The 57671-nt window shown below is 68.1% G+C and carries 52 protein-coding genes (1 of these 52 cut by a window edge); 31 read left to right on the forward strand and 21 right to left on the reverse strand.

The annotated features are described in order from the left end of the window. Positions 1-1077, forward strand: the 3' portion of a protein-coding gene (locus ACZ50J_RS05040) for a cysteine desulfurase-like protein (protein WP_464300175.1). The gene continues 150 nt to the left of window position 1, outside the view; the window shows 1077 of its 1227 coding nt (coding positions 151-1227); its start codon lies off the left edge, out of view; it ends in the stop codon at positions 1075-1077. Positions 1078-1143: 66 nt separating this feature from the next. On the opposite strand, the gene ACZ50J_RS05045 is transcribed toward ACZ50J_RS05040, so the two are convergent. Next, positions 1144-5373, reverse strand: a complete 4230-nt coding sequence (locus ACZ50J_RS05045) for an FtsK/SpoIIIE domain-containing protein (RefSeq protein ID WP_464300176.1) — start codon at positions 5371-5373, stop codon at positions 1144-1146. 272 nt (positions 5374-5645) lie between these two features. On the opposite strand from ACZ50J_RS05045, the gene ACZ50J_RS05050 reads away from it, so the two are divergent. The 12 genes from ACZ50J_RS05050 (at position 5646) to smpB (ending at position 15380) form a co-directional block, all read left to right on the forward strand. After that, the gene (locus ACZ50J_RS05050) at positions 5646-6869 is read left to right on the forward strand and encodes a CpaF family protein (RefSeq protein ID WP_464300177.1); all 1224 of its coding nucleotides are present in this window, start codon (positions 5646-5648) and stop codon (positions 6867-6869) included. A gap of 64 nt (positions 6870-6933) precedes the next feature. Continuing rightward, on the forward strand, positions 6934-7797 hold the full coding sequence (locus tag ACZ50J_RS05055; protein ID WP_464300178.1) for a type II secretion system F family protein: 864 nt from the start codon (positions 6934-6936) through the stop codon (positions 7795-7797). Beyond that, positions 7794-8726, forward strand: a complete 933-nt coding sequence (locus tag ACZ50J_RS05060; protein ID WP_464300179.1) for a type II secretion system F family protein — start codon at positions 7794-7796, stop codon at positions 8724-8726. Before ACZ50J_RS05055 ends, ACZ50J_RS05060 begins: the two co-directional genes overlap by 4 nt. 36 nt (positions 8727-8762) lie before the next feature. Then, a complete protein-coding gene (locus ACZ50J_RS05065; protein WP_464300180.1) occupies positions 8763-8987 on the forward strand; it encodes a hypothetical protein in 225 nt (74 codons plus the stop codon). A 3-nt stretch (positions 8988-8990) separates the two neighbouring features. Next, the gene (locus ACZ50J_RS05070) at positions 8991-9401 is read left to right on the forward strand and encodes a TadE/TadG family type IV pilus assembly protein (protein ID WP_464300181.1); all 411 of its coding nucleotides are present in this window, start codon (positions 8991-8993) and stop codon (positions 9399-9401) included. Between the two features lie 22 nt (positions 9402-9423). Continuing rightward, positions 9424-9903 carry a pilus assembly protein gene (locus ACZ50J_RS05075; protein ID WP_464300182.1) on the forward strand — a complete coding sequence of 160 codons (480 nt, stop codon included), beginning with the start codon at positions 9424-9426 and terminating at the stop codon, positions 9901-9903. Continuing rightward, positions 9900-10379, forward strand: a complete 480-nt coding sequence (locus ACZ50J_RS05080) for a pilus assembly protein TadG-related protein (protein ID WP_464300183.1) — start codon at positions 9900-9902, stop codon at positions 10377-10379. The genes ACZ50J_RS05075 and ACZ50J_RS05080 overlap by 4 nt, the downstream gene beginning before the upstream one ends. Positions 10380-10468: 89 nt before the next feature. Beyond that, positions 10469-11587, forward strand: a complete 1119-nt coding sequence (gene prfB / locus ACZ50J_RS05085) for a peptide chain release factor 2 (protein ID WP_464300184.1) — start codon at positions 10469-10471, stop codon at positions 11585-11587. Positions 11588-11845: 258 nt separating this feature from the next. Beyond that, on the forward strand, positions 11846-12556 hold the full coding sequence (ftsE, locus tag ACZ50J_RS05090; protein ID WP_464300185.1) for a cell division ATP-binding protein FtsE: 711 nt from the start codon (positions 11846-11848) through the stop codon (positions 12554-12556). A 4-nt stretch (positions 12557-12560) separates the two neighbouring features. Beyond that, on the forward strand, positions 12561-13484 hold the full coding sequence (gene ftsX, locus ACZ50J_RS05095) for a permease-like cell division protein FtsX (protein WP_464300186.1): 924 nt from the start codon (positions 12561-12563) through the stop codon (positions 13482-13484). 10 nt (positions 13485-13494) lie between these two features. Further along, positions 13495-14811, forward strand: a complete 1317-nt coding sequence (locus ACZ50J_RS05100) for a peptidoglycan DD-metalloendopeptidase family protein (protein WP_464300187.1) — start codon at positions 13495-13497, stop codon at positions 14809-14811. A 56-nt stretch (positions 14812-14867) separates the two neighbouring features. Next, positions 14868-15380: an SsrA-binding protein SmpB gene (smpB, locus tag ACZ50J_RS05105; RefSeq protein ID WP_464300188.1), complete on the forward strand. Its 513-nt coding sequence runs from the start codon at positions 14868-14870 to the stop codon at positions 15378-15380. A 27-nt stretch (positions 15381-15407) separates the two neighbouring features. Here smpB and ACZ50J_RS05110 read toward each other — a convergent pair whose 3' ends face one another. Then, positions 15408-16556: an FAD-dependent oxidoreductase gene (locus ACZ50J_RS05110; RefSeq protein ID WP_464300189.1), complete on the reverse strand. Its 1149-nt coding sequence runs from the start codon at positions 16554-16556 to the stop codon at positions 15408-15410. 89 nt (positions 16557-16645) lie between these two features. Here ACZ50J_RS05110 and ACZ50J_RS05115 point away from each other — a divergent pair, with 89 nt between their 5' ends. The 5 genes from ACZ50J_RS05115 to ACZ50J_RS05135 all read left to right on the forward strand — a co-directional run bounded on the left by ACZ50J_RS05115 (position 16646) and on the right by ACZ50J_RS05135 (position 21373). After that, complete coding sequence (locus tag ACZ50J_RS05115) at positions 16646-17239, forward strand: TetR/AcrR family transcriptional regulator (RefSeq protein ID WP_464300190.1); 594 nt, start codon at positions 16646-16648, stop codon at positions 17237-17239. A gap of 61 nt (positions 17240-17300) precedes the next feature. Next, entirely contained in the window at positions 17301-18428 is a 1128-nt protein-coding gene (locus ACZ50J_RS05120) for a LolA family protein (protein ID WP_464300191.1), read from the forward strand. Continuing rightward, complete coding sequence (locus ACZ50J_RS05125; RefSeq protein ID WP_464300192.1) at positions 18412-19401, forward strand: ABC transporter ATP-binding protein; 990 nt, start codon at positions 18412-18414, stop codon at positions 19399-19401. The genes ACZ50J_RS05120 and ACZ50J_RS05125 overlap by 17 nt, the downstream gene beginning before the upstream one ends. Next, entirely contained in the window at positions 19398-20276 is an 879-nt protein-coding gene (locus ACZ50J_RS05130) for an ABC transporter permease (RefSeq protein ID WP_464300193.1), read from the forward strand. The genes ACZ50J_RS05125 and ACZ50J_RS05130 overlap by 4 nt, the downstream gene beginning before the upstream one ends. Positions 20277-20911: 635 nt before the next feature. Further along, positions 20912-21373: a MarR family transcriptional regulator gene (locus ACZ50J_RS05135; protein WP_464300194.1), complete on the forward strand. Its 462-nt coding sequence runs from the start codon at positions 20912-20914 to the stop codon at positions 21371-21373. On the opposite strand, the gene ACZ50J_RS05140 is transcribed toward ACZ50J_RS05135, so the two are convergent. The 6 genes from ACZ50J_RS05140 to ACZ50J_RS05165 form a co-directional block, all read right to left on the reverse strand. After that, complete coding sequence (locus tag ACZ50J_RS05140) at positions 21351-23225, reverse strand: IucA/IucC family protein (RefSeq protein ID WP_464300195.1); 1875 nt, start codon at positions 23223-23225, stop codon at positions 21351-21353. The genes ACZ50J_RS05135 and ACZ50J_RS05140 overlap by 23 nt on opposite strands. Before the next feature lies 1 nt (position 23226). After that, positions 23227-23796 carry a GNAT family N-acetyltransferase gene (locus tag ACZ50J_RS05145; protein ID WP_464300196.1) on the reverse strand — a complete coding sequence of 190 codons (570 nt, stop codon included), beginning with the start codon at positions 23794-23796 and terminating at the stop codon, positions 23227-23229. After that, entirely contained in the window at positions 23796-25091 is a 1296-nt protein-coding gene (locus ACZ50J_RS05150) for a lysine N(6)-hydroxylase/L-ornithine N(5)-oxygenase family protein (protein ID WP_464300197.1), read from the reverse strand. The genes ACZ50J_RS05145 and ACZ50J_RS05150 overlap by 1 nt, the downstream gene beginning before the upstream one ends. Before the next feature lie 13 nt (positions 25092-25104). Next, positions 25105-26601, reverse strand: a complete 1497-nt coding sequence (locus ACZ50J_RS05155; protein ID WP_464300198.1) for a pyridoxal phosphate-dependent decarboxylase family protein — start codon at positions 26599-26601, stop codon at positions 25105-25107. Between the two features lie 208 nt (positions 26602-26809). Then, positions 26810-29452 (reverse strand): FHA domain-containing protein, encoded by a 2643-nt coding sequence (locus tag ACZ50J_RS05160; protein ID WP_464300199.1) that lies wholly within the window; start codon positions 29450-29452, stop codon positions 26810-26812. A 111-nt stretch (positions 29453-29563) separates the two neighbouring features. Further along, positions 29564-30439, reverse strand: a complete 876-nt coding sequence (locus ACZ50J_RS05165) for an FHA domain-containing protein (protein ID WP_464300200.1) — start codon at positions 30437-30439, stop codon at positions 29564-29566. Between the two features lie 181 nt (positions 30440-30620). Between ACZ50J_RS05165 and ACZ50J_RS05170 the strand changes: the two genes are divergently transcribed. Next, entirely contained in the window at positions 30621-32111 is a 1491-nt protein-coding gene (locus ACZ50J_RS05170) for an NAD(P)/FAD-dependent oxidoreductase (RefSeq protein WP_464300201.1), read from the forward strand. 96 nt (positions 32112-32207) lie between these two features. Here the strand turns inward: ACZ50J_RS05170 and ACZ50J_RS05175 are convergent, their stop codons facing one another. Both ACZ50J_RS05175 and ACZ50J_RS05180 read right to left on the reverse strand, forming a co-directional pair. Beyond that, entirely contained in the window at positions 32208-33068 is an 861-nt protein-coding gene (locus tag ACZ50J_RS05175; RefSeq protein ID WP_464300202.1) for a trypsin-like serine peptidase, read from the reverse strand. A 238-nt stretch (positions 33069-33306) separates the two neighbouring features. Next, complete coding sequence (locus ACZ50J_RS05180; protein WP_464300203.1) at positions 33307-33531, reverse strand: hypothetical protein; 225 nt, start codon at positions 33529-33531, stop codon at positions 33307-33309. 152 nt (positions 33532-33683) lie between these two features. Here ACZ50J_RS05180 and ACZ50J_RS05185 point away from each other — a divergent pair, with 152 nt between their 5' ends. Together ACZ50J_RS05185 and ACZ50J_RS05190 are read left to right on the forward strand one after the other, a co-directional pair. Further along, positions 33684-35018 carry a M16 family metallopeptidase gene (locus ACZ50J_RS05185; RefSeq protein ID WP_464300204.1) on the forward strand — a complete coding sequence of 445 codons (1335 nt, stop codon included), beginning with the start codon at positions 33684-33686 and terminating at the stop codon, positions 35016-35018. After that, positions 35018-36361, forward strand: coding sequence for a M16 family metallopeptidase (locus ACZ50J_RS05190; protein ID WP_464300205.1), 1344 nt, complete (start codon positions 35018-35020; stop codon positions 36359-36361). The genes ACZ50J_RS05185 and ACZ50J_RS05190 overlap by 1 nt, the downstream gene beginning before the upstream one ends. A gap of 127 nt (positions 36362-36488) precedes the next feature. On the opposite strand, the gene ACZ50J_RS05195 is transcribed toward ACZ50J_RS05190, so the two are convergent. Next, positions 36489-37814 (reverse strand): threonine/serine exporter family protein, encoded by a 1326-nt coding sequence (locus ACZ50J_RS05195; protein WP_464300206.1) that lies wholly within the window; start codon positions 37812-37814, stop codon positions 36489-36491. Between the two features lie 223 nt (positions 37815-38037). Between ACZ50J_RS05195 and ACZ50J_RS05200 the strand changes: the two genes are divergently transcribed. The 3 genes from ACZ50J_RS05200 to ACZ50J_RS05210 all read left to right on the forward strand — a co-directional run bounded on the left by ACZ50J_RS05200 (position 38038) and on the right by ACZ50J_RS05210 (position 41443). Then, a complete protein-coding gene (locus ACZ50J_RS05200; RefSeq protein WP_464300207.1) occupies positions 38038-39480 on the forward strand; it encodes an MFS transporter in 1443 nt (480 codons plus the stop codon). Positions 39481-39548: 68 nt separating this feature from the next. Further along, positions 39549-40169: an ArsR/SmtB family transcription factor gene (locus ACZ50J_RS05205; protein ID WP_464300208.1), complete on the forward strand. Its 621-nt coding sequence runs from the start codon at positions 39549-39551 to the stop codon at positions 40167-40169. Continuing rightward, the gene (locus ACZ50J_RS05210; RefSeq protein WP_464300209.1) at positions 40166-41443 is read left to right on the forward strand and encodes an MFS transporter; all 1278 of its coding nucleotides are present in this window, start codon (positions 40166-40168) and stop codon (positions 41441-41443) included. The genes ACZ50J_RS05205 and ACZ50J_RS05210 overlap by 4 nt, the downstream gene beginning before the upstream one ends. A gap of 105 nt (positions 41444-41548) precedes the next feature. Here the strand turns inward: ACZ50J_RS05210 and gabT are convergent, their stop codons facing one another. The 8 genes from gabT to aroA form a co-directional block, all read right to left on the reverse strand. Beyond that, complete coding sequence (gene gabT, locus ACZ50J_RS05215) at positions 41549-42892, reverse strand: 4-aminobutyrate--2-oxoglutarate transaminase (protein ID WP_464300210.1); 1344 nt, start codon at positions 42890-42892, stop codon at positions 41549-41551. Positions 42893-43031: 139 nt separating this feature from the next. Next, entirely contained in the window at positions 43032-43847 is an 816-nt protein-coding gene (locus ACZ50J_RS05220) for an inositol monophosphatase family protein (RefSeq protein WP_464300211.1), read from the reverse strand. A gap of 44 nt (positions 43848-43891) precedes the next feature. After that, entirely contained in the window at positions 43892-44542 is a 651-nt protein-coding gene (locus ACZ50J_RS05225; RefSeq protein WP_464300212.1) for a DUF3349 domain-containing protein, read from the reverse strand. Next, positions 44542-44823 carry a hypothetical protein gene (locus tag ACZ50J_RS05230; protein WP_464300213.1) on the reverse strand — a complete coding sequence of 94 codons (282 nt, stop codon included), beginning with the start codon at positions 44821-44823 and terminating at the stop codon, positions 44542-44544. Before ACZ50J_RS05230 ends, ACZ50J_RS05225 begins: the two co-directional genes overlap by 1 nt. A 28-nt stretch (positions 44824-44851) precedes the next feature. Further along, positions 44852-46084, reverse strand: a complete 1233-nt coding sequence (locus tag ACZ50J_RS05235; RefSeq protein ID WP_464300214.1) for an anion permease — start codon at positions 46082-46084, stop codon at positions 44852-44854. Between the two features lie 66 nt (positions 46085-46150). Further along, positions 46151-47890: an FUSC family protein gene (locus ACZ50J_RS05240; RefSeq protein ID WP_464300215.1), complete on the reverse strand. Its 1740-nt coding sequence runs from the start codon at positions 47888-47890 to the stop codon at positions 46151-46153. A 3-nt stretch (positions 47891-47893) separates the two neighbouring features. Continuing rightward, on the reverse strand, positions 47894-48946 hold the full coding sequence (gene rsgA, locus ACZ50J_RS05245) for a ribosome small subunit-dependent GTPase A (protein ID WP_464300216.1): 1053 nt from the start codon (positions 48944-48946) through the stop codon (positions 47894-47896). A gap of 3 nt (positions 48947-48949) precedes the next feature. Further along, positions 48950-50257: a 3-phosphoshikimate 1-carboxyvinyltransferase gene (gene aroA / locus ACZ50J_RS05250; RefSeq protein WP_464300217.1), complete on the reverse strand. Its 1308-nt coding sequence runs from the start codon at positions 50255-50257 to the stop codon at positions 48950-48952. 38 nt (positions 50258-50295) lie between these two features. Here aroA and ACZ50J_RS05255 point away from each other — a divergent pair, with 38 nt between their 5' ends. The 3 genes from ACZ50J_RS05255 to fgd all read left to right on the forward strand — a co-directional run bounded on the left by ACZ50J_RS05255 (position 50296) and on the right by fgd (position 52904). Further along, entirely contained in the window at positions 50296-51123 is an 828-nt protein-coding gene (locus ACZ50J_RS05255) for an SOS response-associated peptidase (RefSeq protein WP_464300218.1), read from the forward strand. A gap of 73 nt (positions 51124-51196) precedes the next feature. Continuing rightward, positions 51197-51889, forward strand: a complete 693-nt coding sequence (locus ACZ50J_RS05260; protein WP_464300219.1) for an alpha/beta hydrolase family protein — start codon at positions 51197-51199, stop codon at positions 51887-51889. 10 nt (positions 51890-51899) lie between these two features. Then, positions 51900-52904 carry a glucose-6-phosphate dehydrogenase (coenzyme-F420) gene (gene fgd, locus ACZ50J_RS05265; protein ID WP_464300220.1) on the forward strand — a complete coding sequence of 335 codons (1005 nt, stop codon included), beginning with the start codon at positions 51900-51902 and terminating at the stop codon, positions 52902-52904. 34 nt (positions 52905-52938) lie between these two features. Here the strand turns inward: fgd and ACZ50J_RS05270 are convergent, their stop codons facing one another. After that, the gene (locus tag ACZ50J_RS05270) at positions 52939-53133 is read right to left on the reverse strand and encodes a hypothetical protein (protein ID WP_464300221.1); all 195 of its coding nucleotides are present in this window, start codon (positions 53131-53133) and stop codon (positions 52939-52941) included. A gap of 388 nt (positions 53134-53521) precedes the next feature. Here ACZ50J_RS05270 and ACZ50J_RS05275 point away from each other — a divergent pair, with 388 nt between their 5' ends. Both ACZ50J_RS05275 and rsrA read left to right on the forward strand, forming a co-directional pair. Next, positions 53522-54169: a sigma-70 family RNA polymerase sigma factor gene (locus tag ACZ50J_RS05275; protein WP_464300222.1), complete on the forward strand. Its 648-nt coding sequence runs from the start codon at positions 53522-53524 to the stop codon at positions 54167-54169. Then, a complete protein-coding gene (rsrA, locus tag ACZ50J_RS05280) occupies positions 54169-54438 on the forward strand; it encodes a mycothiol system anti-sigma-R factor (protein WP_464300223.1) in 270 nt (89 codons plus the stop codon). Before ACZ50J_RS05275 ends, rsrA begins: the two co-directional genes overlap by 1 nt. A 79-nt stretch (positions 54439-54517) precedes the next feature. Here rsrA and ACZ50J_RS05285 read toward each other — a convergent pair whose 3' ends face one another. After that, the gene (locus ACZ50J_RS05285; RefSeq protein WP_370670776.1) at positions 54518-54592 is read right to left on the reverse strand and encodes a 50S ribosomal protein bL37; all 75 of its coding nucleotides are present in this window, start codon (positions 54590-54592) and stop codon (positions 54518-54520) included. A 652-nt stretch (positions 54593-55244) separates the two neighbouring features. Between ACZ50J_RS05285 and ACZ50J_RS05290 the strand changes: the two genes are divergently transcribed. Continuing rightward, positions 55245-56339, forward strand: coding sequence for an HD-GYP domain-containing protein (locus ACZ50J_RS05290; RefSeq protein ID WP_464300224.1), 1095 nt, complete (start codon positions 55245-55247; stop codon positions 56337-56339). 11 nt (positions 56340-56350) lie between these two features. Beyond that, positions 56351-57637: an HD-GYP domain-containing protein gene (locus ACZ50J_RS05295; protein WP_464300225.1), complete on the forward strand. Its 1287-nt coding sequence runs from the start codon at positions 56351-56353 to the stop codon at positions 57635-57637. The last annotated feature ends 34 nt before the right edge of the window (positions 57638-57671 follow it).

The raw sequence follows: 57671 nt of genomic DNA on the forward strand, positions 1-57671 counted from the left end.
GCACCGCTGTCCAACCGTGGCAGTCGGACCCAGGCCGAGCGGAACGCGGACGACATCGTGCGGGGCGCTCGCGCCGCGATGGGCGACCTGCTCGGCGTCGATGCGGGCACGGTGGTGTTCGGGCGGAGTGCGACCGCGCTGACCTTCGACGTGGCACGCACCCTGGCGGCGCAGTGGCAGGGCGGTGACGAGATCATCCTCAGCCGGCTGGACCATGACGCCAACGTCGGTCCGTGGCTGCTCGTCGCGGAACGTGCCGGAGTGCGGGTGCGGTGGGCCGACTTCGACCCGGCGACAGGGGAACTCGACCCGGCGTCGATCACCGATCAGTTGTCCGCACGGACCCGGCTGGTGGCACTCACGGCGGCGTCGAATCTGCTGGGCACCCAACCGGATATCGCCGCGGTCGCGTCGGCCGTGCATCGCACCGCCGCGCTGCTCTATGTCGACGGGGTCCACCACACCGCGCACGAGTTCGTCGACGTGCCGGCACTCGGGGCGGACTTCTACGTCTGTTCGCCATACAAATTCCTGGGGCCGCACTGCGGCGTGCTCACCGGGAGGGTCGAGCGGTTGCAGGAGATGCATCCGGACAAGCTGCGTCCGTCGACCGATGTGGTGCCCGAGCGGTTCGAATTGGGCACTCTCCCTTACGAATTGCTCGCCGGGACGACTGCGGCCGTCGACTTCCTCGCGGGCATGGTGCCGGGCGACGGCAGCCGGCGGGAGCGGTTGCGGGTCTCGTTCGAAGCACTCGGCCAGCACGAGGACGCGTTGCGTGCGCGGCTGGAGACCGGCCTGGCGCACCTGCCTCAGGTCACCGTGCACTCCCGGGCGGCGCGACGGACGCCGACGCTCTTCATGACGTTCGCCGGTCGCTCGGCCGACGAGGTGTCGGACTACCTGGAGACCGACGGCATCAACGCCCCGGCCGGGACGTTCTACGCCTACGAGCCGGCCCGGCGACTCGGCGTCGACAGCGGGTTGCGGATCGGCCTGGCGCCATACAGCACGGTCGAGGACGCCGATCGGTTCCTGGTGTCGCTCGGCAACTGCCTGCGAAACCACGCCGAGTGACGGCTTCCTCGGCGAGTGACGGCCGTATCCGACCGTCACTCGCCGAAGAAGCCGTCATTCGCGACATCAGGCGGCAACCTGGATCGGCACCGCCCGACTGCGTATGACGAGCGCGCCACGTCCGGGCGTCGGGCGACCGGCCGGGCCGAGGGTTGCCCCGAGCAGGTCCCCGTCGCGCCGGCCGGGCTGCAGGATCACGCCGGTCTGCTTGCGCCGCAACTCGGCAACGGCGCCGCGGTAGGCGTTCGCCAAGGTGTCGGATCGGCCACTGGCACAGACGATTCCGCCGTGTCGGCGACCGTGCTGCAAGTAGTCGGTCAACAAGTCGTCGATCGGCGAGCCGATCAACTCGTCGATGTCGTCGACCAGCACCGCGCCTCCCGGGTGCTCGTTGAGCCAGCCGGCGAACGTGTTCGGGTCGCCCGGGTCCAGGACGTCGGTGTGCGGCGGCAGTCCCGGCGGGGCGCCCTGGCCGGAGATCCAACACACCGACCGGTCGGCGAGCTGATGGGCGATCGTTGCCAGCGTGGTGCTGCGTCCGCTGCGCGGCGGACCGGCGATGAGTGCCGCCACTTCGCGAAAACCGCCGAGCGGCAGACCGATCGGTGCGACGTCCGTCCCTCCGACGCCGATCAGCACCTGACCGTCAGCGGAGGGCAGATCAATGCGCCGGCAATCGTCCGGCATCGGCGCGAAACGGTGTATGTCGGCGGCCGTCATTCGCCGGCCCAGCCGCGAAATGTGTTGCGCGACACCAGACCCCGAGACATCGGCGATGGGTGTCGCGACCTGAACCTCGAGTTTGTCCGGGCAGACGAGTGCGCGGCCCGGAGGCATCTGCTCCGGGAAATCCGACTCCCGCATCCCCAGGAGCATCGCGTCGCCGGAGTCCGCGAGCCGTAGGACCAGCTTTCGCGGGAAGCTGCTGACCACCCGGCCGGTCGCCAGAGCCCGGCCACCGGTGGCGGCGGCATACATCCCGACGGCGGCGCCGTCCCGCAACAGCTGCAGCAGCTCATCGGTGAGGCGACCCAACGTGGTCTCCTCGCTGATCTCGGTCAAGGTCTCCCAGCCGTCGATGAGCAGGAGGATGCGCGGCAAGGCCCCGCCGGATCGCACATGCTCGAAGAAGTCCCGCACCTCATCACGCGCGAACTGCTGCTGGCGCGAACGTATTTCGCCGCTCAGCCATTGAATGAGCAGGTTGAGCCGGGCTGCGTCGTCGCGGTCGATCACCGCGCCGACCTGTGGCAGGGCGGTGAGGGCACCGAGGTTGGCGCCGGTGTCGATCACGTACATGGACAGACCGTCCGTCGGCCACCGCTCGGCTGCAGTGACGGCGATGGTGCGTAGCAGGGTGGTCCGGCCGCTTCGCGGTCCTCCGACGACGGCCAGATGACCGTCGGACTCCAGGTCCCAGGCGATCGGACGGGTCAGCTGCTCCTGAGGAACATCCATGAGTCCGAACGGAATTGCCTCCGATCCGCATGGGGTGCCGCCGATGCTGCGCGCCTCGCCCCGCAGTTCGTCGACGGTCACCCTCTCTGCCAAGGGCGGCAACCAGGGCGAGTCCGGAACAGCGACCGCAAGGTTCTCGGCGGCCGCATTGATAGCCGCGACGACACGGCGCAGGTCGGTCGGGCCGTCGGGTTCCGCGACGGCGGTGCATCGCACCGGCGGCCCGCCGCCGGCGTCCGCGACGGATACCTCGATCTCGGCGTCGTCGCCCGAACTGCAGCCCCCGATCCGCGCGGTCTGGAAGGTGACCGGCCGGCCACCGCCGGTGCGCACGATCGCTCGTCCAGGCAATACCGCCGGAATCCGTGCGGCGTCAGCGGTGTCGATGACGTCCTGGGAGTCGGCGCTGTCGCGTACGCGCAAGGCGATGCGCAGGTTGACGTTGGCCCGTATGTCGGCCGACACGACACCAGCCGGGCGCTGCGTCGCCAGCACCAGGTGTATGCCGAGCGAGCGACCGACCGCGGCGAGTCGGACGAGTCCGGCGATGAAGTCGGGCATCTCCTCGGCGAGCACCCGGAACTCGTCGATTACCAGCACGAGGCGGGGAAGCGGTGGAACGCCCGAAATGCATTGGTAGTCCTCGATGTCCTTCGCGCCGACTTCGCCCAGGAGCTGCTCCCGCCGCCGCACCTCCGCGCCCAGCGAGGTCAGTGCGCGGGCGGTCAGGTGGGCATCGAGGTCGGTCACCAGGCCGACGGTGTGCGGCAGTCCGGCGCAGTCCTGGAACGCCGCGCCGCCCTTGTAGTCGACCAGCACGAAGACCATCTCGTCCGGTCGGTTCACCAGGGCGAGCGAGGTGACCAGGCTCTGCAGCAGCTCGGACTTTCCTGCGCCCGTGGTGCCGGCGATCAGGCCGTGCGGGCCGTCGGTCGCCAGGTCGATCCGCAGCGTTCCGTCCCCGCTCAGTCCGAGCGGAACGGTGGTCGACCGCGGCGCCATACGCCAGCCGTCGGCGACGTCGTCCGCATCGGTCGCGTCGAGTCCGGTGGTGCGACATACATCCAGGAGTGCGGCGCGTTCGGGGATCGAGCCGGAGTCGACGTCGGGCGTCGCATCACGTATGCCGGCCAGTCTCGTCGCGACGGCACGGGTCAGGGTCGGGTCGGGCAGGTCCGGGCAGCCGTCGGCATTCACCGCGCCGACGACAGTGACCGCTGTACTGCTGGCGACGTGGATGGACACGCCGCATTCCGCGGGGAGGTCGGCGGCGTCGCCGACGGCAAGCAATGCGACACCCGCGCGTTCGGCATCCCGCAGCAGCGCAGTGACCTCGGGCCGATTGCCGAGCTGCGCGCAGTCGTCGAGTATGACGACGGTCCCGACCGCAGGGGAATCGCTGCGGAGGGACATGTGGTCTTCTTCGGCGGGGAGGAGTCCGGAAAGCGCTCGTGCGCATGCGCTTTCGTCTGTCTCGAGATCCACAATGGTGCTCGCGGCATGCGGCGTACCGGTCACGTGCGGCAGTGCCGCGGCCCACGACCAGCGCTCCCGAGTCGCCGCTTTGTCGCACACGACGACCACCCGCAGGAAGTGTGGCGACTGCCAAGTGGTCAGCTGCAGCAGCAGCCCGTGCACCAATCGTGCTCTGGCATCGCCCGGACCGCTCACGCCGATCACGTGGGAGTCATTGAGGGAGAACGTGATCGGCGCATCCGGCAGGGTCAGCGTTTCGCCGGCCCGGCCGTCGCCGGACACCTCTACCTTGCTCGAAATACGTCCTGTGCCGATCCGACACTGCAGGTAGTCGTGGTGTGCCGGCGAACGGGACCAGAGCCGGCCGTCGCGTGTCGTCGCAGCGCGGAGGGTGTCGCTGATGGGTGGCGCGAGTCTGCGGCGCAGTCCCAGCTCGGTGTCCACGGCGGACTTCATGTCTTCGTCCAGTCGCACGAGCTTCTCGGCATACTCCGCGCGTTGGGTCCTGGCCTTGCGGGATCCGCCCTGTCGCTCGGAGATGTGCTGCCCGATCATCATCACCGGACCGAGGAACGCGAACATCAGGAACATGACGTTGTGCATGACGACGACCATCGCGATCGCAAGCACGGCCGGCAGGACGATGACCGGCCAGGGGAGTCTGTGTCGCTCCGGGGCGGTCGGCTTGGTAGGGCGTTTGAGTTCTACCTCGTTGATCCGCAATGGAATTCGCGGTGCACGCTGAAACGGCACCCGGCACGAATCGTCGGTGGCGACCGTGTCGTCCGCGGTCAGCGAGCGTTCCAGGGCAAAGGTCGTCGAACCGGCTCGGAGTCGTTGTCCCGCGCGCAGCTCGGTCGGCTGCTCCGGTGCCAGAGTTCGCGTGTCGATGCGGCTGCCGTTGGTCGAGCCGGTGTCCGACACCATCGCCCGTCCCTGGTCGAGCCCGACGATGAGATGAGTACGTGACAGGTCCGGGTCGCGCAGCGACAGGGAGTTGCCGGGTGCCCGCCCCACTCGTTGCACCTGGACGCCGAGCGGCGTACGTGCGCCGACCTCTGGTCCTTCGGTCACGACCAGCTCCAGGAGGTGCTGTGGTTCCGTCGCCGTGGGCTGAGGGGAGAGCTGCACCCCGTTGACGAGCGGCTGCGTGCCGAGCTCGGTGTCGTCGGCCAGCGGTCGGCTCCCGGCATACAGGACGTCGGGCACGGGTATGCCGCAACCGCGGATCGCGGCACGGGCCGCCGACCACGTGGCGCCCTCCGGGGCACGCACGCACACCGTGACGGAATCGGAACCGTCACCGACCAGGAGCAGGCGGATGGTGCGACTCGTGGGGTTGTAAGCGGAGGGATCGGGCATACGGCGATTCTCGGCGGATCGGCCCGTATCGTGCCGGGCCGAGGACTTCGGCCTGTGGATAACGTCCACGGGCCACGCGAGTGGGACATGCTCGAAGCAGATCGGTCGGCTGGTAGCTCGATCTGCCATAGCGCCGGGCAGGTGTCCAGGTGTTGGTCGTGAAGGTATGGCGTTGGTAAAGCTTTCCGGCTTAAACGCCATACGCGACGGCTTCATGTGTTGTATATGCACGTTCACCTCGGACGTGAGCAGAGTTTCAGGGGAGGAGTCCGATGGATGGCGCAGATGTCATTGAAGACGAGATCCGGGAGCTGATCCGTCGGCAACGGCTCGATCCGGCTCGGGACCAGCAGGTGCTGCACGGTCTCGTCCGGGACGCGGTGCAGGACTACGAGGAGCGCAGCCTGCACGGCGGGCTGGTCCCGTTGGGTGATCGTGAGAAGGCGACGCAGCGGGTCCTCGACGCAGTCCTCGGCTACGGGCCGTTGCAGCCCTATCTGGACGATCCGACGATCGAGGAGATCTGGATCAACGAGCCGGAGCGGGTCTTCATCGCTCGGCACGGTGTTGCCGAGCTGACCCCGACGATCCTCACGTCGGAGCAGGTTCGCACGCTGGTGGAGCGCATGCTCAAGCCGAGCGGACGACGTATCGACCTCTCGTCGCCGTTCGTGGACGCCACCCTGCCGGACGGCAGCCGGCTGCACGTCGCGATCCCGGACATCACGCGCAGCCACTGGCTGATCAACATCCGCAAGTTCGTGGCGCGCGCCCGCCGGCTGGACGACCTGGTGCGGCTCGGCACGCTCACCGCACCGGCGGCTCGCTTCCTGGGCGCGGCCGTCGCGTCCGGTCTCAACATCCTCGTCTCCGGCGGCACTCAGGCGGGCAAGACCACCACACTGAACTGCCTCGCGAGCGCCATACCGTCGATGGAGCGGGTGGTCTCCTGCGAGGAGGTGTTCGAGCTGCAGCTCAGCCTGCGCGACTGGGCCGCCCTGCAGTGCCGGCAACCGAGCCTCGAGGGCACCGGCGAGATCCCCTTGCGGCGGCTGGTGAAGGAAGCCCTGCGGATGCGTCCGTCGCGCATCGTCGTCGGAGAGGTGCGCCAGGAGGAGAGCCTGGACCTGCTCATCGCACTCAACTCCGGCCTGCCCGGAATGGCCACCCTGCACGCCAATTCGGCGCGCGAGGCCATCGTCAAGATGTGCACGCTGCCGCTGCTGGCCGGGCCGAACGTCAGCTCCACCTTCGTCGTGCCGACCGTCGCCGCATCGATCGATCTGGTCGTCCAGATCGCCCTGGACCGTGACGGCACCCGCCGCGTCCGCGAGATCGTCGCGGTGCCGGGCCGGGTCGAGGGCGACGTCGTCGAGCTCGCGGATATCTTCGTCCAGCGCGACGGGCGACTGGTGCGCGGCAGCGGATTCCCCACCCACGAGGAGCAGTTCCACCGCGCCGGGTATGACGTCGCCGAATTGCTGGGGGACCGATGAGTTCGCACAGCGACCGACCGGTTGCTCATCGGTCGCAGCACGGCAACCGACGGAAGCACATCCGATGAATGTCGTGCTTCCACTCATGTTCGGTGCCGGGCTCATGTGCATCTGGTGGTCGTTCTGGCCACGCGACGAGAAGCCGGTCAAGCGCTCCAAGGCCACACTGCGTGAGCAACTGGAGGACGAGGTCGTGCAGTCCGGCATCAATGGACTCACACTGAACCGCTTGTTGTGGATGTCGGGCGCGCTCGGTGCCGTCGTGTTGATGATCGTCATGGCTGCGACGGCGGTGCCCGCCATCGCGGTCGCGTTCGCGGCCATCGCGGCATACGGTCCGATCGCCGTGGTGCGCGGCAAGGCGCGGCGGCGCCGCAGCCAGCTGCGGGACCTGTGGCCCGATGTCGTCGACCACATCGCATCGGCGGTGCGTGCCGGGCTGGCTCTGCCGGAGTCGTTGTCGCAGTTGGCTATTCGCGGCCCGGAGGAGTTGCGCCCGGCCTTCGCCGAGTTCGCACACGACTACCGTGCGACCGGCCGGTTCCACGAGTGTCTCGACGCGCTGAAAGCGCGGCTCAGCGACCCGGTCGCCGACCGGTTGGTGGAGTCGTTGCGGATCGCACGCGAGGTCGGCGGCACCGACCTCGGCAAGCTGCTGCGCACCCTGTCCACCTTCCTGCGCGACGATGCACGCACCCGCGCGGAGCTCGAAGCACGCCAGTCGTGGACGGTCAACGCGGCCCGGCTCGCGGTGGCCGCTCCGTGGATCGTCCTGGCAATGCTGGCGACTCGTGGTGACTCGCTCGCGGCATACCGACAACCGAGCGGGGTCCTGGTGCTCATCATCGGCACCGCGGTGACGTTCGTGGCCTACCGGGTGATGCGGCGGATCGGACGACTCCCGGTCGAAGCACGGGTGCTGCGGTGATCGCCACCTACGTCTGGCTCGGCGCGCTGCTCGGCCTCGTCGCCGGCGTCGGACTGCTGCTGGTCTATGTCGGGCTGCCGATGCATCGCAAGCCCGATCTGTTTTCCCGCATCGAGCCCTATGTGCGCGATGCGCCGATGCCGTCGCGTCTCCTGTCGACGCCGACCGACCGGTTGGACGTCAACCAGGTCCTTGCGCCGCTGCTGCGAAAGATCGGCGGGTTCGTCGACCAGGTCCTGGGTGGCGCGACCTCCGTCCGGGTCCGACTGGAGCGAGCCGGGCAACCGCCGGACCTCGAGGGTTTCCGCGCTCAGCAGGCGCTGTGGGGGATCGTCGCGATGGTGGTCGGCGGCTGTTACGTGTCGTTGAGCTTCGTCGGCGGAGACGGCTCGCCGGTGCGCGCGATCATGATCCTGCTCATCGCATTCGCTGCCGGGGTCGTCGCGCGGGACCAGATGCTCACCCGTGCCGCTGAGCAGCGGGAGCAACAGATCCTCGCCGAATTCCCTGCTGTTGCAGAGATGCTCGCGCTCGCGGTCACCGCCGGAGAGGGTGCCGCCGCAGCGTTGGAGCGCGTCGCCAACCTGTCCTCGGGTGAGCTGTCCGGTGAGCTCGCGCGCTGCCTGGTCGACGCGCGGTCCGGGTCCTCCTTGCCGCAGGCCCTGCAGGGACTCGCCGACCGCTCGGGAGTGCCGAGCCTGGCCCGCTTCGTCGACGGCGTCGTGATCGCGGTCGAACGCGGTACGCCGCTGGCCGACGTGATGCGCGCCCAGGCACAGGATGCCCGTGACTCCAGCAAGCAACAACTGATCGAGCTCGGCGGCCGCCGGGAGCTGATGATGATGGTCCCGGTCGTCTTCCTCGTCCTACCGGTGACCGTCCTCTTCGCGATCTTCCCCGGCCTCGGGGTTCTCAACATGTCCATCTGACCCGTCACACAACACAATTCACCCTCAGGAGGAACGATGACCGTCATAGCGAAAATGCAGATGCGGACAATTCGGGCAATGCAGGCGGTGCAGGAACGACTCGGCAGCGCCCAGGACCGGGAGCGCGGCGACGTGCCGGGCTGGGTGCTGATCACGATCATGACCGCCGGTCTCGTCACCGCGCTGTGGGCAACCGCGCAGGGCGCGCTGACCGGCCTCTTCAACAACGCCGTGCACGGCGTCACCGGCGGCGGAAAGTAGGCCGTGCGGGCATACCGCCCGCGCGGGGTCCGGCACGGACTGGAAGACGAATGCGGTTCTGCTACCGCAGAGTTCGCGCTTGTCGGGGCACTCGTGGTCGTCTTCTTCCTCGCGGCGTTCCAGGTGGGTTTCTCGCTCTACGTGCGCAACACGTTGATCGAGAACGCCGCGGAGGGTGCACGCTACGGAGCGCGGGCCGACGCGACGCCCGCCATGGGCGCCGAGCGTGCAGCCGAGCTGATCCGCGCCAGCCTTGCCGACAAGTACGCCTCGAACGTCTCGGCCACCACCGAGGTCGAAGGCGGCGCCCAGGTCGTCAAGGTCACGGTGCGTGCGCCGCTGCCGATCGTCGGTCCCTTCGGTCCGTCGCAGTCGCTCACGGTGTCCGGTCGTGCCTACGCGGAGGCGCAATGAGTCGCGACCGAAGGAGACATCCGTGAGGGGGTTGCGGCATACGGCATTCGCCCGCGGGCTGCGGCGGCGTCTGGCGGGGGCCGACGAGCAGGGGAGTGCGCTGATCGAGTTCATCGTCATCGGGCTGCTGCTGACGCTGCCGGTCTTCTATCTCGTCATCACCCTGGCCCGCCTGCAGGCAGGGACGTATGCCGTCGCGGCCGCCGCGCGTGAATCGTCCCGCATGTTCGTGACCGCCGACGGTGACGCATCGGGGGAGACGCGGTCGCAGGCTGCCGGGTCGATGGCATTCGCCGACCAGGGATTTCCGGGCCAGGGTTCGGTCCGGATGCGCTGCAGCAAGCAGCCGTGCCTCAGTCCCGATTCGGTCATCGAGGGCGTTGCCGATCTGGACGTCGAGTTGCCGTTGATCCCGGATTTCCTACGCGGAGTGGTGCCGTCGAGCATTCACCTGCACTCACGGCACGCCGAGGTCGTCGACCACTACCGGGTGCGCCGATGAGGTTGCTGCAACGCCTGCGAGCCAGGCTGCCCCGGCGCGACGAGGAGCACGGCCGGATCGTGCTGCTGATCGCCGGCCTGTTCGGCATCCTCGCGGTGCTGATCGTGGGCGGGGTCAACGTGACCGCCATACAACTCGCGCGGATGCAGGTCCTGGACGCGGCCGACGCGGCGGCCGCCAACGCTGCGGACGCGGTTGACGAGAGCAGTCTCTACAAGGGCGGTCTCGGCTCCGAGCTGACCCTGTCCAACGAGTCGGTGCAGCAGTCGGCCGGTGCGACGCTGGCCCGCGAAGACGTGCCCGCGCACGTCACCGGGTGGCGCGTCTCCGACGGGACCGGTGCACAGGACTCGCGCACCGTGGTTGTCCGGGTGTCGGCCGTCGTCCAGCCGCCGGTGCTCGGTGGTGTCATGTCGGGCATGTTCGGCGACATACACATCACCGTCCAGTCCCGGGCCCGGGCACACGTCGACTGACCCGCCGACCGGCATCGCGACCGTGCTCCCCGGGTGCCGGTGCTCCCGGCATACGAGGGAATCGCACTGACGCCGTACGCTGTGACGTTGTGGCTACCGACTTTCCTGCCGAGATCAAGGCGTTGCGCACGACCATGGACACCGTCCGCGGGGTGACCGACCTCGACACGTTGCGCACCCGGATCGCCGACCTGGAGCAGCAGTCGGCCGCTCCGGACCTGTGGGACGACCCCGAGCACGCGCAGCAGGTGACCAGCCAGCTCTCTCGCGCCAACGCCGAGCTGGAGCGCGTCGAGACCATGGACAGCAGGATCGACGACCTCGAAGTGCTCGTCGAGATGGCGCAGGAGGAGAACGATCCCGACACGCTGGCCGAGGCGGAGAAGGAGCTCACCGCGCTGCAGAAGGCTGTCGGGGAGCTCGAGGTCCGCACCCTGCTGTCCGGCGAGTACGACCAGCGCGAGGCCGTCGTCACGATCCGCGCCGGCGCCGGTGGCGTCGACGCCGCCGACTTCGCCGAGATGCTGATGCGCATGTACCTGCGCTGGGCCGAGCGGCACGGCTACCCGACCAAGGTCATGGACACCTCGTATGCCGAGGAAGCCGGGCTGAAGTCCGCGACCTTCGAGGTCAACGTGCCCTACGCCTACGGCAACCTCTCGGTCGAGGCGGGCACCCACCGGCTCGTCCGGATCAGCCCGTTCGACAATCAGGGCCGCCGCCAGACGTCGTTCGCCGCCGTCGAGGTGGTGCCGCTCATCGAGCAGACCGACTCCATCGAGATCCCGGACAACGAGCTCAAGATCGACGTCTTCCGCTCCTCCGGGCCCGGCGGGCAGAGCGTCAACACCACCGACTCCGCGGTCCGGATGACGCACATCCCGACCGGCACCGTCGTGTCGATGCAGAACGAGAAGTCGCAGATCCAGAACCGCGCCGCCGCCCTGCGTGTCATGCAGTCCCGGCTGCTGCTGCTCCGTCAGCAGCAGGAGGCCGCGGAGAAGAAGGAACTCGCCGGCGACATCAAGGCCAGCTGGGGCGACCAGATGCGTTCCTACGTGCTGCACCCCTACCAGATGGTCAAGGACCTGCGGACCGAGCACGAGGTCGGCAAGACCGACGCGGTCTTCGACGGGGACATCGACGAATTCATGGAGGCCGGCATCCGCTGGAAGCGCAACCAGGAGAAGGCGGACGCCGGCGCCTGACCGAGGCGGCCCGTTCCGGCGACCGTTGCCGGGTGTGCACGCGTATGACGCACACCCTGTGACTCCTGAGGATTTTGTGACTTTCGGGCGCGCCTGACCCACCAATGACGGGCACCGACATACGGTGTTGCGGCCAGTGAGGCTTGAGCTCTGACCGCGTTGCGCTCGCAAGCTCGCTCCAACGTGGTCAGAGCTCAAGCCTCCCGGACATGTTGATCGAACTTCATCAGCCCACCCCGAAAAGGCTTCCCGTCTCACATGATTCGATTCGAGCACGTCACCAAGCGGTACGCCGCACGCGGTTCCGCCGCTCTTGACGACGTGAGCCTGGACATCGACCGAGGCGAATTCGTCTTCGTCGTCGGCTCGTCCGGCTCGGGCAAGTCGACCATGATGCGGCTGGTCACCCGGGAGATCACCCCGACCGCCGGCTCGGTCCTGGTCGCCGGGCGCGACCTCGTGCCGATGCCGGAGCGCAAGGTGCCGGCGCTGCGCCGCGACATCGGCGTCGTCTTCCAGGACTTTCGACTGCTCGAGGGCAAGACCGTCTACCAGAACGTCGCCTTCGTGCTGCGCGTGCTCGGCAGCAAGCGGCACCAGATCAAGCAGCTCGTGCCCGAGACCCTCGACCTCGTCGGCCTCGAAGGTATGGCGGGACGGTTGCCCCACGAACTGTCCGGCGGCGAACAGCAGCGGGTCGCGATCGCGCGTGCCGTGGTGAAGAAGCCGCCGATCCTGCTGGCCGACGAACCCACCGGCAACCTCGACCCGGAAACGAGCAACGAGATCGTCAGCGTGCTGGATCGCATCAACAAGACCGGCACCACCGTCGTGATGGCGACCCACGACCAGGGCATCGTCGACGTCTTCAAGAAGCGGGTGCTGGAGTTGAAGGACGGCGAGCTGGTGCGCGACGAGGCTCGCGGTGGCTATGCGTCCCAGACCTCCCCCGAGCGGGAGGAGGACTGAACCGATGCGTCTGACATTCCTGCTCGGTGAGGTCGGCAACGGGATCCGCCGCAATGCCTCGATGATCATCTCCGTCGTGCTGGTCTCGATGGTCTCGCTCTTCTTCCTCGGCGCCGGCCTGCTCGCCCAGCGCGAGGTCAGCACCGCCAAGGGCTTCTGGTACGACAAGGTCCAGGTCTCGATCTTCTTCTGCACGCCTCAGTCGACGCAGGCCGAATCGTGTGCCGACGGCGCCGCGACGCAGGCCCAGAAGGACCAGGTCAAGAGCCAGCTGGACGGCATGAAGCCGCTGGTCGAGCAGGTCTACTACGAGAGCGAGCAGCAGGCCTACGACCGCTTCAAGACGCAGTTCAAGCACAGCCCCTACCTGTCGGACATCAGCGCCGACTCGATGCCCTCGTCATACCGGGTGAAGTTGTCCGACCCGGGCAAGTACAACGAGATCGTCGCCTCGTTCGACGGCCAGCCCGGCGTCGAGGCGGTCAGCGACCAGAGCAGCGTGCTGAGCACGTTCTTCAAACTGTTGCGGGTGATCAGCGTCGGCGCCGTAGCGCTCGCAGTGGTGATGGTCATCTGCGCAATCCTGTTGATCACCACCACGATTCGGCAGGTTGCCTACACCCGGCGACGGCAGGTCAGCATCATGCGTCTCGTCGGCGCGTCGTCGACGGTGATCTATCTGCCGTTCGTCCTGGAGATCCTGCTGGCAACCCTGGTCGGGGCGGGACTCGCAGTCGGATTGCTGTGGGCCCTGGTGCATTACGGCGTCGAGGGTCTGTTCAACGGCGGCGGCTCGAGCAACGGGGAACTGGTCAGCATGATCGGCACCGGGGACGTGTGGGATTTCGCCCCCTGGCTGTTCGCCGGCGCGATCGTGATCGCGCTGGCCACCGCATGGATCACCCTGCGTCGTTATCTGAGGGTTTGAGGAGTCAGGTATGTCGTCCATCAACCACACGTCACCTCGCCGCGGACGGCTGGTCGCCGGTGCCTGCGCCGTCGCCGTGCTGGCCACCGCGATCGCCGCGCCGGCCTCGGCCGACGTCGACGACCAGAAGAAGAAGGCCGACAGCAAGGTCCGCTCCACGCAGCAGAACCTGGACGACACCTCGGCGAAGCTGGTCAAGGTCAACAACGCGTTGGTGCAGACCAACAAGAAGGTCGCCGGCGCGCAGAAGAAGCTGAAGTCCGCCAACAGCAAGCTGACCAAGGCCAACAACCACCTGCGGGACATGCGCTCGCAACTGGCGATCGCCAAGGCCGACGAGAGCAAGAACCAGAACGCCCTGGACACCAACAAGGTCAAGCAGGCCAAGTCGAAGATCCTGGTCGGCGGCATCGCCCGGCAGAGCTACATGTCCGGCGGGCTGGGCAATCTGCAGTTGACCCTCAACATCCTCACCAGCAAGGGCGACGTCACCTCGAAGCTGTCCGTCGCCGACATGGTGATGCGGCAGCAGGGTGGGGTGCTCAGCACGCTGGCCAGTGAGCGGGCCAACGGCACGGCGGCGGGGGACCGGTTGAGCGCCGCCCGGCGGCGGATCGCGACCCTCACCGTGAAGGCGACCAACGCCCAGACCGCGGCGGTGTCGGCGCAGAAGTCGGCGACCAAGGCCCGCGATTCGGTGGTCTCGCTGCAGAAGACGCAGACCGGGCAGCGCAACGCGCTCAAGAAGCAGAAGAAGATCGAGCTCGCCAACCTCGCCAAGCAGAAGAAGGAATCGAACCGGCTGGCCGCCATCATCCGCAAGCGCAACATCGCCGCCGCGAAGGCCGCGAAGCGTGCGCGGGAGACGGCGACCCGTCAGGCGGCGCCCCCGGTCGCCCGGTCCGGCGGCGCGCAAGCCGGCGGTGGTGTCCTGGCCGCGCCCGGGCCGATCGGGTCGATCGTGTCGGGCTTCGGCAGCCGGGTCAACCCGGTCCTGCACATCAGCATGCTGCACGCCGGCGACGACTTCCCCTACCCGTGCGGCACGCCGGTGCACGCGGCACGCGGCGGCACCGTCGCCAGCACCGGCTGGGACAGCGCGGGCGGCAACTTCGTGCTGATTGATCACGGCTACATCGGCGGCGCGAACATCGCCAGCTACTACGCGCACTTCGAGCGCCCGGCGATCGTCCACTCGGGACAGCACGTGAGCAAGGGCCAGCTGATCGGTTACTCGGGCACCACCGGGCGGTCCACCGGCTGCCACATGCACTTCGGCGTGATGGCCAACGGGCGCTGGGTCAACCCCATCCCTTACATATCCTGACCGGAGTCACCGCGCCGCTCGTAAACCGAGTTGTCCCCGCTCCGTAGACTGGTGCCATGGCCAAGAAAGCGAAGAAGTCCGCCAAGGACGAGCCGGCCAAGAAGGTCGTCGCCTCCAACCGCAAGGCGCGGCACGACTATCTGATCGAGGACACCGTGGAGGCCGGCCTCGTGCTGACCGGCACCGAAGTGAAGAGTCTCCGAATGGGGCGCGCCTCGCTCGTCGACGGGTATGCCGACGAGCGACACGGCGAACTGTGGCTGGAGAACGTCCACATCCCCGAGTACATCAACGGCAACTGGACCAACCACTCCACCAAGCGGCGTCGCAAGTTGCTGATGCACCGGCACGAGATCAACAAGCTGATCGGCAAGAGCACCGAGGCCGGGCACACCCTGATCCCGCTGTCGCTCTACTTCCTGAACGGCCGGGTCAAGGTCGAGATCGCGCTGGCCAAGGGCAAGCGGCAGTACGACAAGCGTCAGGCGCTGCGGGAGCGGCAGGACAACCGCGAGGCCGAGCGGGCGATGTCCCGCGCCGTGCGCCGCGCCCACAGTCAGACCCGCTGACCCCCGCCCCGGTATGACGCCGCGCACTCACTGATCGTTCAGACCGGCCAGGGTGTGGACGATCTTCCGTCGGACGGCGGGCACCCTGGCCAGCCCCGCGATCGCGAGGTTGCGAGCCGGCCGGACCCGCGGGTCCACCGTCGCCAGTCGGGTCAGCCGGCGCGTGAAGCGCACCACGGACACCGCTCGCGGGCGACGCTGCGCGCCATACCGCTCCACGGCGAACTCGTCCCCGCCGATCGCGGCCGTCAGTGCGTCGGCAGCGCTCAGCGCGTCGCGCAGACCGAGGTTCATGCCCTGCCCGCCGGCCGGGCTGTGCACGTGACCCGCGTCGCCGGCCAGCGCCACCCGGCCCACGGCGAACCGGTCGGCAACCCGGTGGTGGATGCGGAAGCGTGAGCCCCACAGGACCTCCTTGATCGTGACCGCCTCAGCCTGCGGGCCGCGTTCGCTCAGCAATGCCTGCAGGTATGCCGCGTCCGGCGTCTCGGGCGCCTCGCCCACGTCGGCGACGAGGCGGAAGGTGCCGTCCGGCAACGGCACCATGACGAGCACGCCGGTGTCGCCGAAGTAGATGCACGACTCCCGCTGCGGCAGCCCGCCGTCGATCCGGACGTCACCCAGCGCGAAACCGTGGGTGCCGGCCGCGTCGTCGGTGCCGAAGCCCACGCCGATCGCCTCGCGCACCCGGCTGTGCATGCCGTCGGCCCCGAGCACGTACCTTGCGCGCAGGCTCCGGCCGTCGTCCAGCGCCAGGTCGACACCCGACGGGTCCTGCGTCAGCCCGAGCACCTCGAGCGGCCGGTGTATGGCGACACCGAGCTCGGTGAGTCGGTCGGCCAGGATCGCCTCGGTCCGGTTCTGCGGTATGGCGAGCGCGAACGGGAAGGTCGTGTCCAGTCCCGCGAAGCTGAGAGGGAGCAGCACCCGGTCCCGATCGCGGATGCTGAAGTCGGGGCACCGCAGGCCCTCCTCGAGCATGCGGGGTGTCGCGTCGATGCGGGTCAGGACCTCGAGGGTCCGCGGGTGGACCAGGGTCGCGCGCGATGTCGGGCTGCCGGCGGCAGCTGCGTCGAGGAGGGTCACCTCGATGTCGCGGGCGGCGAGCGCGCACGCGGCCGCCATACCGACCGGGCCGGCGCCGACGATCGCGACGTCCGTGGTGCTGGGGATCATGCGGTTCCTCCGTATGTCAACGTTTGTGGACTTATCGGTCTACGCCTGTTCCGCTGCCTTGTCAACGCTTGTTGATTTATCATCGGGTCATGACTCCCGAGCCCGGTCGCAAGCGCTCCGCCGAGGACGCGCGGACGCGGATCCTCGCGGCTGCCCGGGCCCGCTTCGGCCAGGCCGGCTTCGAGGGCGCGACCATCCGGGCGATCGCGGCCGACGCCGGCTACGACCCGGCCCTGGTGATGCGCTACTTCGGGTCGAAGGAACAGCTCTTCGCGGTGTCGATCGACTACGACCTGGAGATCTTCGACCTCTCGGCGGTGCCGCGAGAGCAGGTGGGCGAGGCGATCGTGCGCGGCTACTTGGCACAGTGGGAGGGCTCGGACGGTGCCGACCGGCGCATCCTGCTGCGTGCTGCCGTGACTCACCCGGCGGCCCGGGCCCAGTTGGAGAAGCGACTCACCGAGCAGGTCGTCCGTCCATTGGTCGGGGCACTCAACCCGACCGAGAGCCAGGAACGCCACGAACAACGGGCCGCGCTGCTCGCCACCCAGATGCTCGGGGTCGCGCTCTGTCGCTACCTGTTGGAGCTTCCGAGCGTCACTGGACTGTCGGTCGATCAACTGGTGCGCTGGATCACGCCGACGGTCGACCGCTACCTCGTCGGGGATTTCCCGGACGCCTGAGGGTCGACATATCCCTCTCAGGGGGGACGCGATCCTCGGTCGACCGGCCTACGATCGAAGAATGAACGCGCCATACAGTCGTCGTCCCTGGCTGCGCTGGGCAGCACCGGGGGCCGCGCTCGCCACGATCATCGCCGGGTCGCAGATCGCCGCGCACTGGCCCGCCGATGCCGCCACGAACCTGCCGCCGCGCACCGCCGCGCAGCTGCTCACGGACGTGCAACGCGCGAAGCCGGTCGCCATGTCGGGCACGGTGACCGCGCACATGTCGCTGGGCCTGCCGCAGCTTCCGGAAGGTATGGCGGGCGGCGACCCGACCAACCCGATCAGTCTGCTCAGCGGCACCCACCAGGCGAAGGTCTGGTACGACGGCGCCCGGTCCGCGCGGGTCGCGGTCCTCGGCGACTCGGCTGAGACCGACGTGATCACCAACGGCAAGGGCCTGTGGGTCTGGAAGAGTGCGGACAAGTCGGTGCTGCATCTGACCGCGCCGGCAGCGAAATCCGCTCGTATGCCACATCATTCGGCGCAACAATCGGCTGATTCCGTGCCGAGCGCTGCGCAGCTCAGCACTCCGCAGGACGTCTCGGCCTGGGTGCTGAAGATGCTCGACCCGACCACTTCGGTCACGACGACGAGCAACGACCGCGTCGCCGGCCGGGCGGCATACGAGCTCGTTCTGACGCCGAAGTCCACGACGACCACGATCGGCTCGATCCACATCGCGATCGATGCGAAGAAGCACATTCCGTTGCGCGCAGAGGTATTCGCCCGTGGGGCCGGCAAGCCCGCGATCAATGTTGGCTTCAGTTCGATCAGCTTCACCAAGCCGCCGGCGAGCCGTTTCGACTTCACCCCGCCGCCCGGTGCGAAGGTCACCGACAAGATGCCGAGGACTGCGCACGCCAAGGCCGAGCACGCGCCGAACCCGCGGATGTCGAGTGCGGCCCCCAAGGTCGTCGGTAAGGCCTGGTCGTCGGTGCTCGTGGGGAACGTTCCCACGAAAACGACTGCGAACACCAAGGGTCCGAACCTGCAGAGTGCCCTGAAGCTGCTGCCGAAGGTCTCCGGCAGCTGGGGCAGCGGCCACCTGCTCAACACTGCACTCTTCAGTGCGGTCATCACCGACGACGGTCGCTTCGCCGTCGGCGCCGTCCGGCCGACGACCCTGTATGCCGCCCTCGGCTGATCTCTCCCCGGCGTCCGAGTCGCTGCGAGACACCTCGTGGGATGAGGCCTGTGCCATCGAAACCCATCGCCTGGCAAAGGTCTTCGGATCGCAGCGCGCGGTCGACGGGATCGACCTGCGGGTGCCGACCGGCAGTGTCTACGGCTTCCTCGGCCCAAATGGCTCCGGCAAGACGACGACGATCCGGATGCTGCTCGGCCTGATCGCGCCGAGCGAGGGGGAGCACCGGATCCTCGGCCACCCGATGCCGCAGGACCTGACGACCGCGCTGCACCGGGTGGGGTCGCTGATCGAAGGGCCGGCCTTCCACTCACACCTGTCCGGCCTCGCCAACCTGCGCCGACTCGACGCCGCGGACGCTCGTTCCGACGCGGCGACCAGCGAGCAGCGCATCGACCAGGCGCTTGATCGCGTCGGACTGAAACCCGCTGCCGGTAAACGGTTCCGGGCCTATTCGCTCGGGATGAAACAGCGACTGGCGATCGCCGCCGCGCTGCTCGCGCCCCGGGATCTGCTGGTGCTCGACGAGCCGACGAACGGTCTCGACCCGCAGGGCACCCGGGAGGTCCGACACCTGGTGAGCACACTCGCCGCCGACGGCATCACCGTGCTGATCTCCAGTCACCTGCTCGCCGAGATCCAGCAGATCTGCTCGCACGTCGGTGTGATGCGTGCCGGGAAGCTGGTGGCGCAGGGGAGTATCGACGAGTTGCGGGCGACCCAGACGGCGCAGCTCGTCGTGCACACCCCCGATGCGCAGCGGGCCGTGCCGGTCCTCACGCGGCTCGGCGTCGGCGAGGTGCACCGCGACGGAGACGTCGTGACCGGGCGCCCGGGAGAACAATTGCCGGAACGGATCTCGGCCGCTCTCGCCGAGGCGGACGTTCGGATCCGCCGGTTCGCGATCGACCGGCCGAGCCTGGAGGACCTCTACGTGTCCCTCACCGGTGAAGGCTTCGAGGTGAAGTCATGACGACCACCCCACAACGTTCTCCGCTCGTCGCTCGCTCCGATACTTCGCGGGGATCCCGGAAGATCGGGCGGTTCTTCCTGTCCGAGTTGCGCCTCATCATGGGGCGACGTCGCAACCAGGCCGGCCTCGTGGTGCTCGCCGCCCTGCCGGTGTTGCTGGGCGTGGCGGTCAAGCTCACCGAGAGCAACCCGCGCGGTGACGGCCCGCCGAATTTCGTCGACGACATCGTCGGCAACGGTGTCTTCCTGGCGTTCGCCGCGTTGACCTTCGAGATCACCCTGTTCTTCCCGTTGGCGATCTCGATGGTCTCCGGGGATGCGATCGCGGGGGAGGCCCACTCCGGGACGCTGCGCTACCTGTTGACCGTCCCGGCTGGTCGTGCCCGCGTGCTGGTCGTGAAATACCTTGGCATCGTTGCCGGTTCGTGCATTGCGGCGTTGACGGTGGCAGTGGTGAGCGCGGTCGTCGGCATACTTCTCTTCGGCACCGGACCGCTCACGACGCTGTCGGGGGACCAGATCCCGCTCGGGACGGGCTTGTGGCGGCTGTTGATCAGCACGGCATACGTCGCCCTCGGGTTGTGTGCGCTCGGTGCGCTGGGCCTGTTCGTCTCCACCCTGACCGAGCAGCCGATCGCCGCGACGGTCGCCGTCATGATCGTGACCGCGGCGATGTGGGTGCTGGACGCGATCCCGCAGCTCGCCTGGCTACACCCGTGGCTGTTGGTGCACCGGTGGCCGGCGTTCGCCGACCTGATGCGCAATCCGCCCGACTACAGCACCGTCCGGGCCGGAGTGCTCGTCGCCCTCGGCTACATCGTGGTGTTCCTGCTGGCGGCCTGGGCCCGCTTCGACGGCAAGGACATCACCAGCTGATCGGGGTATGGCGGAGGCGCTGAGCGCGCCGCCGATGAGCACCGGCACCGCGTACTTCGCCACTTCGGCCCAGCCCGTCGAGGACGCCATCGAGACCAGGTAGACGACCAGCAGTCCCGCGGTGGCCTTACCGGCGTAGCGGTGCTGCCGCCCGCTCACCAGCCAGAGCGCGAGCAGCATCTCGACGCCGGTGGCTGCGATCGCCGCGGTCGTCGCGACGCCCCGACCGGGGTCGTGCAGCAGCGTGCCGGTGTAGGTGACGAAGTGCGACCAGTCGCCCCACGACACCCCACTGCTGCCGGGCCGCCCGAGCGCGCCGAACCGATCGGCGACAGCGCCGACGAAGTCGAGCCCGAGCGCCACCGCTGTCGCCCGGCCGGCCCACCGCGTCAGCCGCGCGTGCGGTCGCCATACGGCAGACGCCGTTGTCAGCGCCACGAGCAGAACCAGGGCTGTCGTGACCGGCCCGAGGGTCACGCGGCCCGACGACCACCAGCAGATCTCGAAGACCAGTCCCCCTGCCACCCACAGCACACCGCCGATGCGGCGCGCGCCGTCCATCCGCTCCATGATCTTCTCCCGAGCCCATTGATAAGGTTCCTGACTATTCAGCAGCGTAGGAGGAGTTCAACCAAATGGTCAAGGCCCTTACTAATCCGTTCGCGGGCCGCCCGACGCCGTTGGGCACGTTGCTCGCCACTGCCGCCAAGCGCTTGTCCGGCGAACTCGACGCGGCCCTGGAGGCCGCCGGTATCGGCGATATCCGGGCCGCACACGCTCCGATCTTCATGGCCGTCGACCCGGCCGGTTCGACGGTGAGTGAGCTCGCCACGGCCGCGCAGCTGACGAAACAGGCGACCGGAGAGCTGATCCGCTATCTCGCCGATCGCGGGTACCTCGAGCAGCAGGTCGACAGCAGTGACCGCCGGGTGCGTCGGGTGCGCTTGACCGAGCGTGGTTGGTATGCCGTGCAGGTCGGCGAGCGGGTGATCGACGACTTCGATGCGTGGCTCGCAGGTGCGGTGGGGCAGGACAGTGTGGAAGCGCTGCGCTCGGTGCTGCAGCGGATCATCGTCACCGACCCAGCGGATCGGTGACGCCCTCCGGAGCCGTAGCTCCCTGACGACCCGTGGCTCGGTCGTCGATTCGTCCATCGCCGGACTCTCGACCGGCGATCGGGTTGGTCAAGGTGCCGATCAGCTGCAGGGCGCCGGATGGGTCGGCGAGGTCGACCATCTGCTGGTTGTTGCGCAACTGCAGCCGGTTGAGGCAGGAGAGCGCGAATTCCTCGGTGAACAGGTCGAATTGGGCGAATCGGTGCTCCAGGTGAGGTTCTGAGCGCTGATAGTCGCCCGCTGTCTCGGCCACCGTCGTCCAGAACGTGTCGGCGTCGAGCAGTCCCTCTTCGTCGAGGATCGCGCTCAGGTGCCGCAGGAAGCAGTCGAAGACGTCGGTGAAGATCGACAGCAACTGCACGTCCTCCGGCACGTCGGCGCGCACCCGCTCGACGTTCTCGGGAAGCGGGGTCTGCTCGGACATCACCACGATCTCCTCGGCCAGGTCCTTCAGGATGACTCGTTCGACCGCGCCGTCGTTCAGGACGAGGATGACGTTCTCGCCGTGCGGCATGAAGACCAGCCCGTAGCGGTAGAAACAGTGCAGCAGTGGGACCAGGTACGCATCGAGGTAGCCGCGCAACCATTGAGCGGGGCTGAGGCGGGATCGTTCGATCAGGGTACCGGCGATCGAATGTCCCTCTCGGTCGATGTGCAGCAGTGCTGCCATCGTTGACAATTCGCGGCCGGGTTCGAGTTGGCCGACCGGACTCTCCCGCCACAGTGCGGCGAGCATCTTGCGATAGGGGGAGGAGGTGTCGGTCGCCTCCTCGAACCGGGTTGCGTGGAAGCCGACCGCAGCGCGTTCGCGAATGATGCTGACACCGGTGCGTTTCAAGGAGTCATCGCCGGCGATCAGATCGGCGAGCCAGTCATTGATCGCCGGAGTGGCCCGCATGTATGCCGCGGAGAGTCCGCGCATGAAGCCCATGTTGATCACCGAGAGTGCCGTCTTCACATAGTGTTTCGCGGGGTCGGTGGCGTTGAAGAACGTCCGCACGGACTGCTGGGCACGATAGGAGTCCTTGCCCGTGCCGAGGAGCACCAGCCGCTGCTGGGCGACTTCGGCGGCGAACGTCACGGACAGCTTGTTCCACCACTGCCACGGGTGCACCGGGATGAAGGTGTAGTCGGCGGGCTGCAGGCCGAGACTGTGCAACCGTCGGTCGAAGTCGTCGACCTGGTCTCCGAGTTCCGACCGCAGGAACGTGTCGTACGACGTGTCCCGGCAGGACGTGAACGTCGCGAGGTCGCGCCGTGCCGCGACCCAGAGCAGGTGCACGTCCTGGGCGGATTCCGGTGCGAATGCTTGATATTCGTGCGATCCCCAGCCGGTGCGTCCGCTGTTCGCCAGGAAGCAGGGGTGTCCGTTGAACATGCCTGCCTCGATGGCCTGGAAGCCTGCATCGATCAGCTGTCGACTCGTGGGTGTCGATCCGGAGAGCTTGAAGGCGACCGCGGAGATCGTGGCCGTGATCTCTTCCAGGTACACGGGCAGGATGTCGTCGGACAGTCCCAGCGCGGTGCGGAAGTCGAGCACGAACCGCAGCAGGTCCAGCGGGCGGTCGACCCCGGCAGTGGTGCAGCGCATGGACTCGGCATCGAGCAGCCAGTGATCGAGCGGCAGCCGTCGGGCGCTGAACGTGTATGTCGTGCCACCGTTCTCGGTGCTGAGCGACCACTGGTTGTCGCCGATGTGCCTCGGGGTGAGCAACCGCTCGTGGCTGAATTCGGACAACGCCTTGGCGAGCAGGTATCGGTTCGCGGCTGCCCAATCGGTGGGATTGAGATGGACAAGTGCCGTGTCAGCGGCGGGATAGGGGTTCGCGGTCACGTCATACTCCTGAGGTCGTGGTGGGACGGAACGCGTCGCGGGTGCACACACTCAGCAGCGCGGTCTTCCCGGGCAGCGTGATCTCGTGCAGTGGCACGAATCCGACGGCCGCATTGAGGCGCTGCACCGCGGCGTTGCGGACGTCGGGCTCGACCACCACCCGCCGGACGTCCTGGTCGGCGAAGATCGCGGTCAGTACGGCTGCGATGACCGACCGGGTGAAGCCGTGCCGAGGTGTGTCGGTGGGTGCGACCAGGAAGTGCATGCCGGTGTCTCCCGGTTCGGCGTCATGGGCGTCGACGAGCTCGACGTGAGCCGGGTCGTAGCGCTCCATGAGGAACGCCGGCGAGCCGTCCACGAAACCGAGGAACGCATCGTGATGCGGCGCAGCAGCGATCCGCTGATACTCGGTCACGACGTCCTGGACAGACGCGTCACCCATCATCCAGAACGTCGCCTTCGGGTGCGTCACCCACGAGTGCAGGAGGGCGGCATCGAGCTCGGGATCGACCGGACGGAGGGCGAATTCGCCGTTGGCATCGCTATACACGGGATGGGGGTCGGGCGTCATCAGATCGCTCCCGCGGGTGCGCCGAAGTCCTGGAACGCGATGGACTTCTCGACCGGGTACGGCTCGCGACCGGTCAGTTCGCGGACGATGCACGAATTGCGGTACGCGCCCATCCCGAGGTCGGGCGAGGACACGCTGTGCACGTGCTCGCCGGCGCTCTGCAGGAAGATGCTGCGACCGTCCACATCGACGGAGTAGTTGCGGGCGATGTCGAACCTGCCTCGGCCGTCGAAGCGCAGTCGGTCGCGGATCGGCGCCAGGAATTCCGGAACCGGGTGGTGGTAGCCGGTGGCGAGGATCAGCCCCTCAGTTTCGACGGTGAAGGTTCGGTCCTGCTCGTGGTGATGCAATCCCAAGGTGTACGAACCGGATTCGGCGTCATACTCCGCACTGTCGAGCGTTGTGTTGGTGAGCAGTCGGGTGGTCGGCGCAGACTGCAGGCTCTGCGCGTAGAGGTTGTCGAAGATGTCGTTGATGAGGTCCGCGTCGATTCCCTTCGACAGCGACTTCTGTTCCTTCGTGAGTCGGTAGCGATCGTCCTCGGGGAGCGCGCTGAAGTAGTCGATGTAGTCGGGTGACGTCATCTCGAGGGTCAGTTTGGTGTATTCCAGCGGGAAGAATCTCGGCGATCGGGTCACCCAATTCAGTTGGTAACCATGGGTTTCGCGTTCGCCCAGCAGGTCTGAGTAGACCTCGGCCGCGCTCTGTCCACTGCCGACGACCGTGATGCTGCGCTTGGCCTGGAGAGCTGTTCGGTGGCGCAGATAGTGCGCGTTGTGGACGGCGTCGCCCGCGAGGTTCTGCGCTGCCGGTGGGAGGTATGGCGTGCTGCCGGTGCCCAGCACCAGCTTCCGAGCGCGATGCTCGACGAGTTCGCCGGAGCCGGACTGCCGCGACATGACCCGATAGGTCGCATCGGTCTCGTCATACGTCACGGTCTGCACGTCGTGGCCGAAGCGGATCGAGGTGAGCCCGTCCGCCGCCCACCTGCAGTACTCGTTGTACTCACGGCGCAGCGGGAAGAACGATTCGCGGATGTAGAACGGGTAGATCCGCTCGCGTTGCTTCAGGAAGTTGAGGAAGCTGAACGGCGAGGTGGGGTCTGCGAGTGTCACCAGGTCTGCGAGGAACGGGACCTGCAGCGTCGCCCCCGGCAGCATCATGCCCGGGTGCCAGTCGAACGACGCGCCTCGTTCGAGGAACACTCCGTCGACGTCGTCGAGCGGTTCGGTCAGGCACGCGAGGCCGAGATTGAACGGGCCGAGCCCGATGGCGATGAAATCGTGTGTGGTCATGGCGTTTCTCCCCTCAGGAAGCCAGCGACGGCTGCGCGGGCAGGTGGGCCGATGCATACCCGGCGATGAGCTCGAGCACGTCCGTGATGTCGGCGAGGGTCGTTCGCGGATTGAGCAACGTGAACTTCAGGAAGGTGCGCGTGTCGACCGTGGTGCTCGCGATCATCGCCTCAGAGTTCGCCGAAAGCGCGCTGCGTGCAGCCAGATTCGCGTCATCGAGGGCCTCCGACGGGTGACCGTCGATCGGGTTCGGTGCGTAACGGAAGACGAGAGTGCTGAGGTCGGAAGCGGTGACGATCTCGAACCGCGGGTCCGCGTCGATCACCCGGTGAGCGTCGGCGGTGAGTTCGATGACCCGATCGAAGAGTTCGCCGATCGCGTCGGCGCCCATCACGCGCAGGGTCAGCCACAGTTTCAGCGCATCGAAGCGGCGCGTCGTCTGCAGGCTCTTGTCGACCTGGTTCGGGATGCCGGCCTGTGCCATCCGCGCTGGATTCAGGTAGTCGGCGTGATGCCGGCCCGCGTCCATCCACTCCGCGCGGCGGACCAGGATCGCACTGGCGCTGACCGGCTGGAAGAACGACTTGTGGAAGTCCACCGTGACCGAATGGGCGTGCTCGATGCCCTGCAACAGGTCGCGGCGGGTGGGGGAGACCAGCAGGCCTCCGCCGTATGCCGCATCCACGTGTAGCCACACGGGTTCCGGCTGCTCCTGGACGAGGCCGGCGATCTCGCGGAGTGGATCGATCACTCCGAAGTCGGTGGTGCCGGCTGTTGCGACGACGGCCATCGGGATCGCACCCTCCGCTCGCGCGGCAACGATCGCCGAGCGCAGTGCGTCGGTTCGCATCCGCCTGCTGTCATCGGTCGTGACGGTCACGACGGCATCGTCATGGAGGCCGAGCAGTCGTGCCGCCGTGCGAACGCTGAAATGGCTGTCGGCAGAAGCGAATACGCGCAGCGCAGGTAATGCGTCCACGCGATCGCGACCGGATGCGACGACGGCGCGCTCGCGAGCCAGATAGAGCGCGTGCAGATTGGACTGGGTGCCGCCGCTGGTGAAGATGCCGTCGCTCGAGGCCGGGTCGAATCCGAGCCGCGCGCAGGTCCACCCGATCAGACGCTGCTCGATCAGCGTGCCGCCGCCGCTCTGGTCCCAGGTGTCCAGCGACGAATTGACAGCGCTCGCAACGGCATCCGCGACAACAGCGGGAGTGACGACAGGACAGTTCAGATGGGCGAGATACCGCGGGTGATGGAAGTAGACCGCGTCGCGCAGGTAGAGCTCGTCGAGCTCGCGGAGCGCACTCGGGGTGTCACCGAGGGGGTGGTCCAGATCGACGGTGTCCACGGCCGGCCGTATGACGTCGGGATCGACTCCCGTGAAGGGACTCGGGCAGTCGGCGAAACGCGAGGAGACCGTACCCACGGCACCCACCAGGTCTCGTTCATAGCGTGCGGGGCTGTGCGCGTCGAGCAGGAATTCGGTCGGGTCCGGGAGCAGGGGCATTGCGTCCTCTCGTTGCTGACAAAGGCTAGGCTAACCTAACAACAAGTCCGAGAGGGGATGCAAGGTGGCGTGCGCCACATCCGAATTCAATTGGGGTGAAAGGAGATTGGATGAGGGGGGCCGAATCGGTGGCTGTCGACCAAGGAGTGTCGGCCACAGCAAAAGGCCCCGAGAACACCTGTCTCGGGGCCTTCGCCGTGGGCAATGGTCAGTCGGTCACCTTGCGGCTGAGCCGCCACTGGGTGACCGCGGCATACAGCGTGGCGAGCACGAGCAGCATCACGATCTCCAGCACGAAGACGCCCGCGGAGTGCTTCCAGAGCGGATCCGTCTGCGAGATGAGGATGTTCCGGACGTCGGTCGTGGCGGCCGATCCGGCATACCCCCAGCGAGCCGGCGTCAGCCAGGAGACCTGCTCCAGGCCCGGACGACCGTTGACCGGGAAGAGACCGCCGCACAGCGCGAGCTGCGCCATGATCGAGATGACGAGCGCCGGCATCGCCTGCTCGGACGTCTTGACGATGCTCGACAGGAGCAGCCCGAGCGACGCCGCGGCGAACGCGGTCAGCCAGCAGGCGACGATGATCTCCACCATCGGTGAGCCGAGCAGGACCGCGCCGTCGGGCATCGGCTTGCGGATGCTGACCAGGCCGACCATCAGGATCGTCTGCAGCAGCGTGAGCACTCCGAAGATCGTCAGCTTGCCGGCCAGGTATGCCTGCGGGGAGAGGCCGACCGCCTTCTCCCGCTGGTAGATCGCGCGTTCGCCGACGAGCTCACGGATCGTCGCCGCCGTACCCATGAACACCGCGCCGATGATCAGGAAGACCAGCAGCTGCAACGGCTCGGTGGTGTGGATCTTCACCTCGCCGGGCCCTCGGCCCATCGGCGGTTGCTGCTTGAGTCCGTAACTGCCGGGCACCAGCATCGCGACCAGCGCGAGGGCTATCGGCAGCACGAGCATGAAGACGGAGTAGCCGCGGTCGGCGAGTATGACGCGCACGTGGCGTCTGGCCAGCGTCGACAGCTGGGACGGGATGCTCTGCTGCCGCGGCGGCTTCTCCAGCGGCGGCGGCTCGCGGCGGGGTGCGCTCAGCGGACCTTCGACCTGCTCGTCCTCCAGCGGTGACTCCTTGAAGCGTCGCTGCGCGCCGCTCGGGTCGCCGGTGACCGAGGTGAAGACATCGGCGAAGTCGGCGGCGCCGAAGAAGGACAGCAACTCGTTCGGCGGACCGAAGTAGGCGACCTTGCCGCCCGGCGCCAGCAACAGCACCTTGTCGCACACGTTGAGGTTGGCGACGCTGTGCGTGATGACACCGACGGTCCGGCCGCCGTCGGCCAGCTGTCGCAGCGTCTGCATGACCTGCTTGTCCAGGCCCGGGTCGAGACCGGAGGTCGGCTCGTCGAGGAAGAGCAGCGACGGCTGGGTCAGCAGCTCCAGCGCGACCGAGGTGCGCTTGCGCTGGCCGCCCGACAGCTTGTCGACGCGGGTGTGCGCGTGCTCGGTGAGGCCGAGCTCGGCCATCACCTCGTCGACGCGCCGCTCGCGCAACTCGGCCGGCAGGTCGTCCGGGAAACGCAGCTCGGCGGCGAAGCGCAGCGCCTGCAGGACGGTCAGTTGCCGGTGGACGACATCGTCCTGCGGCACGACACCGATGCGGTGCCGCAGATCCTGGAAGTTCTGGTAGAGGTCTCGGCCGTCGTAGTAGACCTCGCCCTCGGTGGCCGGCTGCGAGCCGATCAGTGCCTTGAGCATGGTCGACTTGCCGGCGCCGGACGGCCCGATGATCGCCAGCAGGCTCGAGCCCTCGAGCGCGAACGACACGTCGTCCAGCAGCTTCTTGCCGTCCGGCAGGGTGAAGCTGAGGTGGTTGGCGACGAAGTTGACGTCGCCTTCGTCGACGCTGGCGACGAGCTGGCCGTGGCGGACCGTGAATCGGGAGTGGCCGACGGCCAGCAGGTCGCCCTCGCCGAGATGGGCGCCACTGATGCGTTGACCGTTGACATAGGTGCCGTTGCGGCTGCCGAGATCCTCTACGTCATACCCGCCACGGGACGGGACCAGTCGAGCGTGCTGGCGGGAGGCGAGCAGGTCATCGACGACGATCTGGTTCTCCAGGCCGCGGCCGATCGTGATCGCACCGCCCTGCCCGCCGGCCGGGCCGGGTTCGACGGCCATGACCTGCGGCACCGAACCGGTCACCGTCGCGTGGCCACTGCGGTCCAGCGGCGCGCGCTGCTCCATCGGGCCGCTGGGCAGTGAGTAACGATCGAAGACGACGCCGGTGTTGCTCGGTGCCGAGGGAAGCGCGACGCGCTGCTTCTTCGGACGCGTCGGCAACGGCTGGCTGGCGGCCCGGGCTCGCGCGGGCTCGGCCCGCTGCTTCGGGGCCGCCTGCGCGGGCTGCTGCTGAGGGGTCGCACGTGCCGAATGCGAGGGCAACGAGACCCCGGCGGCAGGTGCGGCGGACGGCGTCGCCGGTTGCTCCCGTATGGCGGCAGGCGCTTGCGGGGTGCGCACGGCAGCACCCGCTGGCGCCGCCTCGAAGCGCACCTCGGGGCCGGCTGCACCACCGATCCGCAGCGTGCTGCCCGGGCCGACGGCCATCGGGGCGGTGATCCGCGCACCGTCCAGGAAGGTGCCGTTGGAGCTGCCGAGGTCGGTGACGGTGAGATGTGTGCCGTTCAGCGCGAGTTCGGCGTGCCGACGCGACGCGAGCGCGTCCGTGATCACCAGGTCGCAGTCGAGGCCACGGCCGACCACGACGGTCCGCCCCGACTCGAGCGAAACGGTGCGTCCCTCGCAGCTGACCCGGACGGCGAAGTTGGTAGCGATGGCTGCTGCCCCCATGTGTGTCGTTGCGGCGCAGCGTCGCTGCGGCCCCTAGCGGCGCACCCGACGTTCGTTTCGTACCTCGGGTGACTGTCTCGAAGTGACTGCACCCTACCGAGGACGGACTGCTCAGACGTTCAACAGCCACCCATCACGTACTTCGAAGGTCGCCGCGCCGATGCCGATGCGGTCGCCCTCGGACAAGTGCGTGCGTTCGACGCGGCGTCCATTGACGTAGGTTCCGTTGCGACTGCCGAGATCTTCCAGGATGAGTCCGTCGGCGTCCGCGGTGATCCGGACGTGGTGCCGCGACACGAGCATGTCGTCGAGGACGATGGAGTTCTCCCGGCCGCGACCGATGGTCAGCGCCTCGGGTTCCGGCTCGGCAGCCGGCTCCTGCACTGCGGGCGTCGTCACCGTCGCTGCCTCGTTGAACGAGGTGTCGTGCTGCTGGGCGGGGGCGTCATACGAAGGCCACTGCTGGGCCGACTGCTGGGCCGGCTGCTCGGGCGCTTGCTGCGGTGCCGGCTGATAGGGCGGCGGGTAGTAGTCCGCTGCCGGGGCGGGAGTCGGCCGGTAGGGCTGTGCGGGTGTGCCGTGGTGCGCCTCCCGCGTGGACTGCCACTGGTCGGCGACCTCCTGAGCGGTCTGCGCGGTGCCGCCGGTGACCCAGGGCTGGTCGTGACCGGCCGCGGGAGCGAACTGCTGCGGCTCGGCGGGCTGCGCCGGGGGCGCGAACGCGGCCGGCCCGCGCCAGGGCGCCTGCTCCGGCTGCGGCGGCGCGGAGCTCCAGTCGATCGGGGTCGGCTGCGCGGGCTGCTGCGGCGGTTGGTTCCACTGCTGCTCGGCCTGCGGGGCACCCCACTGCTGGTCCTGCCCGTATGGCGGTTGCGGCGCACCCTGCGCGGGGCCCGCGTCATACCCCTGGCCGGGCTGTTGCGGGTTCGGCGTGTGACCCCACTGCTGCTGATGACTCGGCTGCGAGGGGTCGTACGGGTTGCTCATCGAAAGCCTCCGTTGGATCTGGCGCGCACTGCTGGACGTGTGACGGGTGCCACGTGGCCCACGCACACAGTGCCCAAGCCTAACCCGCGCCGAAAGTCGAGCCGTCCCCTTCGATTAACCTGTGCGGTAGGAGCCAGCCGTACACCCCGTCGTAGTTTCGTCGACACAGAGGCAGGTACCGATGTCATCGTCCGTCCCCGGATCCACCCCGGAATCCACTCCGGAGTCAGCCCCCGCCCCGCAGGACAGCACGCGGCCGGCGCACGGCCACCTGCCCACCGATCGACACCGTGTGGTGATCATCGGCTCGGGTTTCGGCGGTCTGTTCGCGGCCCGCAAGCTGGCCGGCGAGGACGTCGACGTGACGCTCATCTCGACGACCGCCTACCACCTCTTCCAGCCACTGCTCTATCAGGTGGCGACCGGGATCCTGTCCGAGGGACTGATCGCGCCGACCACCCGCGAGGTGCTCGCGAAGCAGAAGAACGTCGAGGTCGCGTTCGGCACCGTCACGGACATCGACCTGGAGGCACAGACCGTCACGGCGTCCGCGTTGACCGTCCGGACCAGTTACGACTACGACTCGCTGATCGTGGCGGCCGGTGCCGGCCAGTCCTACTTCGGCAACGACCACTTTGCCGAGTTCGCGCCCGGCATGAAGAGCATCGATGACGCGCTCGAGCTGCGGGCACGCATCTTCGGTGCATTCGAACTCGCCGAGTTGGCAGCGGCTTCCGGGCGGGAGAAGGACCTCGACCGCCTGATGACCTTCGTCGTCGTCGGTGCCGGACCGACCGGTGTCGAGATGGCCGGCCAGATCGCCGAACTCTCCAGCCGCACGCTGCCCCACGACTTCCGGCACATCGCCGCCGAGAAGGCGCACGTGATCCTGCTGGACGGCGCCGACCAGGTGCTCGGCGGCTTCGGCTCCCGGCTCGGGAAGAAGGCCGAGAAGCGTCTGCGCGAGATGGGCGTCGACGTCCGGCTCAACGCGATGGTCACCGACGTCGACGGAGCCGGCATCGAATACCGTTCTCCCTCAGGCGGAACCGAGCGCATCGCGGCACTGACCAAGGTCTGGGCCGCGGGCGTGCAGGCCAGCAGCCTCGGCAAGACGCTGGCCGAGCAGACCGGTGCAGAGCTCGACCGGTCCGGCCGCATCGCGGTCAACCCCGACCTGACGTTGCCCGGCCACCCGGAGGTCTTCGTCGTCGGTGACATGATCTCGCTGGACAACCTGCCCGGTGTCGCCCAGGTCGCCATACAGGGCGGGAAGTTCGCCGCGAAGCAGATCCTGCGACGGATCAAGGGCCAGTCGACCGACCAGAAGTTCCACTACTTCGACAAGGGCTCGATGGCGACCATCTCGCGGTTCAGTGCCGTCGCCAGCGTCGGCAAACTGCGGATGTCGGGCTTCCTCGCCTGGGTGATGTGGCTGGCCGTACACCTTTGGTACATCATCGGATTCAAGAGCCAGGTCACCACGTTCTTCCACTGGGCGGTGTCGTTCCTCGGCAGCTCTCGGGGTGAACGCACCGCGACCGAGCAGCAGATCTTCGCGCGCAGCGCGCTGCAGCGGCTCGGCGACGAGTTCGACCCGAATCTCCGGCTCAGCAAGGGCCGGCCGATGCCGGAACGCTCACGCAAGTCGGCGGGCGACGAAGCGTCCTGACCCGCCGAGGTGTCTCGAACTCGTCTCGGAGTCCTGGCTGACGAAACTGGGGTGCCCTGCTCGGGGCACCCCAGTTTCGTTGTGTGGCAGCCAGGTTCAGTTGCTCGGCTTGGTCAGCAAGCAGCCGTCGACGCTGAGGTCGAGGTGGCGGTCCTGCGTCAAACAGGTCGTGATCCAGTAGGTCTCCTGGGCATAGCCCTGACCCTCGGTCGCGGTCGTTGTGCCGTCGTCGTTCACCTCGCACGGGTTGTTCAGCGTGCACTGCTCGCCGTTCTCGTTGATCGTGTTGTTGACCGCGACCACCTCACCCGAAGCGTCATCCAGGACGGGGGAACCGGAGGAGCCGCCGATGATGTCGCAGCCGGGCATGCTGTAGCGAACCGAGTCGTGCATCGTCCAGTCCGCTTCCTTGAGCGTGCCGACGAATCCGTTGACGCCGCAGTGCCAGGTGCGCTGCCAGTAACCGGACGCCACGGTGATGGACGTCTTGTCGGCCGGTTTCGCGTCCGACAGGGTCAGCGGTGCGATGCCGGTGTCGCCGGTGATCTCGTCGTACGTCGCATCGAGTTCGTAGAGCGAGATGTCGGTCCCGGTCATCGTGGAGTAGAGCAGTTTGTCGGCGGTGACGGTGCCGACCGGATCGCCGTCGGCGTTGAGCAGCTTGCCGGTCCGGCTGCTCGGCTGATCGGTGATCACCTCGCCCGCTCCCGGCATACCGCCCTCGTAGCAGTGGCCGTTGGTGAGCATCAGCGCATGGTCGGTGCCGACGGACTGTGCATACCGCACCAGTGACGCGGAGCAGTCGTCGAGCGCGATGGTGCCGACCAGTGAGTCGGCGGCGGCGGTCGTGACCGCGGCGGTGTCGGGCACGGTCTGCGCGGATGCCGTTGCGGTGGTGGCGATTCCGGCGCAACTGAGGATGGCGGTGGCCAGTGCTGCGTGACGGAGAACCTTCATGAGGTGGTGCCTTTCACGGTCGGTGACGGAGAGGGACGGTCCACGACTCTGGTGTCTGCGCACGGAGCGCGTCACAGAAGTAGGCCGATGATTACCGGCTCTTGGACAAGTTCTGCACGGCCGCTGACCGGGCGCAGACGTTTCCCTGGACAGCGACGAGGCCGGCCCGGCATACAGGGGACGGCACGACGAAGGCACCCGGTGCGCTCACCGGGTGCCTTCTGCTGAGGTCGGGGTGTCAGCCCTCGTGCTTCTCCAGCGCGACGAGCACGCCGGCCGCGGCGAAGTACTTGTTGGAACCGAGATCGCGCACGGTCTTGATGCCGAGCAGCTCCTTCAACGCCTCGGTATGGCGGGGCGTCAGCCCGGCGAGCGCGTCGACCGGTGCGTCGAGGATCTCCTTCAGGCTCTTGTCCTCGTACGCCTTGTCGAGCTTCTTGGCGAGATTGACCGAAACTGCCATGGCACGTCCTCCAAAAGTGGTGATCCGTTGAGGCTTCCGGCCCACGACGGGTCGGGGCACTCGTGATCGTTGCGCGCTCGGTCGCTGCTGGCAAGGGTCGGGAGAGGACTCCCAGCAAGTGCACGGTTTCGCCGGGTCCGTAGGGTGCCAACATGCGGCCTCATTACCCGATTGCGACCCATCGCCTCGACAACGGACTGCGAGTGGTCGTATCGACCGATCACTCGGTGCCGACGGTCGCCGTCAACCTCTGGGTCGGCGTCGGGTCCCGGCACGAGCAATCCGGTCGCACCGGCCTGGCGCACCTCTTCGAACACCTGATGTTCCAGGGGTCGCAGAACGTCGCCGAGGGCGAGCACTTCTCGGCGCTGCTCGCACAGGGCGCCCAGCTGAACGCGACCACCTGGGTGGACCGCACCAACTACTTCGAGGTGGTGCCGACCGGTGCGCTGGAGCTGGCCCTGTGGCTCGAGGCCGACCGGCACGGCCGCCTGCTGCCGGCGCTGACCCAGGAGAACCTCGACAACCAGCGCGACGTGGTCAAGGAGGAGAAGCGTCAGCGCTACGACAACGTCCCCTACGGCACCGCGTATGCCGAGCTGACCGGCCTGGTGTTCCCCGAGGGCCATCCGTACCACCACACGACGATCGGCTCGATGGACGACCTCGACGCTGCATCGTTGACCGACGTGCGTGAGTTCTACAGCCGTCACTACCGGCCGAACAACACCGTCCTGACCCTGGTGGGCGATGTCGAACCGGACGCCGGGTTCGCAATGGCCGCAAAGTATTTCGACGAGCTGACCAACCCGGAAGTGCCGGCGGACCGCCCGCTCGCCGAGTCGCTCGCCCCGCTGACCGATCCGGACCGCCTGGAGCGGACCTGCGACGTACCGTCGGATCGGATCTACTTCGGCTTCCGGCTGCCGCCCGGCGGGACCGACGAATTCATCCGTGCCGAGCTGGCTTTCGACGTGCTGGCCGGCCTGGCGACCTCCCGGCTCTACCGGCGGCTGGTGCGCAGCGAGCAGGTCGTCACGCATGTCTCGCGCAACGCCGGGGGGCGGGTCGACGGCACCTCGATGGGTGCGCTGATCGTCGATGTGGCCGACGACGCCACGGTCGAGCAGGTCGAGCAGATGGTCGGCGAGGAACTGCGCCGGCTGGCGGCCGAGCCGCCGACCGGACCGGAGATGGCCGCGGCGCTCGCGGACGTCGAACGCTGGTGGCTGCAGAGCCTGGCGCAACCCGACGAGCGCGCGGACGTCATCAGCGGCAACACGCTGCTGTATGACGACCCGAACCACCTGAACACCTACCTGGACCGGGTGATGGCGGTGAACGCGCAGGACGTCGCGGCGAGTGCTGCCGCCTACCTGCGGCCGGAGTCGGCCGCGGTCGTCGTCTATCGCAAGGAAAGTCGCAACGCCCTCGACAACACTCTCGACACCACTCTCGACACCACTTTCCACAAGGAGCAGAACTGATGGTGCAGCCCCGCCCCGTCGTGCCCGTCGCGCAGCCGTGGGAGTTCCCGGTCGGCACCCGGCATACGCTCCGCAACGGCATCGAGGTGCTGCTCTACAACCGACCCGGGCAGCACATCACCTCCACCCGGTTGCTCGTCCCGGCGCCGATCGCCGTCGAGCCCCGCGAGCTCGAGGGTGTCGCCACGATGGTGGCGCGCACGATGGACGAGGGCACTCGCAGCCACACCGCTGACGAGATGGCCGAACTCTTCGAGGTGAGTGGCATCGCCTACGGCGCAGCGTATGGCGCACAGGGTCTCACCCTCGAAACCGATGCAACTGCAGCCACATCGGCACAGGGGTGGGCGCTGATGGCCGAGTGCCTGCAGGAGCCGGCGTTCCCCGAGCAGGAGGTCTCGCGCCACGTCAACCAGCGGCTGTCCGAGATCGAGCACGAAGCGGCGTCGCCCGACGCGCGCGCGGCCAAGGAATGGGCAGCGAACTTCTACGACCAGCGGTCACGCGCCGCACGTCCGGCCGGCGGGGCGACCGAGACCGTCGGCGCGATCACCGCGGCGGACTGTGTCGCCTTCCACCGCAACTGGGTGCGCCCGACCGGCGTGACCGTCGTGGTCGCCGGTGAGATCGACGAGGCGCGGACGCTGCGCGACCTGGATGCCACTCTGGGTGGTTGGCAGGTGGACGGCGTTGCGCCGCAGGATGATTCGCCGATCGCGGTCGTCGCCGAGGGACTGACCCGGGTGCGCTTCGTGCACCGTCCCGGAGCCGTGCAGACCGAGCTCTATCTGGGTTCGTTCGGGCCGGATCGGCGGGTGGCCGGAGGGTGGGCGCCCTATCCGGCGCTGAGCTTCGTGCTCGGCGGCTCGCCGAACGCCCGGCTGGATGCCGTGCTGCGCGAGGAGAAGGGCTACACCTACGGCTTCCGGGCGATGTTCCGGCCGCGTGCGGAAGGCGGCACGTTCCTGGTCTCCGGCTCGGTGCGCAGCGACGTCACCGTCGAGGCGACCCGACTCACCCTGGAGATCCTCGATGCTGCGCGCGACGGCTTCACCGAGGAGGAGACACGTGCCGCCACGGACTTCATCGGCAAGACGGCGCCGGCGCGCTACGCCACAGCGGATGCCGTTGCCGACGAGGCCGCTGCGCTCCGATCCAACGGCCTGGGAACGGATTTCGTCTCGTCATACCTCGAGCAGCTGGCGACGCTGCAGGCGTCCGACCTCGACACCGCCTGGCGCACCTGGGCCGACCAGCCCCGCACGATCGTGCTCGTCGGCGACGCCGAGCAGCACGCCGAAGGCATCCGTGACCTCGGCATCGGCGACGTCACCGTCGTCTGACAACGCGGGTCGAGTAGCGGTGAGGGACGAGCCGCGTATCGAGACCAAGGTCCTTGAGGAGCGAGGGACGAGCGATTGAGGTCCTTGAGGAGCGAGGAACGAGCGTCTCGAAAGGTCCTCGCTCGGGTCACTCCACCTTCTGACGCTTGCGCCGACGGACCGATCGCACCGTGAGCGGGCCGACCAGTCGTGGACCGGACAGGCGCTGCTCCAGCCGGTGGCCCTCCCGGCGTACCGGCTGGGCGACATACTCACCGAGGATCACGCCCGCAGCGAGCGCCAGCAGCACGACGGCGGCATTCATCAGCTCGACCAGGCCGCCGGAGTCACCGGCCGAGAGGTGAGCCAATCCGCGGTAGACGGACAGACCGGGCAGCAGCGGAACCACGCCGGCGACCACGAGCACCAGCGTCGGGACCTTGATGCGGGACGCGATGGTGTAGCTGATCAGACCGACGATGATCGCAGCCAGGGCCGCCGGCCAGGCGACTCCGAGCCCCGCTCGGTACGCCGCGATGAACGCAGTGGCGGAAACCGTTCCCAACAGGGCGGTCGGCAGCAGCGCTCGAGCAGGAGCATAGGACGAGAACGCGAAGGCGCCCGCGCTGATCGCGCCGCCGAGCATCATCTGTGGCCACGGCGGGTACGCACTCGCCCCGGGTGTCAGATTGACCAGCTTGACCCCCAACGCCGTGGCGATGGTCAGCCCACCGCTGACGCCCGCGATCGCTCCGGCGGTCGCCAGAGTTGCTTCGAGGGAACGCGCGGCGGCGGTGAGCGGGAATCCGGTCAGCGCATCTTGTACGGCACCCATGTAACTCATGCCCGCCAGCAGCAGGATGATGCCGGCGCTGACGATCCGGCTCGGATTGTCGCTCAGCCCTGTTGCGACCATGAAGACGGCGAGCAGGGTCGCGAAGAGACCGCCGGCGACCTGCTGGTAGAAGCTCGGCAATCGTCGTCGGCCCAGGTAGCGCTGGATGATGTCGATGCCCATGGAGCCGAAGAACGCCGCGGCCAGGACCACCGGACGGGCGCCCAGCAGCAGACCGATGCCGAACCCCATGACGCCCAGCCCGACCGTCACGATCCGGCGGGAGCGTTCGTGCCCCGAGGACACGATCTGGGCGAGCTGGGTGCGGGCCTCGTCGCGGTCGATCTTGCCGGCCACCAGGTCACGGACCAGCCAGTCGACCCGGGTCAGGTCCTCATAGTCGATCTCTCGCTGCGTGACGTTTCGGACCTGGATGAGGCCGGGGTCGTCGGGGGACTGCTGGTGGGTCAGTTGCAACTCGGTGAAGGTCACACTGGCACTCACTCCACGCAGTCCGCAGGCGATGCAGACGTTCTGCATCTGGGCGCTCACATCGGCGGCGCCGGCGCCTGAGGACAGGAGTAGCTCCCCGACGCGCAGGGCCAGATCGAGGGTGGGATAGGTGTCGTCCGCCGTCATCGCGGGCAAGTGTGACCGATGGCACGAGTAGGCACGTTGACCCCCTGGGATCGCTGGAATCTACGTCTTTGCTGTGCGTCATCGTAACGGTGCCGATGTGCTGTCGAGTTGACGACCGGCAGCGCTCCTGAAAATGTCGAAGGGTTGTCCAGTTACTGTCGACAAGGAGTTGAGTCCGTTCGTGCAAACCCTGGAACCGACTGAGAAACCCCAGGATTGGGATGTGAGCGACGTCGTCGTGACCGAGCCCGGCATCATCCGGCGGGCCATCGGAGCGGCGGCGATCGGGAACGTCACCGAGTGGTACGACTTCGGGGTCTACGCCTATTTCGAGCCGACCATCAAAGAGGTGTTCTTCGACGGTCTGAGCGATGCCGCGGGCACGATCGCGACCTTCGGACTCTTCGCGGTCGCCTTCCTGGTGCGGCCGTTCGGCGGCATGTTCTTCGGACCGCTGGCGGACCGGATCGGGCGCAACAAGGTGCTCGCGATGACCATGGTGCTGATGGCACTGGGCACGTTCGCGATCGGGTGTATTCCGAGCCGTAGCGCGATCGGTTTCCTGGCCCCTGTCCTCTTGCTGCTGGCGCGCCTGCTGCAGGGCTTCTCGACCGGTGGCGAGTACGGCAACGCGATGACCTTCATCGCCGAGTACGCCCCCGACCGCAAGCGCGGGTTCTGGGGCAGCTGGCTGGAGTTCGGTACCTTCACCGGTTACCTGCTCGGCGCGATCATGGTGACGACCATGGACGGCCTGCTGTCGCACGACCAGCTGGTCTCCTGGGGTTGGCGCATCCCGTTCTTCGTCGGCCTGCCGCTCGGCCTCGTGGGTGTCTACCTGCGGACCAAGCTGGCCGACACCCCGGCATACCTCCAGCTGGAGAAGGAGTCCGAGGAGCGCGAGAAGGCGAACAAGAAGGAGCAGGCGGGCAGCGAGGCCAAGGGCATCCTGCACCTGTGGCCCTACATGCTGGTCTGCATGGGACTGGTGCTGGTCTGGAACGTCACCAACTACATGCTGACCTCCTACATGCCGACCTACGTGACCGACACGTTGCCGTCCGGCGGTCAGGTCTCGGACAACACCTCGCAGCTGATCCAGATCGCGGTCATGGTGCTGGCGCTGGCGACGATCCCGTTCCTGGGGATGCTCTCGGACCGGATCGGCCGCAAGCCGATCTGTTGGGTCGGTGCGATCGGGCTGATCGTGCTCGCCATACCGATGATCGCGCTGGTGCGCTCGCAGACGACGGTCGGCGTCTTCGCCGGTCTGCTGATCATGGCGATGCTGCTGATCTGCTTCTCGTCGACGATGCCGTCCACGCTGCCGACGCTGTTCCCGACCAAGGTGCGCGGTGGTGCGCTGTCGATCGCGTTCAACGTGTCGATCTCGCTCTTCGCGGGCACCACATCGGTCGTCGTCGGAGCGCTCGTCACCTGGACCGGCGACCTCAACTGGCCGGCGTACTACCTGATCATCGCCGGTGTCATCGGCGTGGTGTCCGTGCTCTTCCTGGCCGAACCCAACGGCCGCAAGATGTGGGGCTCGCCGCCCGCCGCCGCGACCCGCGAGGAGGCTCGCGACGTGGTGCGTGCGCTGCGCAAGAAGTTCCACGACGCCCGCGATCGCGCGAGCGTGCCCGGGAAGCCGGTCCAACCGCAGTAGGCATACTGCTCCAGAGCTGATCGCAAAGAACTGTTTGCAAAGAACTCTTTGCGGTGTACCTTCGTCGTATGACGAAGAGCGAACGACGGGCGATCAACCGGGTCCGGCCGGACCTCGACCAGTTGAAGGCCATGGCGCACCCGGTGCGGCTGACGATGCTCGGGAAGCTGCGCGTGGACGGTCCGGCGACCGCTTCGTCGCTGGCCGCTCAACTCGGCCTCAACTCGGGCGCGACCAGTTATCACCTGCGCCAACTGGCGGACGCAGGGCTGGTCGTGGAGGACACCGAGCGGGGCAACAAGCGCGACCGGTGGTGGAAGGCGGCGCACGAGGCGACGGTCACCGAGCCCTCCCGCGCCGACGACGTCGAGGAGCGCGCCGTCCTGGGTGCCTACCACTCGGTCGTCGCACACCAGGCGGCCGTGCAGATCGAGCAGGCGGCCGCCGAGGCGCCCGAGCTGCCGCAGGAGTGGGCCGACGTGGTCGGCGCCAGTGACTACAACGTCTACCTCACACCGGAGCAGGTCCATCGGGTCAAGGATGCGGTGCACGCCGTGCTCGCGGAGGTGGCCGAGACGTCACGCGATGCCGACGACGCGCCCGAGGGAGCCGCTGCCGTGGTCTTCCAGTTCCACACCTTCCCGCGCCCCGGCCTGCTGACCCACCGTGACGAGGACGGCCGATCATGAGCAGCCGCAGGCCTTTTGCGGCGCTCGCGGTCGCGGAGGCGTTCTCGATCTCCGGCACCCGGCTGTCCCAGATCGCAGTGCCATGGCTGGTGTTGACGATGACCGACTCACCGGTGTGGACCGGTGTCGTCGGCTTCGCCGAGATGCTGCCGTATGTCGTCGCCAAGGCCCTCGGTGGCCCGATCGTCGATCGCATCGGCGCGAAGACCGTTGCTGTCATCGCTGATTCGTGCAGTGTCGTCATCGTCGGGCTGATCCCGTTGCTGCACTGGTTCGGTGCTCTGCACCTGGTCTGGCTGGTGCCGATCGCCGCATTGATGGGCGTCGTTCGCGGGCCGTCCGATGGTGCGAAGAGCGCGCTGGTGCCGGCCGTCGCCGAGCAGGGCGACATACCGCTGGAACGCATCACCGGGGTGATGGGGGCGATCGAGCGGCTGGGTGGCACGGTCGGTGCGGCCGCGGCAGGCGCCGTCGTCGCGGTGATCGGCGCACCGCAGGCACTGCTGGTCAACGCGGTCACCTTCGCCGTCGCGGCCGGCTGCATCTCGTGGGGTGTCCGGTCGGCGAACGGGCAGCAACCCGAGGATGATTCGGCCGTGGCGGAGGCTGCGTCATACGGGAAGCAGCTGGCGGAGGGGTGGCGCTTCCTGCGTGGCGACTCCGTGCTGGTCGGCATCACGGTGATGGTGTCGTTGACGAACCTGCTGGACCAGGCCTGGACAGCGGTTCTGCTGCCGGTGTGGGCCCACGACACCGGTCACGGAGCGAGCGCGGTGGGACTGGTGCTGGCGGCGCTCGCCGGGCCGTCCATCGCGGGTGCCCTGGTCGCGGCCGCTGTGGGCGAGCGACTGCCCCGCCTGCCGATCTACGTGTTGTGCTTCGTGCTGGGCGGCATACCGCGCTTCTCGATCTTCGCGTTCGACACCCCGGTGTGGGCGATGGCGGCCGTGCTGGCGGTCGTCGGCTTCGTGTCCGGCTTCTGCAACCCGATCCTCGGTGCCGTCGTCTTCGAGCGGATCCCGAAGCATCTTGTCGGCCGGGTCAGCGCGTTGAACACCTCGCTGTGCTGGTCTCTCATCCCGTTCGGCGGGCTCCTCGGCGGCGGCCTGACCGCGCTGGTGGGGATGCGGGTCGCGATGTTCGGCGTCGGCGTCGCCTACTTCGTCGTCGCGCTGATGCCGTTGGTGCGCAAGAGCTTCCGCGAGTTCAAGAAGCACCCCGTCGATCTCATGACCGCGAAGCCGGAATCACGCGAATCGGTCTCACCAGTCTGATTGAGCGGACCCCCTGAGCATCGAGCGGACCCGAAACTCGGATGAATTTCGGGTCCGCTCGGACCGTTTTGGGCCCGCTCGATGAGGAGGCTCGGGCCGGGCGGGTCAGGCGAGCTCGGCGGCGAAGGCGTCGGCCAGCACCTGCAGCCCCTCCAGCAGCAGCTCGTCGCTGATGACCAGCGGCGGCAGCAGCCGGATGACGTTGCCGAACGTCCCGCAGGTCAGGATGACGACACCCTGCTCGTGGCACCGCTTCGCGACGGCCGCGGTCAGCGCGGCGTCCGGCTCCTTGCTGCCGGGCTTCACGATCTCGACCGCGAGCATGCCGCCACGGCCCCGAATGTCACCGATGGCAGGGGTTTTCGCCGCGATGTCGCGCAGCGCTGCCGTGGCGATCTGCTCGATGTGCTTGGCGCGGTCCAGCAATCCGTCCTGCTCCATCGTCTCGATCGCACCGAGTGCCGCGGCGCAGGCGACGGGGTTGCCGCCATACGTGCCGCCGAGGCCACCGGGGTGCACCGAGTCCATCAGTTCGGCGCGGCCGGTGACCGCCGACAGCGGCAGGCCGCCCGCGATGCCCTTGGCGGTGGTGACCAGGTCGGGCACGACGCCCTCGTGGTCGACGGCGAACCATTCGCCGGTCCGTGCGAAACCGCTCTGCACCTCGTCCGCGATGAGGACGATGCCGTTGTCGGTGCACCACGTCGAGATCGCGGCCAGGAAGCCGGGAGCCGGGACGATGAAACCGCCCTCACCCTGGATCGGCTCGATGATGAAGGCCGCGATCTGGTCGGCGCCAACTGCCTTCTCCGCCATGGTGATTGCGCGCTGGGCGGCCTCTGCTCCCGTCATACCCTCCGGGTCGCGGAAGGGGTATGACGTGGGCACGCGGTAGACGTCGGACGCGAACGGGCCGAAGCCCTTCTTGTAGGGCATCGCCTTCGCGGTCAGCGCCATCGTCAGGTTGGTGCGCCCGTGGTAGGCGTGGTCGACCGCGACGACGGCCTGGCGACCGGTGGCGTAGCGCGCGATCTTCACGGCGTTTTCGACAGCCTCGGCGCCGGAGTTGAACAGCGCCGACTTCTTGGCGTGGTCACCCGGCGTCAGCTCGGCGAGCTTCTCGGCGACGGCGACATACCCCTCGTAGGGGCTGATCATGAAGCAGGTGTGGGTGATCTCGGCGACCTGCTGCTGCACGTTCGCGACGACGCGCGGGTCGGAGCTGCCGACCGTGGTGACCGCGATGCCGGAGCCGAGGTCGATGAGGGTGTTGCCGTCGACGTCCTCGATGACACCGCCGGCGGCGCGGGCGGCATACACCGGCATGGTCGACGAGACGCCTGCCGCGACGACGGAGCTGCGACGCGCGGCCAACTCCTGCGAGCGCGGGCCGGGGATCGGCGTCTTCAACTCGCGACGCTGCGCGATGGCGGGTTCGGTGATGGTCATGAGGGCTCCTCTGCGTACGGCGTTCCGCGATCAGTGTGCCACGGCAAGGTTTCGAATTCGAAAGAGATGCAGGGCCTGCACGGCGACCCGACCTTCGACGGTCGAGGGTTACGCACGGGTATGGCGCCCCCGGCCGGGCTCAACCTTCGACGGTCGAGGTTTCGGTCGGTGTCTTGTCGCCGATGCGACGCAGCACCTCGTCGTGCAGGAGCCCGTTGCTGGACAGCGCGTTGCCGCTCCACGGGCCGTCCTTGCCGTCGAGGCCGGTGAACCGCCCGCCGGCCTCGGTGACGATCGGTGCGAGGGCCGCCATGTCGTGCACCGCGAGCTCCGGCTCGGGCGCGAAGTCGATGGCACCCTCGGCGACCAGCATGTGTGCCCAGAAGTCGCCATAGCTGCGGACACGCCATACCTCGTCCATCAGGTCGACCAGCGCGTCACGGCGGTCCAGGTCGGCCCAGGTCCGCCAGCCGGCGACGGAGGTCGAGGCGTCCGACAGCTTCGAAACCCCTGACACGGCAATGCGTTTCGCGCCGGACAGGGACCTTCCGGTCCACGCGCCGGTGCCGAGACCGGCCCACCACCGCCGGCCGAGCGCGGGAGCGGCCACCAGTCCGACGACCGGCACACCGTCGTCGACCAGCGCGATCAGGGTGGCCCAGACGGGCACGCCGCGCACGAAGTTCTTGGTCCCGTCGATCGGGTCGACGATCCAGCGCCGGGGGCCCTTGCCCTCCAGGCCCTGCTCCTCACCCTGCACCGCGTCGCGCGGCCGGGCCCGCTTGAGCTGCGAACGCAGGACTTCCTCGACCGCGATGTCGGCGTCGGTGACCGGGGTCAGGTCGGGCTTGGCAGTGACGTGCAGGTCCTCGGCACGGAAGCGCGAGGTGCTCGTCGGCTCGACCGCGTCCGCGAGCACGTGGGCGAGGCGCAGGTCGTCGTCATACGTCGGCATGCCACGAACCTATCGGCCGCAACCCCCGAATCTGCGGTGGACGCTCAGACCAGCGGCCAGCCCTTCTTCTCCAACCGTTCCCGGACCCGCTCGATGTCGGCGTCGATCGGGACGACGCCGGCGATCTGCTGCATGAGTTCCTGGGCCTCTTCCTCGGAGATCGGTGTCTTGGGCTCACCGGGCACTTTGTTGGAGGCGATGAGCTCCTTGGCGACCTTCTTGATCTCCTTCTTGGTCAGCCGGCGCTGCAGCAATGCGAAGAGCGGCACGAAGTCACTCGGCGGCACACCGTCGGGGTATCCGGCACGGAGCCAGTCGAGGATGCGCTGGAAGAAGCCGGCCCGCTCGGGGCTCTCGTCCTCGTCCTCCTCGTCGTCCTCGGTCAGCGGTGCGGCACCGGGTGCCGCGAGCGGCCAGCCGGCAGCGGCCAGCCGGCCGGCGACCTGATGGATGTGATCCTCGCGTGGCGGGTTGTCCGAGCTGCGCTGCAGCTCGGCCGTGACCTGGTCACGAGCCGTGTCGCCGCCCGGGTGCTCGGCGACGACCTGCGCGCAGACCTCCTGCGCCTGGTGCGGCCCGAGAGTGCGCTGCAGCAGCGCGAGCAGCGGCGGGAAGTCCTTGGGCGGAATGCCTTCGGGGTAGCCCTTGCGCAGCCAATCGACTACGGACGTCAGCAGATTCGTTGTCATGGTCATCAGAACACCTTGATCCCGAGGTAGTGGTCGATGCTCTTCTGGGTGATGTAGAGAACGCCGATGACGACGGCGATCACCACGATCGCGAAGATGGCGTATGCCGCCCACAGCGCCGCGCTGCGTCCGGCGGTGACGGTTCCGTCAGGTTGTTCGTGATCGCTGCCGACATCCCAGAGGCGGATGCCGATCGTGTAGAGGAGCGGCAGTGCGGCGCCGAAGATCAGCCCGGCGACGATCACCTTCGCGGTGCCGTCCACCATGCCTGCCCAGTCGATGTCCATGTGCTCGTTTCCTTCTCGTGGCGGCCGGTCAGGCGACCGGCTGCTTGCGCGAGTCCGTCGTACCGCTCTCGTCCGCGGGTACGACGCTGTTGGAATTCTCGTCCCAGTCGGCGTTGACGTTGTCGGCGCCGACCTTCTGCCGCTGCGCCCGGTAGTAGATGTATGCCGAGAGCGCGACCAGGATCAGGAAGATCACCACGGCCCCGGCGGCGCCGCCGATGAGGTGACCGATGAAGTAGCTCACCGCACCACCGAGGGCCGCGCAGGGGAGCGTGATGACCCACCCGGCGGCCATCCGGCCGGCGACGGACCAGCGCACCGTCGAACCCGGCTTGCCCACACCGGTGCCGATGATGGAGCCGGTGGTCACGTGGGTGGTGGACAGCGCCATACCGAGGTTGCTGGAGGTGAGGATGATGGCCGCGGCCGAGGCCTGCGCCGCCATACCCTGCTGGGTCTCGATCTCGACGAGGCCCTTGCCGAGGGTGCGGATGACCCGCCAGCCACCGATGTAGGTGCCGAGCGCGATCGCGCCGGCGCACACGACGATGATCCACACCGGCAGCCCGTGGTCCTCGATCTGCTTGTCCGAGAGGCTGCCGTGCGCGATGAGCGCGAGCGCGATGACACCCATCGTCTTCTGGGCGTCACCGGTGCCGTGGGCCAACGAGACCAGGGATGCGGTCGCGACCTGGCCCCACCGGAAGCCGTCGTCCTTCTTGCCCTGGCGCACCTTGCGGGTCAGCGCGTAGATGCCCCTGGTCGACAGCGCGGCGATCGCACCGGCGATGAAGGGGGAGAGGACCGCGGGGATGATCACCTTGACGACGAGGCCGTCCCAGTTGATCCCGCTGGTGCCGATCGCTGCCAGGCCGGCGCCGATGAGGCCGCCGAAGAGTGCGTGCGAGGAGCTGCTCGGCAGTCCGAACAACCAGGTCAGCAGGTTCCAGAGGATGCCGCCGATGAGTCCGGCGAAGATGATGAACATCGCCTTCTCGGCGGTGATGCCGTCGAGCAGGCCGCCCGAGGTCTTGTCCTGGATCTTCAGCACCGAGGTGGTGACAGTGACCGCCACCTCGACCGACAGGAAGCCACCGATCAGGTTGAGGACCGCCGAAACAGCCACTGCGGTCTTCGGCTTCAGTGCCCCGGTCGCGATGGACGTGGCCATCGCGTTGCCGGTGTCATGGAAGCCGTTGGTGAAGTCGAATCCCACGGCGGTGATCACCAGCAGGATCAGAATGAAGAGTTCGGCACTCACAGGTCATGAGTATGACGCCGTTCGCCGGGTCCGGTGCAAATCGAGATCGAGGGGCAACGAATTTGTTCACGGACTGTTCAACTGCTTCCCGATGTCCAGCATCCGCTGCAGCCCGCCGGCGATGATCCGCGCGTCGACCATCCGGGTGCTGACGGGCGGCAGCGCAGCGATCAGCCGGGCCAGCACGGCGGCCATCTGTTCGGCGTCGATCGCTCGTGGCGGGTCGGCCGTCCAGCACGCCGAGAGCACGACGTATGACGCCTCGTTCAGCGACGTCTCCAGCAGGTTCCACTCGCTCAGGTCCTGCGGCAGATCGGTCTGCGCGAGCTGCAGGATTCGGCTGCATTGCAGTTGTTCGAAGGACAGGTCGCGTCGGGCGGCATACCCACGCTCGCTGGACTGCTCACCGTCGGCGATGATCAGCAGCAGTCGTTCCAGCGAGCGCAACGAGCGCCGGAACTGTCGCCGGACCAGCGCGATCGGCGCGCGGCGGCCGGCCAGCCAGATCACCACGACCGACGCCCCGGCGCCGATGACGGTCTCGAGCACGCGTTCGCCGGCGATCTCACCGATCGGCTTGTATGGCGCCGCCGCCGTGCTGATCAGCAACGCCATCGGCGTGACGAAGATCGCGGCGAGCGCGTAGTTGCGCACGGCCAGCATCTGCACGCAGAAGACGAGCGCGAGTGCGATCACGAGCAGCACGAAGCCGCGCGGGTGCAGCGCGTGGATGAGCGCGAAGACTCCGATGCCGACGATCGTGCCGGCCACCCGGTGCAGCGCGCGGTGGGTGAGGGCCAGCCGGTCCCGGGTGACGGACATGACCAGCGCGGTCGTCATCACCGCCCAGTAGGGGTGGCCGGCGTGGAAGCCGTAGGAGATCGCGCAGGTGAGCAGCACCGCTGCCGCCATACGCCGTGCGGACAGCCAGGGCAACGACGAACGCGACAGCCCCCACCGGATCAGATAGCGAACGTCCGGCCGACCCAGGTAGCGCCGTTGCTCGACACCACTGACGACGACCTCGCGGCCCGGGAGGTGGACCCGGACCACCTGCTGGATGATCGCCAGGTGCATGCGGCGCAACGCGGCGTTCATCCGGCGCCACTGGCGCTGGCGCGGTTCGCGGCCGACGGCGTCCTCCAGCACCATCGACGCGGTGAAGACCGAGACGAACGCCTGGTCGCGCAGCCGGGCGAGTTGGTGTCGCGGGATGATCGAGCGGTCGGCGTCGAGGTATGCCGAGACGGCGTCCTCCGCGGTCGACAGCGCGTCCTGCTCGACGTGGCGCCGCTCGGTGACCACCTGCAGCAGCAGTGACGTGACCGAGGCGCTGACGCAGGCGACGACGGCGATCAGGATCACCTTGGCGACGGACACGCCCACGGTCGGCAGGTAGGACGCGATGACCGGGCCGATGATCAGGAACATCGCACCGGGTGGCTCGGCGACCAGCGTGTTGTAGCCGAGCACGGTCACCAGCGACAGCACGGTCAGCACCAGCGTCAGCAGCACCGGTTCGCTGCCGACCAGCGCGCCGAGCGTCACCCCGAGGACGTATGCCGCGCACATCCCGCTCAGGATCACGATGCGGGACCGCACCGGCCGGGTGTTCGCGACGAAGCCGAGGAACGCGCCGGTGATGCCGACCAGGCCCAGGCTCGGGCCGAGCAGCACGCTGATCAGGGTGATCGCGACGATCACGATCGCCAGCACGTGCAGTGCGAACTTCCACCTCCCGGGCGCGGGCTTGATCTCCGCGAAGGCGAGCAGTTGCCGGTTGATCGCTTCTGGTCCGGGGCGCACGGGTCAGTCCGGTTCGTGGCCGTCGGGGTCGTTCGTGTCGGCCTCACCGGTGCGGGTGCGCAGCAGGCGGCGTAGCGACGCCAGCCGGGTGGCGCCGCTGGTGCCCGCGTGGCCCGCGGCGACCCACGCGTCGAGGGCGCACTCCTCCTCGTCATGGGTGCAGCCGCGGGGACAGTCCGCGGTGCCTCCGGCGAGGTCGGGGAACGCGTTGATGATCCGGTCGGGCTCGATGTGCGCCAGCCCGAAGGACCGCACGCCGGGGGTGTCGATGACCCAGCCGTCGTCGTCGGGCAGCGGCAGGGCGATGGCCGATGTCGAGGTGTGTCGGCCGCGTCCGGTGACCGCGTTGACGTGCCCGATCGCGCGGTCGATGCCGGGCACGAGTGCGTTGACGAGGGTGGACTTGCCGACCCCGGAGTGCCCGACGAGCACGGTCATCCGGCCGCGGACCGCGTCCTGCACCTGCGCCAGACCGTGGATGCCGTCGGGACTGTCCGGGTCGGTGCGGGTCACGACGTGCGGGATGTCGAGACCGGCGTAGCCCGCGAGGAAGCCTGCCGGGTCGGCCAGGTCGGACTTGGTGAGCACCAGCAGCGGCGTCATACCCGCGTCGTATGCCGCGACGAGGCAACGGTCGACCATGCGCGGGCGAGGCTCGGGGTCGGCGAGCGCGGTGACGATGGCGAGTTGGTCGGCGTTCGCGACGATCACCCGCTCGTAGGGGTCGGTGTCGTCGGCGGTCCGGCGCAGCACGCTGGTACGGGGTTCGACCCGGACGATCCGGGCGAGCGTCCCCGGGTCGCCGGAGACGTCGCCGACCAGCGCGACCCGGTCGCCGACCACGGTGCTGGTGCGGCCGAGCTCCCGGGCGCGCATCGCGACCACCGAACGACCGTCGACCAGGCAGGTCCACCGACCGCGATCGACGGTGGTCACCTGGCCGATGACGGCGTCCTCGTGCTTGGGGCGTTCCTTGGTGCGCGGTCGGCTGCCGCGTTTGCCCGGCCGCACGCGCACGTCCGACTCGTCGTAGTCACGACGCCCGCGCGGAGTCACCCCTCAGTCTCCGATCATGCGGGTCCAGCGAGCGGTGAAGTCCGGCATCGTCTTGGCGACGGTGCCCGCGTCCTGCACGACCAGGCCGGGCACGCGCAACCCCACGACGGCGGCGGCCATCACCATGCGGTGGTCGCCATATGTTCCAAAAGTGTTCCCGTGCAACGGCTTCGGTCGTATGACGAGCCCGTCCTCGGTTTCCTCGACATCCGACCCGAGCCCGTTGAGCTCGGTCGCGAGTGCCGCGAGCCGGTCGGTCTCGTGGAAGCGGATGTGCCCGATGCCGCGTAGGTGGCTGGGGCCGTCGGCGAAGGCGGCGATCGCGGCGACGACCGGGGACAGCTCGCTGGCGTCGTGCAGGTCGAGGTCGACCGCCTCGATGCGACCGGTGCCGCGGACCGTCAGTCCGTCGCGGGTGAGCTGCACGTCGGCGCCGAACTGCTCCAGGATGTCGCGCGCGTGATCACCCGCCTGGGTGGTGACGACCGGCCAGTCGGGCACGGTGACCCGGCCGTCGGTGAGTAGCGCGGCGGCCAGGAACGGGAAGGCGTTGGACAGGTCGGGCTCGACCTCGACGTCCAGCGCGTGGATCTGCGAGGGCTCGACCCGCCAGCGGTTGGCCTCGCTGTCGTCGACCAGCACACCGGCGTCGCGCAGCACCTCCACGGTCATCGCGATGTGCGGGAGGGACGGGACCTGCTTGCCCTCGTGGATGACGGTGATCCCGTCGTCATACCGCGCACCGGCGAGGAGCAGCCCGCTGACGAACTGCGACGAGCCGGAGGCGTCGATGTGGACGGTGCCGCCGGCGACGCGGCCGGCGCCGGTCATCGCGAACGGCAGGCCGTCGCCGTCGACTGCGATCCCCAGGGACCGCAGCGCCTCCAGGACCGGGCCGAGCGGCCGCACCCGAGCGGCCTCGTCGCCGTCGAAGGTCACCGTGCCGTCGGCCAGCGCGGCGACCGGCGGCAGGAAGCGCATGACCGTGCCGGCGAGTCCGCAGTCGATGTCGGCCGGGCCGCGCAGGGTCGCCGGATCGATCAGCCATTCGGTGTCGTCGCTGCGGCTCTCGATGCGGGTGCCGAGGCTCTGCAGCGCCTCGCACATCAGCGTGCTGTCTCGGGAGCGCAGCGGGCGCGACAGTCGCGAGGTGTCCTGGGCCAGTGCGGCCAGCACCAGGAAGCGGTTGGTCAGCGATTTGCTGCCGGGCACGGGCACGATCGAGTCCACCGCCCGGTCGGCAGTCGGGGCGACCCAGTCGCCCGCTGCGAGAGTGGCGGTGGAGGACGGATGCGGAGGTTCTGCGCTCATCGCGCCAAGGGTACCGACCCGCGGCATACGCTTGCCCCATGTGTGGCCGGTATGCCGCGAGTTTCGCTCCTGACGACCTGCTGCAGGACTTCGACATCGAGCAGGACCGCTCCGACGAGCGCAGCCGGTCGGTCCTCGTCAACCCGCAGGATCCGCCGGTCGGTGCTCCCGACTGGAACGTCGCGCCGTCCAAACAGGCGCCCGTGGTGCTGACCCGGGCGCCGCGCGACGATCCCGCCGCCACCCCGCTGCGGCAGCTGCGAATGCTGACCTGGGGCCTCGTGCCGAGCTGGGCGAAGGACGTCAAGATCGGCCTGCGGATGATCAACGCCCGTGCCGAGACGCTGCTGGACAAGGGTGCTTACCGCAACGCCGCGATCGCGCGGCGCTGCCTCGTGCCGGCCGACGGCTGGTACGAATGGCAGGTCAGCCCGACGGCAACCGACCGGAAGGGCAAACCGCGCAAGCAACCGTTCTTCATACATCGTGGCGACGGCGAACCCATAGCGTTCGCAGGGGTTTACGAGTTCTGGCGGGACAAGTCAGCGGCCGAGGACGATCCGAACGCCTGGGTGGTCAGCTACGCCATCGTCACGACCGCTGCCGAGCCCGGCATGGATCGGATCCATGACCGGCAGCCCGTCGTGCTCGACCGGGACCAGTGGGCGAGTTGGCTGGACCCGACACTGACCGACCCCGGGGACGTCCAGGCACTGCTCGAGTCGCGGGCGTTGGGTCGGTTCGAGGCGTGGCCGGTCGGCCGCGCCGTGGGCTCGAGCCGCAACAACGGCCCCGGCCTGCTCGAGCCGGCGCCACGCTCCGACCTCGACGGTGTCGTCGACCCGATGACCGGCGAGGTCCTCTGACCCCACGAAGTTTCTCCCCCGTTCCGCTCCTCCGAATACTTCGCGAGGGCCCCCAATCAAGAAGAGGCATGCCATGTCCTTGCGGTCGAGGCTCATCGACACCCCACCCGGCCCCGCCCGCGTCCACATCGAGCGCCCATCCACACACGTTGATCGAGTGCCGGAGGAGCGCAGCGGGGGAGGTGTATCGAGATCGAGTGCCCCGCGCGGCAGCCTCGTCGTCAGCCACGGAGCGGGCGGCGGCATCGAGGCGGCGGATCTGGTGGCGTTGCGGGCTCTGGTCGAGGACGGCTGGACCTACGTGCGCGTCGAGCAGCCGTGGCGGGTGGCCGGCAAGAAGGTCGCCACACCGCCGAAAACACTTGATGCGGCATGGATTCCACTGCTGGCGTCGTTGACCGGCGGACGTTGGGCGCTGCCGCGTCCACTGGTCGTGGGTGGCCGTTCGGCCGGCGCGAGGGTGGCCTGTCGGACGGCGACAGCGGTCGGCGCCGACGCCGTGCTCGCGCTCTCCTTCCCGCTGCACCCGCCGAACAACCCGGAGCGGTCGCGCGCGGACGAGGCCCGGCTGGTGCTGGACGCCGGGTTGCCGCTGTGCGTCATACAGGGGGAGCGCGATCCGTTCGGCCGACCGGACGACGTGCGTGCAGCGCTCGGCGCGGCGCCGTCGATCACCGGTGTGCCGGGCGATCACAGTCTCGCCCGCGGTGCCGACCAGGTGCTCACGGCTGCCCGCGCCTGGCTCGCCTCGCTGTGCCCGGCGTAGCGTGTGAGGTATGAGCCTGACGATCGGATACAAAGCGTCCGCAGAGCAATTCGCGCCTCGTGAGCTGGTCGATCTGGCGGTCGAAGCCGAGCACGCAGGCATGGACAGCGTTTTCGCATCCGACCATTTCCAGCCCTGGCGTCATGAGGGCGGTCACGCGCCGCATGCGTTGACCTGGCTCGCAGCAGCAGGCGCTCGCACCGAGCGGATCGTCCTGGGCACGTCGGTGCTGACGCCGACCTTCCGCTACAACCCGGCCGTGCTCGCGCAGACGTTCGCGACGCTCGGCTGCCTCTACCCGGATCGCGTCATTCTCGGCGTCGGGTCCGGCGAGGCGCTGAACGAGATCGCCGTCGGCCAGGAGGGGTGGCCCGACTTCAAGGAGCGGTTCGCCCGGCTGCGGGAGTCCGTGCGGTTGATGCGGCAGCTGTGGACCAAGGAGCGGGTCAGCTTCGACGGCGACTACTACCGCACGGTCGACGCGACGATCTACGACCGGCCCGAGCGGCCGATCCCGGTCTATGTCGCGGCCGGCGGGCCGACGGTCGCGAAGTATGCCGGTCGGATGGGCGACGGGATGATCGTCACCTCCGGCAAGGGCATGGAGCTGTATGCCGACAAGCTCGTGCCGGCGATGCAGGAGGGTGAGCGGCTCGGCAATCGCAAACCGGGTGCCGTCGAGCAGCTCCTGGAGGTGAAGATCTCCTACGACCGCGATCACGAACGTGCGCTGGAGAACACCCGATTCTGGGCGCCACTGGCGCTGACGCCGGAGCAGAAACACAGCATCGACGACCCGATGGAGATGGAGCGCGCTGCGGACGCCCTGCCGATCGAGCAGATCGCGTCCCGCTGGATCGTCGCCTCCGACGCGCAGACCGTGATCGACGGTGTGCGTCCGTACGTCGACCTCGGCTTCACGCACCTGGTCGTCCACGCGCCCGGCAACGATCAGCGTCGCTTCCTCGAGCAGTTCAGCGAGGATGTGCTTCCGGCGTTGCGCGAGCAGTTCTGACGCGCGGCGCTGCGTGGCGCCGTGACGATCGAGGTCAGGCGGACTTCGCCGAGGTGGGCAACTCGGCCCGCGTCGTGTGCTCGGTGACCGACGGGGACCACTCGAGGACTGCCCCGAGATCGTCGCCGGAAGAGGCGCGCTCGCGCAGCAACGCACGCGCAAAAAGGCTGACAACCGCGATTAACGAGAGCGCGTAGATTGCGCAGATCGTTGTCAGCAGGAGTGTCACGATCAGCGAATTTAGCGAGGCCCTGGTCGGGTGTCAACCAATCTCCAAGCGTTGGTATCACTGGGATTTCGCCAATTGGACCGACGCGCCGTGCCGTGTTGGGCGCGAAACACCGCTATACCCGCGCTATTCGTGGCTCTTACCGGTCCTTTACCGATGGGCACTCTGGGCGGTGGCTCGGCCCAGGGTTCCGCGAAGGCCGGGTCGGCATACCGGGAATGTCGACGTCGGTGTCGCCGTTGAAGCACACAGCCCAGGATCGTCTTCCAGTGAGGAGTGCAGCTTGTTGCACGCGCCCTTGACGCTCTCGGAGCCCGGCGGCTCCGCCGGTGCCTCGACCCTCGTGAGCACCACCCCCTCGAACACCGGAGGTCTAGGCTCGGTGTCGATGACCACTCAAGAAGGCAGTGATTTGCAGCCGCAGTCTGCTGAAGATCCCAACCTCGACGTCGCGAGCGAGTCGGATGCCGACCGTATGGCGCGCTTCGAGCGTGACGCCATGCCCTACCTCGACCAGCTCTACAGTGCCGCGCTGCGCACCACCCGCAATCCCGCGGATGCGGAGGACCTGGTCCAGGAGACCTTCGCCAAGGCGTTCTCGGCCTTCCATCAGTACAAGCCCGGGACGAACCTCAAGGCCTGGCTCTACCGGATCCTGACCAACAGTTACATCAACAGCTACCGCAAGAAGCAGCGCCAGCCGCAGCAGTCCGATGCCGCCGAGATCGAGGACTACCAGCTCGCGCGTGCCGAGGCGCACACTTCCCGCGGGTTGCGGTCCGCCGAGACCGAAGCTCTGGACCACCTGCCGGACAGCGACGTGAAGCGCGCGCTGCAGGAGGTCCCGGAGGACTTCCGGATGGCCGTCTACCTGGCGGACGTCGAGGGCTTCTCCTACAAGGAGATCGCCGAGATCATGGATACCCCCATCGGCACCGTGATGTCGCGGCTGCACCGCGGCCGCCGGCAGCTGCGGGAGTTGTTGACCGACTACGCCGTCGAGCGTGGCTTCATCAAGGAAGGGGCGTCTTCCTGATGGGCGCCGAATGCAACGACTACGTGTCGCGGATCTATCAACTTCTCGACGGGGAGCTGGACGACAACGGCCGCGCCAAGCTGCAGGCGCACCTCGACGAGTGCCCGCCGTGCCTGGACGAATACGAGCTCGACCGCATCCTCAAGGCGCTGGTCCAGCGCTCGTGCGCGTGCGAGCAGGCGCCGGATGCACTGCGCATGCAGATCCTGCATCGCATCACGCAGGTGCGAGTCACCCAGGTGACGCAGGTGCACATCCAGGAGGGCTGAGCCCGACCGGCTGTATGACGAACGGCCCGGCGGCACGCATCTCGCGTGCCGGCCGGGCCGTTTCGTGTGGTGCCTGATTTCAGGCGTTCGGCTTCTTGCCGTGGTTGGCGGCCTTGCCCTTACGGCTGCGACGCTTGCGAGCGCGCTTGCTCATGGTGACTCCTCGGATCGAGCGGAAGTTGATGGGTTGCCGCGAGAACGGCCGGGTCATCATCTCACACCTGAGCGATGTTAAAGATTTGGTCAAGAACTGCAGTTCCGAGCTGTCCGGGTTGCGAGACACGGACCTCTTCGTGAAAAAATGATGGCGGTTGAGATGCGTCCTTCACCCTGGGGGGCCGTACCTGAGATCTGCGCTCCACCTCTGGCTTGGGGGCGCGGAAAGGATCTGGACATGGATCAAGCTTCTCTGCAAGCTTTGCTGGCTTCCCTTATCTCCAACGGTGGCGGTGTTCGGCCCGCCTCGATCAGCTGGGACCCCCACTAGTCGATAAGGGCTAGTTCGCCCTGAGTCAATCCCCAAGGGAGCAGCCGGCGCGCGAACGACGAATATGTCACGAGCGTGGTGGGTAACAGCCGCCGTCATCGTCTCCCTCAGTGTTGCGTGTATTGGTGCTGCAGTTTTGCGGCCAACGCGTGACTTTCAGATTTCGGCCGTAGTCGTCCTCGCCGTCGTTGCGCTGCTTGCATCGGCGGCCAGGTCGACGCGACTCGCTTCTTCGAATGCCACGATTTCGCTGACTTCGATTCTGGTCGGCGCTGCGATTCCGCTCACGGGGCCATTGGGTGCCGCGATCGTTGGATTCGTGTCCGATCTGGACCCGGGCAAGCGTCGACCACTGGTCGTACGTGCCTTCAACGTTTCGATGAACGGGCTTGTCGGCGTTCTGGGTGGTCTTGTCTACCTTGCTCTGCGCGGTCAGGTGCGCCCCAAGGCCGGCGTGGAACCGATGAGCATCGTGCTCCATCAGTTGCTTCCACTGGCTGCAGCGACCATCGCGATGCTGCTGGTCAACACTGCGTGTGTGGGTGTCATGATCGCTGTTAATGGCGGCGCGCCTGTCGATGTCACCGTACGTCGGCTCGTACGTCAGGTGGGGCGCACCTATCTCGGCTACGGCGTCGTCGGCTTCCTCTTCGCAGTGCTCTGGGACGAGGTGGGTCTCGGCCCGGCGACCGTGCTCGTGATGATGACGCCGCTGGTGCTGGCGCAGTGGTCGTACTACCAGCAACACGCTGAGTCCGTCGCGCATGAGCGGACCGTCTCCAGCCTGGTCGCCGCCAGCGAGGCGCGTGACCCGATCATGCGCGGCCGCAACGAACGCGTCGCAAAGGTCAGCGAGGTGATCGGCAACGAGTTGCGCCTGTCGCCGACCCAGGCGGACGCTCTCCATTTCGCGGCGCTGCTGCACGACGTCGGGATGGTGGCTCCGGTGGAGGGGCGGCATACCGACGACGAGGGCCGACAACGCGACCTGGATCGGATCCGGCGGCACCCCACTCGCGGGGTCGAGATGTTGCGCTCGATCGGCTTCCTCGGCGACTCGATCACGGCGATCCGTCATCACCACGAGCGATGGGACGGCCGCGGTTATCCCGACGCGTTGGCCGGTCCGGACATCCCACAACTGGCCCGGATTCTCGCTGTGGCGGACACCTTCTGTGCGCTGGTGCCACGGGTCGGGGTGGACGACGCGGTCGAAGTCCTGTCCGACCGATCGGGGACGCAGTTCGATCCGGAGTGTGTCCACGCGCTCGTCGCCGGTGCCGAGACGGCCGAGCGTTATGCCGCCGTTGCCGAGCACACCGCGGTCGAGCCGGTGTTCGTCGAGGGGCGGTGGCTGGACCACGACCTGCCCGAGGTGTCGGACCTGCTCGCATTCGGGGGCAGCAGGTCGTGAGAGCGCCCGACATGTTCCGAGATCGACGGTTCACCGTTGCCTGGTGGTCCGCGCTACTGGTGGTGGTCTGCCTGGGGGCAGCGCTCCTGCAGGAGAACCTGACCACCGGCGCAGATCTGCTGGTGCTCGGCTGCTTCGCGCTGGCCATCGCCTGGACATCCCTGCTGCATCTGTCTCTCTTCGGCGGTCGGGCGAGTACACCGGTGGCGACCGCTGTCGCGCTCAGCCTGGCGTTCGCCGGTCCGCAGCCGTTCAGCGCGGCCGGCCGGATGCCGGACTCCACCTGGGAGGTGCTCGCCACAGCGGTTGTCGGCCGCATTGCAGGCGGGCTGCTCAGCTGGTGGCTGCTCGGCATTCGACCGACGCCGAAGGAGCGGATCGGGCCGTTCATCGCGATCGCGCTCGCGTCGCTGCTGTACCGCGACCTGCCGTTCTTCTCCGGGACTTCCGCCATCGACATGTACGGCGCGTGGGGCACCCAACGATGGCGCTCGGCCGCCGCGATGGCGGTCGCCGGCATCGTGGCGGGGACCGTGATGCTGGTCGCATCGGTCTATCTGCACCGCGCCGGGCGGTCGTTCCGGGCCGAATTCGTCGAGGTCGTTCGCATCCAGGCGTCCCTCAACGCCGCCGTCGTCTCGACCGCCATCGCGATCGCGCTGGGAGCGTCGGCGCTGGGTGTACTTGCCATACCGCTGATGTCAGCACCGTTGATATTGCTGCGTTTTGCGCTGCAGCAGCAGGCATCGGTCATCGACACCCGGCGCCAGACCATCGCGGCACTCTCGCAACTGACCGACATCGCGGGGTACACACCGAGCGGTCACGCGGCACGCGTCGCGGCGTTGTCCCGGCGGATCGGGGTGGAACTGCACCTGAATGACCGCGAACTCGACGAGTTGGAGGACGCGGCGCGGCTGCACGACATCGGTCAGGTGTCCCTTGCCGCACCCATCCCGGGTGGCGCGACGATCGATGTGGCGCCGGCGGACCAGCGGGGCATCGCCGACGAGGGAGCGCGGATCGTGCGCCGGACCGAGGTGCTCGACGGTGTCGCCGACATCATCGAGGCGCAGGTGGTGCAGTTCCGCGAAGTCCAGGAGTATGGCGAGACAGTGCCGATGAGCGCACGAATCGTCAAGATCTGCAATGCATTCGAAGACCTCACGCGGGGCGACGACGCCCTTCGGGATGCGGCGATCGAGCGGCTCACCCTCGGTATCGGCTATGAATACGACCCGACCGTGTTGGACCTGCTGATCAAGGTCACCGCGGGCCACGACGACCGCGCACACTGAAGCTCAGGGGCCGCGAGTCGAGCATCGCACCGGG

It is taken from the genome of Flexivirga sp. G2, from assembly GCF_055397625.1.

Coding starts and splice junctions, on each gene's coding strand:
- ACZ50J_RS05055 (WP_464300178.1), top strand. CDS start 6,934: ATGAATGTCGTGCTTCCACTCATGTTCGGTGCCGGGCTCATGTGCATC.
- ACZ50J_RS05195 (WP_464300206.1), bottom strand. CDS start 37,814: ATGACGGCGGACGACACCTATCCCACCCTCGATCTGGCCCTGCGCGTC.
- ACZ50J_RS05115 (WP_464300190.1), top strand. CDS start 16,646: ATGACTCCCGAGCCCGGTCGCAAGCGCTCCGCCGAGGACGCGCGGACG.
- ACZ50J_RS05125 (WP_464300192.1), top strand. CDS start 18,412: ATGCCGCCCTCGGCTGATCTCTCCCCGGCGTCCGAGTCGCTGCGAGAC.
- ACZ50J_RS05230 (WP_464300213.1), bottom strand. CDS start 44,823: ATGGACATCGACTGGGCAGGCATGGTGGACGGCACCGCGAAGGTGATC.
- ACZ50J_RS05295 (WP_464300225.1), top strand. CDS start 56,351: ATGTTCCGAGATCGACGGTTCACCGTTGCCTGGTGGTCCGCGCTACTG.
- rsrA (WP_464300223.1), top strand. CDS start 54,169: ATGGGCGCCGAATGCAACGACTACGTGTCGCGGATCTATCAACTTCTC.
- ftsX (WP_464300186.1), top strand. CDS start 12,561: ATGCGTCTGACATTCCTGCTCGGTGAGGTCGGCAACGGGATCCGCCGC.
- fgd (WP_464300220.1), top strand. CDS start 51,900: ATGAGCCTGACGATCGGATACAAAGCGTCCGCAGAGCAATTCGCGCCT.
- ACZ50J_RS05135 (WP_464300194.1), top strand. CDS start 20,912: ATGGTCAAGGCCCTTACTAATCCGTTCGCGGGCCGCCCGACGCCGTTG.
- ACZ50J_RS05120 (WP_464300191.1), top strand. CDS start 17,301: ATGAACGCGCCATACAGTCGTCGTCCCTGGCTGCGCTGGGCAGCACCG.
- ACZ50J_RS05065 (WP_464300180.1), top strand. CDS start 8,763: ATGACCGTCATAGCGAAAATGCAGATGCGGACAATTCGGGCAATGCAG.
- ACZ50J_RS05220 (WP_464300211.1), bottom strand. CDS start 43,847: ATGCCGACGTATGACGACGACCTGCGCCTCGCCCACGTGCTCGCGGAC.
- ACZ50J_RS05130 (WP_464300193.1), top strand. CDS start 19,398: ATGACGACCACCCCACAACGTTCTCCGCTCGTCGCTCGCTCCGATACT.
- ftsE (WP_464300185.1), top strand. CDS start 11,846: ATGATTCGATTCGAGCACGTCACCAAGCGGTACGCCGCACGCGGTTCC.
- ACZ50J_RS05255 (WP_464300218.1), top strand. CDS start 50,296: ATGTGTGGCCGGTATGCCGCGAGTTTCGCTCCTGACGACCTGCTGCAG.
- ACZ50J_RS05160 (WP_464300199.1), bottom strand. CDS start 29,452: ATGGGGGCAGCAGCCATCGCTACCAACTTCGCCGTCCGGGTCAGCTGC.
- smpB (WP_464300188.1), top strand. CDS start 14,868: ATGGCCAAGAAAGCGAAGAAGTCCGCCAAGGACGAGCCGGCCAAGAAG.
- ACZ50J_RS05175 (WP_464300202.1), bottom strand. CDS start 33,068: ATGAAGGTTCTCCGTCACGCAGCACTGGCCACCGCCATCCTCAGTTGC.
- ACZ50J_RS05045 (WP_464300176.1), bottom strand. CDS start 5,373: ATGCCCGATCCCTCCGCTTACAACCCCACGAGTCGCACCATCCGCCTG.
- gabT (WP_464300210.1), bottom strand. CDS start 42,892: ATGACCATCACCGAACCCGCCATCGCGCAGCGTCGCGAGTTGAAGACG.
- ACZ50J_RS05185 (WP_464300204.1), top strand. CDS start 33,684: ATGCGGCCTCATTACCCGATTGCGACCCATCGCCTCGACAACGGACTG.
- ACZ50J_RS05150 (WP_464300197.1), bottom strand. CDS start 25,091: ATGACCACACACGATTTCATCGCCATCGGGCTCGGCCCGTTCAATCTC.
- ACZ50J_RS05165 (WP_464300200.1), bottom strand. CDS start 30,439: ATGAGCAACCCGTACGACCCCTCGCAGCCGAGTCATCAGCAGCAGTGG.
- ACZ50J_RS05080 (WP_464300183.1), top strand. CDS start 9,900: ATGAGGTTGCTGCAACGCCTGCGAGCCAGGCTGCCCCGGCGCGACGAG.
- ACZ50J_RS05275 (WP_464300222.1), top strand. CDS start 53,522: ATGACCACTCAAGAAGGCAGTGATTTGCAGCCGCAGTCTGCTGAAGAT.
- ACZ50J_RS05210 (WP_464300209.1), top strand. CDS start 40,166: ATGAGCAGCCGCAGGCCTTTTGCGGCGCTCGCGGTCGCGGAGGCGTTC.
- ACZ50J_RS05260 (WP_464300219.1), top strand. CDS start 51,197: ATGTCCTTGCGGTCGAGGCTCATCGACACCCCACCCGGCCCCGCCCGC.
- ACZ50J_RS05145 (WP_464300196.1), bottom strand. CDS start 23,796: ATGACGCCCGACCCCCATCCCGTGTATAGCGATGCCAACGGCGAATTC.
- ACZ50J_RS05205 (WP_464300208.1), top strand. CDS start 39,549: ATGACGAAGAGCGAACGACGGGCGATCAACCGGGTCCGGCCGGACCTC.
- ACZ50J_RS05170 (WP_464300201.1), top strand. CDS start 30,621: ATGTCATCGTCCGTCCCCGGATCCACCCCGGAATCCACTCCGGAGTCA.
- aroA (WP_464300217.1), bottom strand. CDS start 50,257: ATGAGCGCAGAACCTCCGCATCCGTCCTCCACCGCCACTCTCGCAGCG.
- ACZ50J_RS05110 (WP_464300189.1), bottom strand. CDS start 16,556: ATGATCCCCAGCACCACGGACGTCGCGATCGTCGGCGCCGGCCCGGTC.
- ACZ50J_RS05190 (WP_464300205.1), top strand. CDS start 35,018: ATGGTGCAGCCCCGCCCCGTCGTGCCCGTCGCGCAGCCGTGGGAGTTC.
- ACZ50J_RS05050 (WP_464300177.1), top strand. CDS start 5,646: ATGGATGGCGCAGATGTCATTGAAGACGAGATCCGGGAGCTGATCCGT.
- ACZ50J_RS05180 (WP_464300203.1), bottom strand. CDS start 33,531: ATGGCAGTTTCGGTCAATCTCGCCAAGAAGCTCGACAAGGCGTACGAG.
- ACZ50J_RS05155 (WP_464300198.1), bottom strand. CDS start 26,601: ATGCCCCTGCTCCCGGACCCGACCGAATTCCTGCTCGACGCGCACAGC.
- ACZ50J_RS05100 (WP_464300187.1), top strand. CDS start 13,495: ATGTCGTCCATCAACCACACGTCACCTCGCCGCGGACGGCTGGTCGCC.
- ACZ50J_RS05225 (WP_464300212.1), bottom strand. CDS start 44,542: ATGACCATGACAACGAATCTGCTGACGTCCGTAGTCGATTGGCTGCGC.